This window comes from Haladaptatus sp. AB643, from assembly GCF_024136975.1.
Classification (GTDB): Archaea; Halobacteriota; Halobacteria; order Halobacteriales; family Haladaptataceae; genus Haladaptatus.
The window spans coordinates 57,672-115,342 of the sequence record NZ_JAMYJW010000009.1; the positions used below are offsets into that span (position 1 = coordinate 57,672).

Annotated in this window: 52 protein-coding genes and 1 pseudogene (2 of these 53 cut by a window edge); 22 read left to right on the top strand and 31 right to left on the bottom strand. The window is 61.5% G+C overall.

Going from position 1 to position 57,671, the window contains the following annotated elements; translation table 11 throughout:
- Both NKF25_RS16950 and dpsA read right to left on the bottom strand, forming a co-directional pair.
- On the bottom strand, positions 1-946 hold the 5' portion of the coding sequence (locus NKF25_RS16950) for a long-chain-fatty-acid--CoA ligase (protein ID WP_253227841.1). Its footprint begins 653 nt before the window's first position; 946 of the gene's 1,599 nt are visible here — the first part of the coding sequence; the start codon lies at positions 944-946; its stop codon lies beyond the left edge, outside the window.
- Between the two features lie 361 nt (positions 947-1,307).
- Positions 1,308-1,853 carry a DNA starvation/stationary phase protection protein DpsA gene (dpsA, locus tag NKF25_RS16955; RefSeq protein ID WP_253227842.1) on the bottom strand — a complete coding sequence of 182 codons (546 nt, stop codon included), beginning with the start codon at positions 1,851-1,853 and terminating at the stop codon, positions 1,308-1,310.
- Positions 1,854-2,240: 387 nt separating this feature from the next.
- On the opposite strand from dpsA, the gene NKF25_RS16960 reads away from it, so the two are divergent.
- Entirely contained in the window at positions 2,241-3,149 is a 909-nt protein-coding gene (locus NKF25_RS16960) for a hypothetical protein (RefSeq protein ID WP_253227843.1), read from the top strand.
- 16 nt (positions 3,150-3,165) lie between these two features.
- On the opposite strand, the gene NKF25_RS16965 is transcribed toward NKF25_RS16960, so the two are convergent.
- The 7 genes from NKF25_RS16965 to NKF25_RS16995 form a co-directional block, all read right to left on the bottom strand.
- Positions 3,166-3,636 carry a universal stress protein gene (locus NKF25_RS16965; RefSeq protein ID WP_253227844.1) on the bottom strand — a complete coding sequence of 157 codons (471 nt, stop codon included), beginning with the start codon at positions 3,634-3,636 and terminating at the stop codon, positions 3,166-3,168.
- A gap of 72 nt (positions 3,637-3,708) precedes the next feature.
- The gene (locus NKF25_RS16970; RefSeq protein ID WP_253227845.1) at positions 3,709-6,453 is read right to left on the bottom strand and encodes a cation-transporting P-type ATPase; all 2,745 of its coding nucleotides are present in this window, start codon (positions 6,451-6,453) and stop codon (positions 3,709-3,711) included.
- 139 nt (positions 6,454-6,592) lie between these two features.
- A complete protein-coding gene (locus tag NKF25_RS16975; RefSeq protein WP_253227846.1) occupies positions 6,593-7,873 on the bottom strand; it encodes an MFS transporter in 1,281 nt (426 codons plus the stop codon).
- A 201-nt stretch (positions 7,874-8,074) separates the two neighbouring features.
- Positions 8,075-8,434 carry a group 1 truncated hemoglobin gene (locus tag NKF25_RS16980; protein ID WP_253227847.1) on the bottom strand — a complete coding sequence of 120 codons (360 nt, stop codon included), beginning with the start codon at positions 8,432-8,434 and terminating at the stop codon, positions 8,075-8,077.
- Positions 8,435-8,680: 246 nt separating this feature from the next.
- Positions 8,681-9,319, bottom strand: a complete 639-nt coding sequence (locus NKF25_RS16985; protein WP_253227848.1) for a helix-turn-helix domain-containing protein — start codon at positions 9,317-9,319, stop codon at positions 8,681-8,683.
- A 34-nt stretch (positions 9,320-9,353) separates the two neighbouring features.
- Complete coding sequence (locus tag NKF25_RS16990) at positions 9,354-11,672, bottom strand: PAS domain S-box protein (protein ID WP_253227849.1); 2,319 nt, start codon at positions 11,670-11,672, stop codon at positions 9,354-9,356.
- Between the two features lie 152 nt (positions 11,673-11,824).
- The gene (locus tag NKF25_RS16995; RefSeq protein ID WP_253227850.1) at positions 11,825-12,673 is read right to left on the bottom strand and encodes an amidohydrolase family protein; all 849 of its coding nucleotides are present in this window, start codon (positions 12,671-12,673) and stop codon (positions 11,825-11,827) included.
- Positions 12,674-12,949: 276 nt separating this feature from the next.
- On the opposite strand from NKF25_RS16995, the gene NKF25_RS17000 reads away from it, so the two are divergent.
- On the top strand, positions 12,950-14,776 hold the full coding sequence (locus tag NKF25_RS17000; protein WP_253227851.1) for a DUF87 domain-containing protein: 1,827 nt from the start codon (positions 12,950-12,952) through the stop codon (positions 14,774-14,776).
- Here the strand turns inward: NKF25_RS17000 and NKF25_RS17005 are convergent.
- From NKF25_RS17005 to NKF25_RS17020, 4 genes are all read right to left on the bottom strand, one after another.
- Positions 14,773-14,934: a hypothetical protein gene (locus tag NKF25_RS17005; RefSeq protein WP_190303849.1), complete on the bottom strand. Its 162-nt coding sequence runs from the start codon at positions 14,932-14,934 to the stop codon at positions 14,773-14,775. The genes NKF25_RS17000 and NKF25_RS17005 overlap by 4 nt on opposite strands.
- 40 nt (positions 14,935-14,974) lie before the next feature.
- Positions 14,975-15,271, bottom strand: coding sequence for a hypothetical protein (locus NKF25_RS17010; RefSeq protein ID WP_253227852.1), 297 nt, complete (start codon positions 15,269-15,271; stop codon positions 14,975-14,977).
- Positions 15,272-15,878: 607 nt separating this feature from the next.
- Positions 15,879-17,660, bottom strand: a complete 1,782-nt coding sequence (locus tag NKF25_RS17015; RefSeq protein WP_253227853.1) for an asparagine synthase-related protein — start codon at positions 17,658-17,660, stop codon at positions 15,879-15,881.
- Positions 17,661-17,874: 214 nt separating this feature from the next.
- Positions 17,875-19,737, bottom strand: coding sequence for a bacterio-opsin activator domain-containing protein (locus NKF25_RS17020; protein WP_253227854.1), 1,863 nt, complete (start codon positions 19,735-19,737; stop codon positions 17,875-17,877).
- A gap of 144 nt (positions 19,738-19,881) precedes the next feature.
- Here NKF25_RS17020 and NKF25_RS17025 point away from each other — a divergent pair, with 144 nt between their 5' ends.
- Positions 19,882-20,049, top strand: coding sequence for a hypothetical protein (locus tag NKF25_RS17025; protein ID WP_253227855.1), 168 nt, complete (start codon positions 19,882-19,884; stop codon positions 20,047-20,049).
- Positions 20,050-20,066: 17 nt separating this feature from the next.
- On the opposite strand, the gene NKF25_RS17030 is transcribed toward NKF25_RS17025, so the two are convergent.
- Together NKF25_RS17030 and NKF25_RS17035 are read right to left on the bottom strand one after the other, a co-directional pair.
- Positions 20,067-20,594, bottom strand: coding sequence for a DUF6789 family protein (locus NKF25_RS17030; protein ID WP_253227856.1), 528 nt, complete (start codon positions 20,592-20,594; stop codon positions 20,067-20,069).
- A gap of 95 nt (positions 20,595-20,689) precedes the next feature.
- On the bottom strand, positions 20,690-21,493 hold the full coding sequence (locus tag NKF25_RS17035; protein WP_253227857.1) for a Sir2 family NAD-dependent protein deacetylase: 804 nt from the start codon (positions 21,491-21,493) through the stop codon (positions 20,690-20,692).
- A gap of 226 nt (positions 21,494-21,719) precedes the next feature.
- On the opposite strand from NKF25_RS17035, the gene NKF25_RS17040 reads away from it, so the two are divergent.
- Entirely contained in the window at positions 21,720-22,121 is a 402-nt protein-coding gene (locus tag NKF25_RS17040) for a universal stress protein (protein WP_253227858.1), read from the top strand.
- Positions 22,122-22,259: 138 nt separating this feature from the next.
- Entirely contained in the window at positions 22,260-24,011 is a 1,752-nt protein-coding gene (locus NKF25_RS17045) for a cbb3-type cytochrome c oxidase subunit I (RefSeq protein ID WP_253227859.1), read from the top strand.
- Between the two features lie 51 nt (positions 24,012-24,062).
- Here the strand turns inward: NKF25_RS17045 and NKF25_RS17050 are convergent, their stop codons facing one another.
- On the bottom strand, positions 24,063-24,542 hold the full coding sequence (locus tag NKF25_RS17050; protein ID WP_253227860.1) for a DUF6789 family protein: 480 nt from the start codon (positions 24,540-24,542) through the stop codon (positions 24,063-24,065).
- 171 nt (positions 24,543-24,713) lie between these two features.
- Between NKF25_RS17050 and NKF25_RS17055 the strand changes: the two genes are divergently transcribed.
- Both NKF25_RS17055 and dhaK read left to right on the top strand, forming a co-directional pair.
- Positions 24,714-25,562, top strand: a complete 849-nt coding sequence (locus NKF25_RS17055) for an aldo/keto reductase (protein ID WP_253227861.1) — start codon at positions 24,714-24,716, stop codon at positions 25,560-25,562.
- Between the two features lie 61 nt (positions 25,563-25,623).
- Positions 25,624-26,625, top strand: coding sequence for a dihydroxyacetone kinase subunit DhaK (gene dhaK, locus NKF25_RS17060; protein WP_253227862.1), 1,002 nt, complete (start codon positions 25,624-25,626; stop codon positions 26,623-26,625).
- A gap of 17 nt (positions 26,626-26,642) precedes the next feature.
- On the opposite strand, the gene NKF25_RS17065 is transcribed toward dhaK, so the two are convergent.
- A complete protein-coding gene (locus NKF25_RS17065) occupies positions 26,643-27,716 on the bottom strand; it encodes a PQQ-binding-like beta-propeller repeat protein (protein WP_253227863.1) in 1,074 nt (357 codons plus the stop codon).
- 1,014 nt (positions 27,717-28,730) lie between these two features.
- Between NKF25_RS17065 and dhaL the strand changes: the two genes are divergently transcribed.
- Positions 28,731-29,474, top strand: a complete 744-nt coding sequence (gene dhaL, locus NKF25_RS17070; RefSeq protein ID WP_253227864.1) for a dihydroxyacetone kinase subunit DhaL — start codon at positions 28,731-28,733, stop codon at positions 29,472-29,474.
- A complete protein-coding gene (dhaM, locus tag NKF25_RS17075) occupies positions 29,471-29,851 on the top strand; it encodes a dihydroxyacetone kinase phosphoryl donor subunit DhaM (protein ID WP_253227865.1) in 381 nt (126 codons plus the stop codon). Before dhaL ends, dhaM begins: the two co-directional genes overlap by 4 nt.
- Positions 29,852-29,856: 5 nt before the next feature.
- Here the strand turns inward: dhaM and ptsP are convergent, their stop codons facing one another.
- The 8 genes and pseudogenes from ptsP to NKF25_RS17115 all read right to left on the bottom strand — a co-directional run bounded on the left by ptsP (position 29,857) and on the right by NKF25_RS17115 (position 37,809).
- On the bottom strand, positions 29,857-31,536 hold the full coding sequence (ptsP, locus tag NKF25_RS17080) for a phosphoenolpyruvate--protein phosphotransferase (protein WP_253227866.1): 1,680 nt from the start codon (positions 31,534-31,536) through the stop codon (positions 29,857-29,859).
- On the bottom strand, positions 31,533-31,811 hold the full coding sequence (locus NKF25_RS17085; protein WP_303647128.1) for an HPr family phosphocarrier protein: 279 nt from the start codon (positions 31,809-31,811) through the stop codon (positions 31,533-31,535). Before NKF25_RS17085 ends, ptsP begins: the two co-directional genes overlap by 4 nt.
- 31 nt (positions 31,812-31,842) lie before the next feature.
- Positions 31,843-32,085 (bottom strand): hypothetical protein, encoded by a 243-nt coding sequence (locus NKF25_RS17090; protein WP_253227868.1) that lies wholly within the window; start codon positions 32,083-32,085, stop codon positions 31,843-31,845.
- A 9-nt stretch (positions 32,086-32,094) separates the two neighbouring features.
- On the bottom strand, positions 32,095-33,048 hold the full coding sequence (locus NKF25_RS17095) for an MIP/aquaporin family protein (RefSeq protein ID WP_253227869.1): 954 nt from the start codon (positions 33,046-33,048) through the stop codon (positions 32,095-32,097).
- 1 nt (position 33,049) lies between these two features.
- Positions 33,050-34,587 (bottom strand): annotated as a pseudogene (gene glpK, locus NKF25_RS17100) (glycerol kinase GlpK).
- A gap of 170 nt (positions 34,588-34,757) precedes the next feature.
- Entirely contained in the window at positions 34,758-35,741 is a 984-nt protein-coding gene (locus NKF25_RS17105) for an aldo/keto reductase (protein ID WP_253227870.1), read from the bottom strand.
- A gap of 120 nt (positions 35,742-35,861) precedes the next feature.
- Complete coding sequence (locus tag NKF25_RS17110) at positions 35,862-36,650, bottom strand: aldolase/citrate lyase family protein (protein ID WP_253227871.1); 789 nt, start codon at positions 36,648-36,650, stop codon at positions 35,862-35,864.
- 169 nt (positions 36,651-36,819) lie between these two features.
- Complete coding sequence (locus tag NKF25_RS17115) at positions 36,820-37,809, bottom strand: lamin tail domain-containing protein (RefSeq protein ID WP_253227872.1); 990 nt, start codon at positions 37,807-37,809, stop codon at positions 36,820-36,822.
- 275 nt (positions 37,810-38,084) lie between these two features.
- On the opposite strand from NKF25_RS17115, the gene NKF25_RS17120 reads away from it, so the two are divergent.
- From NKF25_RS17120 to NKF25_RS17130, 3 genes are all read left to right on the top strand, one after another.
- Positions 38,085-38,513 carry a hypothetical protein gene (locus NKF25_RS17120; RefSeq protein WP_253227873.1) on the top strand — a complete coding sequence of 143 codons (429 nt, stop codon included), beginning with the start codon at positions 38,085-38,087 and terminating at the stop codon, positions 38,511-38,513.
- 118 nt (positions 38,514-38,631) lie between these two features.
- Positions 38,632-39,108, top strand: a complete 477-nt coding sequence (locus NKF25_RS17125) for an SHOCT domain-containing protein (RefSeq protein WP_253227874.1) — start codon at positions 38,632-38,634, stop codon at positions 39,106-39,108.
- Positions 39,109-39,182: 74 nt separating this feature from the next.
- A complete protein-coding gene (locus tag NKF25_RS17130; protein WP_253227875.1) occupies positions 39,183-39,386 on the top strand; it encodes a DUF4177 domain-containing protein in 204 nt (67 codons plus the stop codon).
- Between the two features lie 5 nt (positions 39,387-39,391).
- Here NKF25_RS17130 and NKF25_RS17135 read toward each other — a convergent pair whose 3' ends face one another.
- A complete protein-coding gene (locus NKF25_RS17135; protein WP_253227876.1) occupies positions 39,392-41,119 on the bottom strand; it encodes a DNA mismatch repair protein in 1,728 nt (575 codons plus the stop codon).
- Positions 41,120-41,200: 81 nt separating this feature from the next.
- On the opposite strand from NKF25_RS17135, the gene NKF25_RS17140 reads away from it, so the two are divergent.
- Together NKF25_RS17140 and NKF25_RS17145 are read left to right on the top strand one after the other, a co-directional pair.
- Positions 41,201-43,975 carry a PAS domain S-box protein gene (locus NKF25_RS17140; RefSeq protein WP_253227877.1) on the top strand — a complete coding sequence of 925 codons (2,775 nt, stop codon included), beginning with the start codon at positions 41,201-41,203 and terminating at the stop codon, positions 43,973-43,975.
- 53 nt (positions 43,976-44,028) lie between these two features.
- Positions 44,029-45,309: a TIGR00341 family protein gene (locus NKF25_RS17145; RefSeq protein ID WP_253227878.1), complete on the top strand. Its 1,281-nt coding sequence runs from the start codon at positions 44,029-44,031 to the stop codon at positions 45,307-45,309.
- Here NKF25_RS17145 and NKF25_RS17150 read toward each other — a convergent pair.
- Entirely contained in the window at positions 45,275-46,420 is a 1,146-nt protein-coding gene (locus NKF25_RS17150) for a hypothetical protein (RefSeq protein ID WP_253227879.1), read from the bottom strand. The genes NKF25_RS17145 and NKF25_RS17150 overlap by 35 nt on opposite strands.
- A 169-nt stretch (positions 46,421-46,589) precedes the next feature.
- Between NKF25_RS17150 and NKF25_RS17155 the strand changes: the two genes are divergently transcribed.
- The 5 genes from NKF25_RS17155 (at position 46,590) to NKF25_RS17175 (ending at position 51,433) form a co-directional block, all read left to right on the top strand.
- Entirely contained in the window at positions 46,590-47,789 is a 1,200-nt protein-coding gene (locus NKF25_RS17155) for an ABC transporter substrate-binding protein (protein WP_253227880.1), read from the top strand.
- Positions 47,790-48,131: 342 nt separating this feature from the next.
- On the top strand, positions 48,132-49,229 hold the full coding sequence (locus tag NKF25_RS17160) for an iron ABC transporter permease (RefSeq protein WP_253227881.1): 1,098 nt from the start codon (positions 48,132-48,134) through the stop codon (positions 49,227-49,229).
- Between the two features lie 99 nt (positions 49,230-49,328).
- Entirely contained in the window at positions 49,329-50,168 is an 840-nt protein-coding gene (locus NKF25_RS17165; RefSeq protein WP_253227949.1) for an ABC transporter ATP-binding protein, read from the top strand.
- Positions 50,169-50,341: 173 nt separating this feature from the next.
- Positions 50,342-50,971 carry a lamin tail domain-containing protein gene (locus NKF25_RS17170; protein ID WP_253227882.1) on the top strand — a complete coding sequence of 210 codons (630 nt, stop codon included), beginning with the start codon at positions 50,342-50,344 and terminating at the stop codon, positions 50,969-50,971.
- 102 nt (positions 50,972-51,073) lie between these two features.
- Positions 51,074-51,433, top strand: coding sequence for a hypothetical protein (locus tag NKF25_RS17175; protein WP_253227883.1), 360 nt, complete (start codon positions 51,074-51,076; stop codon positions 51,431-51,433).
- Between the two features lie 20 nt (positions 51,434-51,453).
- Here NKF25_RS17175 and NKF25_RS17180 read toward each other — a convergent pair whose 3' ends face one another.
- From NKF25_RS17180 to amt, 3 genes are all read right to left on the bottom strand, one after another.
- Complete coding sequence (locus tag NKF25_RS17180; RefSeq protein ID WP_253227884.1) at positions 51,454-52,566, bottom strand: Xaa-Pro peptidase family protein; 1,113 nt, start codon at positions 52,564-52,566, stop codon at positions 51,454-51,456.
- A gap of 181 nt (positions 52,567-52,747) precedes the next feature.
- Positions 52,748-53,110 (bottom strand): P-II family nitrogen regulator, encoded by a 363-nt coding sequence (locus NKF25_RS17185; protein WP_256487772.1) that lies wholly within the window; start codon positions 53,108-53,110, stop codon positions 52,748-52,750.
- Positions 53,107-54,480, bottom strand: coding sequence for an ammonium transporter (gene amt / locus NKF25_RS17190; RefSeq protein WP_253227885.1), 1,374 nt, complete (start codon positions 54,478-54,480; stop codon positions 53,107-53,109). Before amt ends, NKF25_RS17185 begins: the two co-directional genes overlap by 4 nt.
- A 559-nt stretch (positions 54,481-55,039) precedes the next feature.
- Here amt and NKF25_RS17195 point away from each other — a divergent pair.
- Positions 55,040-55,870 carry an NAD+ synthase gene (locus tag NKF25_RS17195; protein WP_253227886.1) on the top strand — a complete coding sequence of 277 codons (831 nt, stop codon included), beginning with the start codon at positions 55,040-55,042 and terminating at the stop codon, positions 55,868-55,870.
- Positions 55,871-55,982: 112 nt separating this feature from the next.
- Complete coding sequence (locus NKF25_RS17200) at positions 55,983-57,272, top strand: AI-2E family transporter (RefSeq protein ID WP_253227887.1); 1,290 nt, start codon at positions 55,983-55,985, stop codon at positions 57,270-57,272.
- Between the two features lie 47 nt (positions 57,273-57,319).
- On the opposite strand, the gene NKF25_RS17205 is transcribed toward NKF25_RS17200, so the two are convergent.
- Complete coding sequence (locus NKF25_RS17205; protein WP_253227888.1) at positions 57,320-57,598, bottom strand: hypothetical protein; 279 nt, start codon at positions 57,596-57,598, stop codon at positions 57,320-57,322.
- Positions 57,599-57,629: 31 nt separating this feature from the next.
- Between NKF25_RS17205 and NKF25_RS17210 the strand changes: the two genes are divergently transcribed.
- Positions 57,630-57,671, top strand: partial view of a hypothetical protein gene (locus tag NKF25_RS17210; RefSeq protein WP_066148437.1) — the beginning only. It continues 246 nt past the right edge of the window; the window shows 42 of its 288 coding nt (coding positions 1-42); the start codon lies at positions 57,630-57,632; its stop codon lies off the right edge, out of view.

Sequence of the window (57,671 nt, forward strand, 5' to 3'; positions counted from 1 at the left end):
TCAACCCGTAAATATGGATGATGCGCCACCCGATGTCGTCCTCGACGGTTTCGATGGTCGCCGTCGCGGGGGCGCTTCCGGCCGTGGCGATGCGCAGTTCGCGGTCGCCCGTCGTCCCTACGTCGGGGTTGTTCTCGTTGAACGCGATGACGCGGTTGAGCACCGTCGGCGCGCCACACATGAACGACACGTCGTAGTTTCGAATCTTTTCGAGCGTGCGCTCCGGGGTGAACTTCCGGAGACAGACGTGCGTAGCGCCGGTTCCGGTGATGGCGTAGGTGTGGCCCCACCCGTTGCAGTGGAACATCGGGAGCGTCCAGAGGTAGGTGTCGTCGTCCCGAATCTCCATGTGCTGGTTGAGCACGATGGCGTGCCAGTGTTCGGTGCGGTGGGTTCGAACGACGCCCTTCGGGTCGCCCGTGGTTCCGGACGTGTAGTTGATGCTCGCGTCGTCGTCCTCCGAGATATCCGCCCGCTCCGGCGCGTCGGCCGACGCCTCGTCCACGAGGGTCATGTAGTCCTGCCAATCGCCATCGATTCTGTCCGCTTCGTAGCCGATGAAAAACTCGGCTGGCACCGAATCCCGAACCGCTTCGACCTTTTCGGCGAAGTCGTAATCCGCGATGACGACCGACGCCTCACAGTCGTTGAGGATGTACTCGTAGTTAGCGGGCACGAGACGGTAGTTCATCGGGACGTACACCGCGCCCAGATGGTTGGTCGCGTACAACGCTTCGAGGAAGTAGTGGGTGTTCGACGCCAGCATCGCCACGCGGTCGCCCTGTTCGACCCCGAGGTCCGCCAGAACGTTCGCGAATCGGTCGACCCGCTCGCTGAATTCTTCGTAGGTGTACTCCGTACCGTCGTCCGCGATGACGCCGACCACGTCATCGTAGCAGTCAACGGCGCGGTCGAGGAAATCCAACGTCGTCATTTCCTTCTTCATGAACTGTCATGTAGATGGTTTTCGGAAGAGGGGGTAAAGATTTCGACTCTTGGTAGCACCCCACAGAGACGAAAATGAAATCGGTGGGATACATCCCGAACGGGAATCGAACCCTTTTTCTTTTAGGCCACCCTAAAAATCTCCGATGGCTGTCAACTCACGGGCCGTTGACGAAACGACCACCCCCTCCCGATCGACGACTCCGGATATCGATCTCTGCGAAACACGGCCCGAGCGGTTCGTTTTCATCGAAGACGGAAACACGGATGGCTGGATCGCAACGGATACTGTCGTCTCGTCGTTGCGGTAATATTCGACAATTCGACGAAATCAAAAGCGAGACGATAGAAGAGCGACGGAATCAGTGCGTCGCGGATTCGAGGACGAGCGTGTCGTCTTCGAGGTAGTGGGCGATGGTGTGCGCGTACTCTTCTAGCTCCACCAGTTGTTCTCGAAGCATTTCTTCAGTCGCGTAGTCGCCCAGTCCGTTCGCGAGTTCGATGTGGTCGCGGTAGCTCTCGATGATGTCGCCGTACATTCCGAGGTCGTGGCGGAGCGAAGTCCGAATGTCGTACACGTCCTCGTCCTCGGGTTCGACCGTCGCGGCCGCCGAGAGAGTCGCCATGCTGGCGTGCGGGACGCCACCGATCGCCTGGACGCGCTCCGCAACCGCATCCGCGGCCTCCTCGACTTCCTCGTACGCTTCCTGAAGGAAGAGGTGGATGTCGTGGTGTTCGGCCCCTTCGACGTTCCAGTGGTGCTTGTGTAGTTGATGGTAGAGCACGTACGCGTCCGCGAGGTCCGTGTTCAACGCGTCGATGATCTGTTCTGCCTTCGCCTCTTCGAGGCGAACCGGGTTCTCCTCGACCGTACCGGCCTTCTGACGGACTTCCTCTTGAACACTCATTGCAACTACTACTCCGTGGTCCAGCCACATATATCTTTTCAAAGGAAAACAATTTTTTTGGATGCCCTAAAATTATTTGGACGTTGTCGGGGTCGATGCACCCGTTTTCGAAGGGATCACAACCGCCGTTTACGACGGTTACGAGGACTCTAACGGTGATAAACCGATCTGAATGACGAAAAAGGTGAGGGGGGTGATGGAAGCATCCGAACCGTGTCGATATACGCACCATTTATACATCGAACAAAACACTTTTAGGTTTTTAGGCTAGCCTAAAACCATGGAACAGGGCAACGATGAAACGGTGGACACGCGTAGCACTTCCGCCTCACACCGCCGGAGGACCCCAACGAACGCCGATTACACGGGAACGCGACGGACACACGCATGGTAGGACACACGCTCCACGACATTCGCCGAAGCGTCGAATCGCTCGAAACGGACGACGGTGTATATCACATCATCTGCGCCCGCACGGGGACCAGCCCGGTTCCCATCGCGGGACGACGGTTCGACAGCCGACACACCGCACGGGCGGCACTCCGCTTCGCCGAACAGTATCGAGCAGCGCTTCGTCGGTACGACCCACAGCTACCGTACCACGACCTCATCGTCTGCGAGGCACCGGAAACGTACGCCCTCGTCGGAGAGACGGCCGGAGACACGACAGCGCTGGCGCGACGGAAGGACGAATCGACTGCGGACGGTTCGGTTACCGACCGACAGCCGCTCATCGATTTCTGTCACGACGTTACCGGCGCGCTCTTCGAGACGCTCGCGGACGAGGGATACGAGCGCGTAGAGCGTGCGGTGATGGACGTGTATCTGGACGCCGCGGAGTCGGTCGCGGACCGGGACGAGTTCTGTCTCGTGCTGCTCGAAAGCATGGTCGTCGAGTTGACCGACCAGTTGTCCGCGGACGAACAACACCACGTCCTCGAAGCCGCGTCGAGACGAATGCCGCCGGTCGAAGACGACGGGAGGACGATAGAGACCGCCCTTCAGCGTCTGGTTTCGGTGTCCATCGCGGCCGACTATCACCTCACTCCCCTGGACGACACGTCGTCATCCCGCGGATGGCTCGTCACGCTCTCCGAATACGCGCTCGACGGGGACGAACGCTACCTTCCGACGCTTCCGCTCGCCATCGAACTCAACCGAATCCTTCCCGATCCGGTGTCGATAGAGTGGGCTCGGGCGGTCGATACCCACGATTGGGAGCTACGATTGTCGACACGCGACCCCACGAAATCCACCGACACCGGCCACCTTCGGGCGACGATCAGGGATACCTGACGACGGGCGGAACAGATCACTTGACGATCAATACCGGAACCGATGCCCGCCGCGTGACCGCTTCGGCGACGCTCCCGAGCATGAGACGGGTCGCACCGGACCGACCGTGACTTCCGAGGACGATGCGGTCCATGTCGTGTTCCTCCGCGTATTCGACGATGACGTGTTTCGGCTCGCCGAATTCGACGGCGGTCACTAGCGTGACGTCGAACTCGTCCGCGAGTTCCTGTGCCGCGTCGAACAGGTTCGTTGCTTTCTCGTGGGCGGATTCGTACCACTCGTTCCAGTACTCCATCGAAACGGACCCCGGCGGGGCACCGTCCGTGAACTTCGGTCGCATGACTTCGACGATGTTGAACCCGGATCCGATGGGGTCCATGACGTACAACACCGTGACCGTGGTATCCGGATAGTCCGAAAGCGCGACTTCGAGCGCTTTCGAGGACAACGGGGAACCGTCTATCGGGACGAGGATTCGTTGTGCCATGGGGACTATACGGGACCGTTTAGGATAAGCGATATCGGCGGGGAAAACCGACGGTCGGAATCTATTGCGGGTTCATCCGAGCGTTCGTTCGGCGACCGTCGTGACGATGACGAACGCGACGGTGCCGAGTGCGATCCAGACCCAGTGAGCGGCCGAGACGGGAAACACGTCGAACAGGGCGTTCAGCGGCGTATAGAGCACGAGCAGTTGGAGACCGAACGACACGGCGACGGCGGCGATCAGCCACGGGTTCGAGAACGGGGATTGGTTGTATCGGGATCGGATGACCTGGATGACGACCATCTCGACGGTGACGATGAACGTGAACAGCAGGGTCTGTGCCGTGACGAGCTCACGGACGGCCGCCAATCCGTAGAAGAAGACGCCCAACCCGATGACCGTCATCGTGAGACCGATCGAGACGATGGAGAACACCATGCGACGGTCGATGACACCCTGACCGTCGTTCCGTGGGGGTCTGTCGAGGATGTTGGGCGCTTTGGGGTCGGTTCCGAGAGCGAGCGCCGGAAGGCCGTCGGTCACGATGTTGATCCAGAGCAGCATGACCGGCGTCAGGATGAGCGGATCGGCTTCGGCCGCGAACAGGTCCGGAAAGAGGAGCGTGCCGACGAAGACGCCGAAGAAGACGGTGAGGACCTCACCGGCGTTCGCGGACAACAACAGGTTCACGAACTTTCGGATGTTGTCGAAGATGGCACGCCCCTCGGCGACGGCGTCGCGGATGGTGACGAAGTTGTCGTCCAGCAACACCATGTCCGACGCCTGTTGAGCGACGTCGGTGCCACGGATGCCCATCGAGATACCGACGTCGGCGTTCCGGAGTGCCGGTGCGTCGTTGACCCCGTCTCCCGTCATGGCGACGGTGTGTCCGTTCCCCTGAAGCGCCTGAAGGATCCGGACTTTGTGCTGGGGCGATACGCGAGCGAAGACGTCGACACGCTCGACGACGTCACGCAGTTCGTCGTCGGAAAGGGCTTCGACATCCGCGCCGACCATCGCCGTCTCCGAATCGAACCCGATGTCCCGGCCGATGGCTTTCGCCGTGTCGAGGTTGTCGCCCGTCGCCATGACGACCCGTATTCCTGCGTGCTGACAGTCCTCGATAGCCTCCGGGACTTCGTCCCGAGGCGGGTCGATCATCCCTTGGAGACCGAGAAATACCATGTCCCGTTCGATATCCTCCGGGTCCGCCTCGGTGTCATCGACCGACCGAGCGGCGAAGCCGAGCACCCGGAGCGCGTTCGAAGCGAACCTCCGATTCCGCTCGAGGATTCCCTCGCGTTTCGGGTCCGTGAGTTCCCGAACTTCCCCGTCTTCGAGGAATCGATCACAGCGTTCCAGAACCACCTCCGGTGCCCCTTTCATGTAGGCGGTCGGGGTCGAATCGACATCGACGGGGTCGCCGTGCGAAAGGACGGAGAGCGATTCCCGGGCGACGACCGTCATCCGCTTTCGCTCGGAGGAGAACGGAATCTCGCGGAGACGCTCGTGACCGGGACTGACGTTCGACTTCGCGGCGGAGACCAGAAGGGCGACCTCGGTCGGGTCGCCGTAATACTCCTCGTCCGCGGAGTTCGGCGTTCGTTCGGCGTCGTTACAGTACGCCCCGCAGGACAGGAGGGGTGTGAGTTCTTCGGCGTCCGCACGTTCGCCGTCGCGTCGAAACTCGCCGTCCGTCGAGAGGCCCGTTCCGGTGACGTCGTAGGCAGTGCCGTCGAAGTACACCCGCTTGACCGTCATCTGGTTCTCGGTGAGCGTCCCTGTCTTGTCGCTCACGATGACCTCGACGGAGCCGAGGCTTTCGACCACCGGGAGTCGTCGGACCAGCGCGTCGCGGTTGAGTATCTTTCTCGACCCCAACGCCAGCGTCAACGTCACGACCGCCGGTAACCCCTCGGGGACCGCCGCGACTGCCAACGTGATTCCGGTCAGCAGTATCGAGAGCCACCCCGCGGCAGTGAACACGAATTGGGTGGCCGCGATGACGAGAATCAGCGCGACGATACCGAACCCGATCCGTTTTCCGAGTTCGTCCACTTCCTTCTGGAAGGGTGTTTCCCGCGGTTCGGCCTCCTGAATCTCGGTCGCGATGTCGCCCACTTCGGTGTCCATCCCCGTAGCCACGACGACGGCCCGCCCCCGACCTTTGATCGCGGTCGTATTCATGTACACCATGTTGTTCCGTTCGGCCAGCGGCGCGTCTGCGTCGACGGTCCCCGATTCCTTGGTGGCGGACGTGCTTTCGCCGGTGAGGGCGGCTTCGTTCGTCTCCATCGCCGTCGATTCCACGAGTCGCGCGTCCGCCGGAATCACTGACCCCTGCTCGATGACGACGATGTCGCCCGGAACGACGTCCGCGGCATCGACGGTGACGGTCTCCCCGTTTCGGAGTACGGTCGCGTTCGGCGTGGAGAGTTCCTGCAGGGATTTGATGGACATCTCGGCTCGGTAGTCCTGCACGAACCCAAAGAGACCGTTCGCCAGCAAGATGAGCAGTATCAGGGCCGCCTCCTCGTATTTGGGGGTTGTCCCCGGGAGCACCCCGACCGCGACCGAGAGGAGGGCGGCGAATATCAGCAGGTAGATGAGGAAATCCTGAAACTGGGAGAGAAACAGTCTGTATGGCGAAATCCCGGCTTCCTGCTCCAGTTCGTTCGGTCCGAACTCCGCTCGTCGGTCCGCGGCGTCATCGTCGGTCAACCCCCCCTCGTCCGAATCCAGTCGCTCGAAAACGCGGTCGCGCGGTTCGCTATACCACTCGGTCGGTCCTTCTTCCGAGAGTTCAACGGCGTTCATCGGTCACGGATGGTTGGAAACGGCGCGTTCGACTGTCGATATCCGTCGGATACAAAACATATATCACCGCACGTTTGCGGTCGTGAAAGAGCTTTGGTGGTTTTCTCGGGAGGCGATTCCTCATCCAACTGCCTGAAACTCAGTCGTCGCTCGGCACCGAAATCGGACGTTGGGTGTCGTTGCCGCCGAGCAGCGTGAGCGCGCCGATGAGAGCCGTTGCAACGACCAGTAGCACGCAGACGAGGTACTCCGTGGTGTAACTGAACTGGACGGCGAACGGGAGGGCGACGAGCGGGCCGACCGTCGAACCGAAGTCGCCGAAGACGTTGTAGACGCCCCCCAGTTTTCCCACATCGTTTTCAGGGCTGATGTCGCCCAGATACGCGAGCAGGGGAATGTTCACGGCCTCGACGCCGATACCGATGACAGCCACGCCGACGAACGTCCCGGCAAGCGTCGGAACGAAGGCGAGAAGGCCGAAACCGACGGCGAGGAAACCGAGCGACGGAATCGAGACGAACGCACGGTTCGACACGCGGTCGGACGCCGGACCGGCGACCAGCGTCGTAGCGCTGGAGAACAGCACGCTGACGGCCATCACGACGCCGCTGATCCCGGTCGCGTCGAGAAAGCCGATGTGGATGCCGACCGCCGCGGCGTACTCCACGACCGTCGAGAGGAGTACCCCGGCGAAGAGGAATCGGACGACGAAGTTCACGAGTCCGACCGAGAGGATGCGAACGTCGGAGGTGACGATGCTCGGTATCTCGCGCAGTCCGGTGTCGGTTTCGACGGCGGGTTGGAGGTCGGGTAGGACGAGGAAAGCGACGAACGCGGCGAACAACCCGGCGACGCCCGCGACGAGAAAGGCCGGGGTGAACCCGTATATGTTCGCAACGAGTCCGCCGACGACGAGTCCGGTTGGAAACCCGAGACTCTGCCCGCCGCGCAGGTAACCCGTCCACTTGCCGCGGTTTTCCGTCGTCGTGACCTTCGTCACGGTGCTGAACGCGCCGACGAAGACGAACGCCGACCCGATTCCCCACAGCACGCGCGACCCGGCGAACGTCGTGGCGCTCACGGCGGTCGCCGTCAGCGGAAGCGCGCCCGCGAGACCCTTCGTCCACGCGGCCGTCAACCCGAGGACGTAGCCGAACGGCGCGAGTCCTTGCAGGACGAACCCGACGAGCATGGGTCGTCGAGTGCCGAAGCGGTCGAGAATCGTTCCGGCGGGCGTGTTCAACAGCATTCGGGTGAATCGGTTGATGGCGAGGATGATGCCGACGGTCAGCGCCGAAAAACCGAGTAGTGTGCCGAGTCGTGGCAACGTCGGAAAGGCGACGCCGCCGCCGATGCCGCCGAAGAAGACGCCCGCGATGAGACTGAGAACGACGGTTTTCGTGTCGTGGTCGGAACTCACTCCGCGATCACCGTCACGTACGTTTCCGGGGTCGGTTCGTTTCGGGAAAACGAATCTGCAGTCATACCTAAACTGAGCCGATTGAGAGGGATAAACGGACGGTTTACGGCAGTTTCGTCGGACGGATACCGTGTGGAAAGTCCGAAGAGTCGGCGGTGTTTTCGAACACCACACCCACGGAGTCCGTCCCTGAAGAGTCCGTTATCGACCGAGAATAGGGTCTTTGAGCGCGACGACTTCCGCCATGATCGCCTCGACGTTGTCGTCATCGACGCCGTTCGTTCGAAGCGCGTTTTCGAGATGTTCGCCGACGGCATCGAAGTCGGGTTCGTCGATGTCGAGATGGTCGTGTGCCTCGCGCATGTCCGCACCCGTATACTCGACCGGACCACCGGCAACCGCACTGATGAACTGGATTTGATGTGCGCGTAGTTCTTGCATGTCCATTCCCTCGAAGTAGGGAACGAGTCGCTCGTCGGACAACACGTGGTCGTAGAAGTCCGTGACGACCGCTTCGACCGCACTGTGACCACCGATTTCCTGATACACTGATTGAGACATCGTGTCGTTACGAATGTCGGCGGGGATTTCGCATACGGTTGGTCACTACCATACACGGGTTTATTTAATTGGGCGTGAATTGATAGCAAGTGAAACGTGAACGAGGGACACGGTTCACGGTTCGTGACTCGCCTCGACGGATTCGTGGACCGCGTCCGGCCGGTTCGTGGTTCACGTTCGACGGGTTCGACGGGTTCAATGGGTTCGCCGATTATTGGACCGGTGATTCATCCGCCGACGGCGGTTTCAGGACGAAAGGATTTGGTCGAGCAGTTTCGTCTGTGCGACCGAGAGGTGTTCGAGGAACGTGGCGACCGAAATCCCGAGTTCGGTTGCGACCTCCTCGGCGGTCGCCCCTTTCGGCGATGCGAAGTACCCCATTTCGTGGGCCGTTTCGAGCGCCTCGTACTGGCGGTCGGTGAACGCTGTACGGTCCACGAACAGCAACGACCGCTCGTCGGCGGCCGCGGACCGTGTGAGCCGATTCACGGTCACGTTCCCGCAGCACGACCGCAAGTCGGTGACGACACCACGGAGCGTTTCGAGGTCGGGCGCGATGAACGAGAGGACGAGTCGGCCGGAATCCGCCCGGAGGGTCCGAACGGGACAACCGTGATCCGGCACGCGCTGACATGGACACTCGTCTTCGTGCGTGTACCGATACACCGATTTCGTCTCGTCGACGAACACTTCCTCGACCGCCGCCGGTTCCGTTCCGGCGTCGTCGGAGCGGTCGACCGTCAGTTCGCCGACGACTCCCGTCGCCGTCCGCGTGGCGTGTTGGTCCACGCGGAGGGATTCGATTTCCAACTCCTCGCTGATCGACGAGACGGGACATCCACCCGCGTCGCTCACCGCGAGTTGGACGTGAATACCGGAGGTCATATCTAAACCTATCCCCCGCCGACGGATAAATAACTCAGTACCGCCCCGCCGAACTACTGCCTTCCGTGACGCCGCGGATTTCGAATCTGGCACCGCCGCTCGTGGAACCGACCACGTCTATCTCCCACCCGTGGGTCTCGACGCACTCGGAGACGATGGTGAGTCCGTACCCCGTCCCGTCGTTTACGGTGTGGCCGTAGTCGAACACCTTGGACCGTTCGTCGAACGGAATTCCCGGTCCATCGTCCTCCACGAAGAACCCGTCGGAGAGCCTCCCGACGCGTATCTCCGTTTCGGGACCCCCGTGTTCGACTGCGTTCCGAAACAGGTTCTCGAACACCGTTTGGAGTTGGTCTTCGTCGGCCAACACTACCGGCATCGCCTCGTCGATGTGGAGGGTCGCATCGAACGTTTTGACGTGACCCCACGCCCGGTCGATGACGCTCGGAAGGGAGACGCTGCTCGGTTCGATGGTCGCCTCCGTGTTCTGCGCCATCCGCAACAGGTTGTGGATGATCCGTTCCATCCGGTCGTGTGCGCGCTTCACCTCCTCGAAATCGCTCTCCTGCCCGTTTATCTCGGCCTCTGTCAGATACATCTGTGCGATGGACAACGGGTTCCGAAGGTCGTGTGAGACGATGCTTGCGAACTGCTCCAATCGGCGTTCACGCTCCTTTCGCTTGGAGATATCGTGGAAATAGACCGAGAGACCCGTCTCCGACGGGTAGGCGTTTATCTCGATCCAGATACCGAGCCGTTCGTAGTTGAGTTCGAATGTGGTCGGCGTTTGGGTCTCCATCGCGGCGTGGAACTCCTCCCACAGGAGCGTGTCGCCGGTGTCGGTAAGCACGTCCCAGAACCGCTTTCCGAGTACTTCGTCGGCGGACTCCGACAGAATCTCCTCCGCACGGTCGTTGACGTGCGTGAACTGCCACTCGTCGTCGAGCGCGAAAAAGGCGTCCGAGACACGGCCGAGAATCTCGCTCAGTTCGGTTTCGAGTTCGCTCCGTCTGCGTTCGAGTTCGCGCTCCCGCTGTTTGAGTTCGGTGATGTCCTCGCCAGCCGAGATGATCCGTTCGAGTTCCCCGTCGGGACTGTACACGGGGGCGGCGCTGACGGACAGCCACAGCCGTTCGCCGTTCGGCTTTTCGATGGCGATTTCCTCGTCGTGCATCGGATCGCCCGTAGCGTGAACGCGCGCGGCCGGTGACTCCTCCGGAGGAAGGGGATCACCGTCCACATCGAAGAGACCCCACTCGTCGGCGTTCTCCCGTTCCGCGATCATTTCGTGTTCGGATAAGCCGAGGAGCTCCTGTGCTCGCCGGTTTGCGAGCCGTATCGTCCCGTCCGCATCCTGCACCGAGATGGCGACCGGTGACGTTTCCAACAGTCGTTCGGTCTGATTTCGCTCACGTCGGAGTTGCTCCGTTCGCTCTTTCTGTTCGGTGATGTCGTCGATGGCGTACACGACACGACCGACCTCGTCCTCGGTATCCTCGATAGGGGAGACGTTTATCGAGAGCCATCGCGGGTCGTCGCTTTCGGGACGGAACTGACAATGGAAATCGACCACGGGTTCACCGGTTTCGATCACCCGTGTGAACGGGTCGTCTTCGAGCGGAATCGGCTCGCCATCCACATCGTAGAGGTCCCACGACGTGGCCGTGTACTGCTGCAGTTCCGATTCATCGATTCCGAGACGATCGGAGATCCAGGAGTTCGACCGCAAGAAGGTCCCGTCCGACGAGATGACCGAGATACCGACCGGGACGATTTCGAGCGCCTGTTCGATCAGGTCGCGTTCCGACTGGAGACGTTGTTTCGCCTCCCGACGCTCGGTCATGTCCCGAGTGACTTTGGTGAACCCCCTGAGGCTCCCATCGTCGTTCCAAAGGGACGTGATGACGACGTTGGCCCAGAACCGCGTGCCGTCCTTCCGAACCCGATAGCCCTCGTACTCGGTACGTCCTTTCTCGACTGCGATTTCGAGGTGGTGTTCCGGAACGCCCGCCTCCTCGTCTCCCTCGGTGTAGAACTTCGAGAAGTGCTCGCCGATGACTTCGTCGGCAGTGTATCCCTTGATCTTCTCCGCACCCTTGTTCCACGTCGCGATGTACCCGTCAGGGTCGAGCATGAAAATGGCGTACTCTTGGACTTCATCGATCAACGACTGTAACTGCGTGTCCTCCTGTTCGAAGTCGGCCGGACGCCACCAGACGCGAGTTTCCGGGGAAATCTCCTTGGAGCGTACGACCCCCTGCTCCGCGAGTTCTTCGAGCATCGCCGTACCGACATCCGAACCGCATCCCGCTTCCCTCGCAAACTCTCGTGCCGAGAACGGCTCCCCCCCCATTCCCGATCCGGTCGAGGGCTTCGAGGGTTATTTTCTCGGGATTCATACACTTCCTCTCTGACGGACGAGCATAGTATTTTCCTTGCGCATCGCTCGACGGTTTCGTTAGAGTTCTTCTCGGCTACAAAACGCCGAATCGAGTGATCTGATGGCTATCTCTCGCCCAGAAATCGCTCCGCCGTATTCCGGAAGAGGTCCTCGTACACGGACGCCGGTAACTCGCGTTCGAGCAGTCCCCGGCGTTCGTCTTCGTAGGGATACGGCACGTTCGGGAAGTCCGTGCCGAACTGCACCGATTCGGCGAGTTCGACCAGCGTCTCGTCCGAAATACCGTCCGCGTCGAACCCCAACACGTCCGCCGAGCGGGGCGACAACGCCATCGTCGTGTCCAGAAAGACGTTTTCGTGGTCCCGCGCGAAGTTCAGGAATTTCCCCGTCTCGAACGTGCCCATGTGGGCCGCACACGCTCGAATTTCCGGATACGATTCGACGAACTCGGCGAACTTCTCGGCCCCGACGTGCGGGCTATCCTCGAACATCGGTGCCGTCCCCGCGTGGAACAGGATCGGTTTGTCGTACTCGGCGGCCGCCTCGAACGCCGGGTCGAGTCGGGGGTCCGCCGGGCCGCATCCCTGCACCGGACACTGGAACTTCAATCCCCTCGCACCCGCCTCGAACGCCTCGCGGACGACCGCCGCCACGTCATCGTCGCCGTGTACCGTGGCGAACGGAATCGCCATTTCGGACTCCCTCGATCGGGTCAGCACCCACTCGTTCAGTTCCCTCGCCATCCCGCGTTTGTGCGCGTACGGAAGGGCAACGTAGCGTTCGACACCCATCGAACGGAGTTTTTCCTCCATCCGCTCCCGGTCGGTCGGATGCTCGAACGACCACCCCGCTTCTTCGGTGAGTGACTTTCGTATTGCGGCCATGAGCTTCTGGGGCATGAGATGGACGTGACCGTCGATGACGTGGCCGTCGAGCGCTTCGGGAAAGGGCATGGGAGGTAGTTGTCGGGGAATCGGTTTGAAGAATTGGGTCACGGGGACGGCGAAACTGAGGAGTGTGTTTGACGTCGTGGGTTCGGTTTCGAAATCCGTTCCCCGTCCACTACGATAACGGCTTGGTAATTTTGGGTGGAGCGAGATGGTTGGTTTTGCTGTGATTGCAACTCCCGAACCACACAAGGTGACAAAGACCAACAATATCCCGCCGTTTCCCCGACCCCGTTGATGCAAAAATTGAAGGATTCGCTGCCGAATCGAGAATGTAAGAGAATGGACAACGAACAACAACTGCCGGTCGGTCACCTCGTCGCCGACGACACCGACGTCTCGATTCCGGTCGTCGAAATCCTGACGGGGCGCGGGTTCGTCACCGGAAAGTCGGGGTCCGGAAAGTCGAACACGGCGTCCGTCGTGGTCGAGCAACTGCTCGACGCTGGATACCCCGTCGCCATCATCGACGCGGACGGCGAGTACTACGGCCTGAAAGAGGAGTACGAACTCCTGCACGTCGGCGCGGACGAGGAATGTGACATCCAAGTCGGGGCCGAGCACGCCGAGAAGGTGGCGTCGCTCGCGCTCGAACAGAACGTCCCAATCATCATCGACGTCTCCGGATACCTGGACGACGACGAGGCGAACGCGCTCATCCGCGAGACGGCGCGGCACCTGTTCGCCAAGGAGAAAAAGCTCAAAAAACCGTTCCTGCTGGTGGTCGAGGAGTGCCACGAGTACATCCCGGAGGGCGGCGGCATGGGCGAGACGGGGAAGATGCTCATCAAGGTGGGCAAGCGCGGACGGAAACACGGCCTCGGCATCATGGGCATCAGCCAGCGCCCCGCCGACGTGAAAAAGGACTTCATCACGCAGGCGAACTGGCTGGTCTGGCATCGCTTGACGTGGGAGAACGACACGAAAGTCGTCAGCCGAATCGTCGGCAGCGAGTACGGGAATGAGGTACCCAACCTCGACGCCGGAGAGGGGTTCGTCCAGACGGACTGGACCGACGGCGGGATTCGCCGGGTGCAGTTCGACCGTAAACGTACGTTCGATGCAGGTGCGACGCCCGGCCTCGACGACTTCGAGCGTCCGGAACTCAAGTCCGTCAGCGACGCGCTGATGCAGGATTTGGAGGGCATCACGGAGCTTCAGGAGCAGGAACACGACCGCGTGGCCGAACTGGAGAGCCAACTGGAGCGAAAACAGGCTCAAATCGCCGAGTTGGAGAACGAACTCCAGACGGCGCGGGACGTGTCCAACGCGGCGCGGAAGATGGCGAACGCGCTCGCCCACGGCGACATCGGCGGTCCGGAGGAGTTCGAGGAGCGACTCCGCGAGAAGAACGAACGAATCCGGGAACTCGAAACCAGACTCGAAGAACTGGAAAACGAGCGAACCGAACAGCGGTCGTTTCAGGACTGGGAGGCTAACGGCGAGGACGCCGCGGAGGTCGAGGACGGCAGGGAAATCGAGGACACCAGAGAAATAGAGGACGTCGCGGAGAGCGAAGACCCACTGAACGTCGAGCGGGATGGGGCCGAGGACGAGGAACCGGCCGCCTCCGACGATGTCGAACCGTGGCCTGCACGAAACGCCGAATCGACGGACGGCATCCCGAAGGGACGGACGACGTGGGGGAACCCGAACGAGACGGGCATCGATCGAACCAGTCCGGACGACAAGGGTTCGATAGAGGCCTACCAACGCGAACTCAAGGAGCGCGGACGCGAACTCGGGAGCGCCGTTTCGAATCGATCCACCTCCGAAACGTCGTCGTTGGTGGAGTTGGCGAACACCGACGCCGTCGTGGTCCGAATCGATGCCGCGCGCCGTGATTCGCTGTGCAACGAAAATCACACCTGGGACGTCGTCGCCGCGCTCGCGAAGAGTGGGCCGATGACGGTCCACGAGATCGACGACGAGGTGGCGGCATCGATCGCGCAGATTCAGAGCCTCCTCGCGGAACTACGGAATCGCTCGCTCGTCACGCGGGACGAAGAGCGTCGATACGCACTCGATAGAAAAGAGATGGTTTCGATCATCACCGATCCGGACGAGCGGGCACATCACAGCGAACTCCACGCCCAGTGGCGCGACTAACGCCACTCCTCGTCGATCCCGGCATCACGTTCCATGTCCACGAGACCGCGTGGTTCCCACTCGTCCGCCGTATGGCACTGATAGAGGATGCCCGCGGCGACCGAGAGGAAGACGACCGTGATGAACAGTTCGGCGAAGAGGAAGACCCCGATCATCATGATTAACGATACGTTCCGCAGCGTGCTCTCTCTTTCGGCTTCATTCGTCAGATGTCGCCGAGTCGGTTCCGTCGTTCCGGTCGGCAGACTCACCGGATTCGGATTCGGCTTCGTCGCCCGATTCGTCGTCCGGTGAGTAGAGAAAACGAAATACACCGGCGACCATCAGTCCGACGCCGAGCGTCATCGCGGCGTAATCGATGGTCGATTCCTCTCCGAGATAGCCGGGGAAGAGTAGAAACGCCAACCAGCAGACGCCCAGCACTGGGAGCATGAGCGCAGTGAGGCGCTTCTTGGATATTCCGATCCCCGATTTGTCGTTCGTTTGTTGAGACACCGTGATCAGCCTGTCTCGGCATTACGGCCCGAATGCTTATATGTTTCTGTTATTTTGGATAGGTAGTAGTAGATCATTCGAGAGGACGCCGACATTACCAAAGAATCGTAAGAAATCAGATACAGATATGTTTCCGATATTTTTGTGTAAGACGGAGTCTGCGTACTCGGTTTGGGGTAGAGATGACCGTTTCAAGCGATGGCGGTGTACTCCACATTCCGAACGGTTTCCCCATCTCCTTTCTCACGATACTTTCCCGACTTGAATCACTATCTTCGTATGTTCCATCTGGGTGTGCAGTCTTCACTCGCCCACTCCACGCTCGACACGGGAGAAGAAGAGAGACAGAAAGGGAGGAGATAGACAGGAAGGAAGAAAGGAGACGATCAAAGGGACGAGAAATCGAGGGGGGATAGAGTAGACGATCAAAGGGACGAGAAATCGAGGGGGGATAGAGTAGACTGACGAGGGGGAATTCGATAGCCCGAGCACTGACGCCACGTACCGCCCCGCCGCGTACCATGCATTCGAACCGTCCAATCGGCGACCCTTGAACGTTGCTATTTCAGTTCAATGTGAGATCGATATCTTATATATCTGTGCCAATCTAGCGCACAGGAACACGCTGTCCAGCGGACGGACGTACCGTGTCGAGGTGCTTTTGCATCCAGAGTTCGAGCGTCGTAATGGCCGAAATCGGCTTCAGGTGGTCCGCGTGCCCGTCGAGGTGTTCGTGTTGGAGGGTCCGCACTCCATCGGCATCGAAAATCTCGCGGTCGGCGGCATCGTCGAGCAGGGAATCCACGAACGCGCGCATCTTCGGGTCGTTTCTGTACCAGCGACCCATCCTGCACGTATCCGGTCCCGTGGCCCGCTTTTTGAGATTGTCCGCGACGAACCCGAGCGCGTGCAGCGCGAGCGGTGACGTCGGCGGCCGATTCGTCCGATTGTAGGGGACGCGTGCGGAGGGACCACCGACGCGACGGGCGACTTCGAGTTTGAGCGGCGCGACGGCGGACGGCACCCGACCACGGGTACCGGGAATCGCCCCGATTCGATAGCGCTGGTAGGGCATCCGAGCGACGTGGTTCATGAACTCGCCGTCGGCGAACGGCACGCGCGTCCCGGCCTGACTGCGATAGAGGCGGTTCGACCGGAAATGAGAGTCGGCGAACAGTTCCCAGAGCGCATCGAGGGTCCGGTGTTCCCGCCGTGGCTGCGTGCTCCCTTCGACCACTCGACTGAGCGACTGCGTGGGCGAGACGTCCGACGAGAGGAGTGATCGCACCTGGAGAGGGGAGATCTGACCCTTCTGGGCGACCAACGCGTCAACGGATGACTTGCCGGTCAGGTACGACCGATACAGCACGTCGCCGAAGAACTCGCCCTGACTGCTCCCTTCGAACAGCACGTCGACTTCCCCCGACACGTCGTTCAGGACGGGCGGGAGGTTGACGAAGAACGACCATTGGAGCATGCCGTCCATGATGTCCACGCCGCGTTCGATGGATTCCATGAACTCGCTCGCGGAATAGTCACAGAACTGGTTGGGAACCGAAAGCGCGTCGGAGACGCGCTCGGCACCGAGGCGGTCCTCCTGCGTCGCCGAGTTGTCGTAGGTGAACGTTCGGACGGTGTCGATCTCGTCCTTCAGTGCGGCGGTGAGCGTCCTGCTGTCGAGGCCCCCGGAGAGCCAGACGCCGGTTCGGCCGTCGATGGTACCCGCGACGTTGCCGACCACTCGGCGATAGCGTTCGATCGCCTCATCGACGTAGCCCTCCTGTGGGTCGATGCCGAAATCGGGCTCCCAGTAGCGACGGGATTGGACGTTCCCGTTCTCGTATCGGAGGTACGATGCGGGTCGAAGCGACTGCACGTCGTTCACGAGCGTTTTGCGGCCGAAGACGTAGCCCATGAACAGCATGTCGCTCACCGCGCGTTCGTCCATCCGCGGCGCGTGGAGTTGGGAGATGAGGGATTTGAGTTCGCTGCCGAACAGGAATCCGTCGACGGTCGAGTAGTAACAGGGCCGCGTGCCGAGTTTGTCCGTGGCGACGATGGTGGAGGAGCGATCAGCGGCGACGAGCAGGAACGGTCCGCTGAGTTCCGGAAGGGTTCGGTCGGGATCCGCGAGCACCCGTTCGAAAATCTCGCCGTTCGAACGACCCAGTTCGTCTCGATTCGATATCACGCCGTGCAGGACGCCGACCTTCTTGCCGTCACGCCAGGTCGTCCATCCGTTCGGGTCTCGGTCGCCGTGGTGAACGAGTCCGATTCGACGGTCGCCAATCGATCGTTCCGCAGTCTCGTACCATTCCTCGTGGTCCATCGCGTCGAGCATCTCGTCGAATGCTCGATCGCTAAGAGTACCACCGGTTACGCCGGGCATGGAGGAAACGTTCACCACTGCCTATATTGTTATGAGACGCCTTCGACCGGGTTAGGCTCGATATGAAGAAAATCGAAGGGGAGCTGAAACGAATTGGGGTGGACTACCTCGAAACGATGGGTCGAGCGACGTGGAATGGTTGGGTCGCCCTACCGTAAAAGGATGGATCGGACTACCTCGAAGGAGGGAAGCGGACAACCTCGAACCGGGGAAGTCAGGCCGACTCATCGCTGAAGAACTCGGCACAGAGTTTCCGCTCCGCGGCCCGAAGGTGTTCGTGGAACGTCGAACGCGAAATGCGCATGGATTCGGCGAGTTCCTCCCCCGTCACGGGTCGCGGCCAGTCGAAAAAGCCGCTGACGTAGGCTTTCTGAAGCGAGGCCAACTGACGCTCCGTGAGCGAATCGGTCAGGCTCTCGATGAAATCCTGTTTGGTCTTCGCGGGACGCTCGCGGTGGCGATAGGCCAGCAGTTCCGTTCCGGAGTACGAATCCTTTAAGCGCTCGATGAGGCCGCGAACGTCCGCCTCCTGTGGGAACTCGACGAGAACGCGGGATTCGTCCGGCGTGGCCGATATCTCCTGCGTCTTCCCGCCGTAATCCGACATCGTGGAGACGAGCGTTCCCGCCGGGAGGACGAACTCGAAGAGGGTTTCCTCGTCCTGTTCGGCCACCAATCGTGCGTCGAGAACGTCGTCGCGCTCCGAGACGATGTCGAACACGTCGTCCGCGGACGCGCCCTGAATCGAGAAGAACGATACCACCGAACCGTCGTCGTGGTTCGTCGATTGCAGGTAACTGATTTCGGCGTCGGTTCGCTCCGCGATATCCACGAAGAAGAGGTCCGAACTTCGGAACGAGAACTCGGCTTCGACGACGCTGTCCGCGATGAGGATCCGACGCGTCTCGCGGGCGTTGATGGCGCTACCGATGGCGCGAGCGAGCGACTTCAGGACGACCTGCTCGCGCTCGTCGAACGCGTCGGATTTCGTCGCGCTTACCACGAGCACGCCGTACTCCGTGTCGTGGTACGAGATGGGAAGCGCCGCGGCCGCCGCACATCCCTCGATGTCGAGGTGGGCTATCTGTAGCTCTCCGGTCTCCAGTGCCTCGTTCACGATGGGATGGTCGGGGTCCGGATCACACTCCCCCGCAACCGTCCGCACCTCCACTCCGTCAGTTCGAACGTCGCGCTCGCCGACCCACGCGAAGGAATAGGGTTCGACCTGCGTCACCTGCGTGCAGACGGCCGTCTCGATGGCCTCGCGCGTCGGCGCTTCGACCACCGCGCTCGTGACGTCCCCGAGCAGTCCCTCGATGCGTTCGAGCAGGTGTTCGAGTTCGTCCGCCCGCTGGCGGGCGGCGAACTCCGCCCGCTTTCGCTCCGAGATGTCCGTCTGGAACCCGACGAAGTGACTGACGTCGCCCGTGTCGTCACGAATCGGCGCGATATCGACCCGATTCCAGAACTCCGTTCCATCCTGACGGTAGTTCAACAGCTCGACCGAAACCGGTTCCTCGTCGTGGATGGCCTCACGCATCGTCCGGACGGGTTCCGGCTCAGACTCCTCCCCCTGCAAAAACCGACAGTTGCGGCCCAGTACCTCGTCGGAAGGGTACCCGGTCAGTTCCTCGAACGCCTCGTTGACGTACAACAGCGGTTGGTCGTCCGGTTGTGCGTCCGCGATGGTGATACCGACCGGGGCTTCGTTGATGGCCCGCTCCTTCAGATCGAGTTCCGCGACGACGTCCTCCGTGGCGGCCTCGGACCGCTGAAAGAGCACCGTCACGCCGTCAACACCGGGATGAACGGTCGCCTGATATCGGGCATCGAAGGTGATGTGGAACGGTTCGGGGCGGTCGTTCCGCCGCGCCGTCTTGCAGTGGTCGAGAATCGTCTCACCCGCCGCCGTGGGAAGCGCCGTCGGCAACTGTTCGTCGATACCGACGCCGAGCAGTTCCCGTGCCGGGTCGTTGAGATACGTCACCCGCCAGTCGGAATCGAGCGCGAGCAGTGGATCGGAGAGCCGTTCGAGAGCCTGACTCGCCCCCACGTGCGTCTCGTCAGGAAGGTCCATACGGACAGTAAGGGCCGACGGGAAATAGTAGTTCAGTTATCGGTTACGAGTCAGGGGTTCGTTTCGGTGGTTCCGACCCCTCGTCGGCTCCTTTTTGTCCCTTTTGGCACGACGTTTTTGGGGGCTCGACGCTTCCGTGAACATATGCCAACCACCGTGTCACTCACGGACGACGAAGTCAGACGGGTCCTCTCGATACTGCGGGAGTATCGGATGCAGACGGGAGACGACGTCAGTGACCTCGTGGAGACGTTCGAGGAGCACGAACGGAAACCCGAAAAGGAGTACACGACGTCGGCGGACGAACGGTAGATCGAATTTTTGCCCGGCTACACCAGCGTCGTCGGGCGTTTCGAGAGGTAATCGAACACCGCGCCGAGGGCGAATCCGTAGGCGAGGTGTCCGAGGAGGGTGATGACGAGGTAGACGCCGAGCAACAGCCCAGCGTAGCCATCGTAGAACGCGATGACGAAGCCGGTCCAGAGGACGAACCCGTACGGGAGGCCCCTGGCGGCGTAGTTCTCACCCGGCAGATACGACCCGATAGAGACGAACAGGAGCGGCCACGTCACCATCCCGCCGCCGAGGAAGATGAGGTAGCCGACCGCCGCCGGATTCGACGGGAGGAGCACGTCGACGCCCGTCAACTGCGCCAACACGGCAAACGAATTCAGGTCGAACGCTCCGAGCGTGGTTCCGACCAGCAGTATCGCGGTCATGACGGCAGTGCCGACGAGACCGCCGACCGCGCCGATGAACCCGTCGGTGATGATTCCCGCGAAGGAGTCGAATTCCGGTTCCACGACCTCCTCGGAGATATCGACTTCCACTGACGGTTGTGAGTCATTCTCTGCCATGGATGGAGGTAGAACGTACACCGACAAAAAACAGTACCCAAACCAGAAGGGAGATATTTCCAAAATCGGGACATTTGGCCCCGAGAAACGTCGAATCAGGGCGTTTCAGTTCCGAGGGAGTTTCCCTCTGTCACGACCCGTGAACGGAGTTCCGGAAGCACCGTCGTCACGTCCCCCCGGACGTCGAACGTCGCGCGCGGACTGAACGGCGTTCGGTCGAAGTTGACGATGGCGGTCGTCGCCCCGTTGCGGGTAGCGGTTCGCGGCAGCGACGCCGCCGGTTCGACGGTGAGCGACGACCCGATGGCGATGAACACGTCCGCTCGCCTCGCATACTGCCGGGCGCGGCGAAGCGTCCCCTCGTCCAACCGCTCCCCGAACAGTACCACGTCCGGTTTCAACAGGCCGTCACAGTCGGTACAGCGGGGCGGCAGTTCGCCGGAGCGCACGCGTTCTCGCACCGGAGCGGCGTCGGCCGTCCGCCCGCAGGACTCACAGACGACGCGGTGGGCGTTGCCGTGCAGTTCGACCAACTCGGTGGCGTCTTGGCCGTCCGCGTGACCGTTCAGACTCTCGGCATGAAGTCCGTCCGTGTTCTGCGTGACGATGGCGTCCAACTGGCCGTTCGCTGCGAGGTCGGCGAGCGCGTCGTGTGCCTCGTTCGGGTCGACCTCGCCGCCGAACATCGTTTCGTGGAGGTCGAGGCGATCGGTCCAAAACGTCGCCGGGTCGGTTCGAAATCGACGGTAGTGAAAGTCCGCTTCGTCGAACTGGGTCCAGATTCCCGAATCGCTTCGAAAATCGGGAATCCCCGATGCGGTACTGGTTCCGGCACCCGTGAACGCCACGACGGTTTCGGCGTCACGAACTCGCTCCGCGAGCCGGGCGATATCGTCCATGTTCCAGAACAGCGGTGCGGGGATTGTATAGTTGTGGAAATCCGCTACGGAACGTGTTGCGTGGCGGCCGTTCGAGAACCGCTCCGTGAACGAGTGTGGATGTCTCGTTCCCTCGTCTACGAGGGGGAACCGCTTTTCGTTTCGACGGGAGGAGAAATATGTACTGACGGGACACATCATTTTGCCTGCCAACTCGTTTATGGTTCTTCCGATACTCGCGTTATTTATGACGAGAATCGTTGCAGGAACAGACAGCGCCGAGACGAGCGAGCGGATATGTGAGTATCTCGACGGCCGACTCCACGAGGGAGACGAGGTTCACGCGTTGAACTCGATTCACGGCGGAAACGACGAGGAGTTAGTCCAAGAAGGGCAGGATGCGTTGGCGGTGTTCCAGGACCGACTCGGGGACCGGTTCGATATCGAAACGGAACAGAACACGGACAGGAGCGACCCCGCTCACGACATCCTCACCACCGCGGATGAACTCGACGCGGACGAAATCGCCATCGGCCTGAGTCAAAAGCGAAGCCCGGCCCAAAAGGTCGTGTTCGGGAGCAACACCCAGTCCGTTTTGATGCAAACCCGGCACCCGTTGATCGGGATACCGATGAAAGACACGAGGTAAAATGACGGTGGCCGTTTTCACCGACTGGGAACGAACCGGTCGGTTACAAACCATCCAGCCATACGTTGGATTACGAGTCGTATCGCACCTGAAACTACGGTTACCAGCCGAGAGATATTCGGTAACGAGAGGATTACAATGAATCTGCTTGGAGAAACCGCGATCGGTGTCGGAATCGGCGTCGCGCTGCTAGCGCTCGCACTCTATTTCGGTCGCTCGATACGCATCGAAGACATCGTCAGCGCCGGACGAAAACCGGAGGCGAAGGCGGACGGCGGCTACGCCCACGGATTCCCGTCCGGGTACGGGAAACCGACGGGCGTCATCAGATGGCTGACGACGGTGGACCACAAGGACATCGGGCTTCTGTATCTCACGTTCGGCAGCATCGCGTTCTTCTGGGGCGGCACGGACGCGATGATGATACGGACGGAACTGTTCACCCACAGCGTCGATGTGTGGGACACGGCGACGTACAACGGGCTGTTCACCATGCACGGCCTGACGATGTTGTTCTTCTTCGCCACGCCCGTCCTGTTCGGGTTCATCAACTACTTCCTGCCGCTACTCATCGGGGCGGACGACATGGCGTTCCCGCGGGTGAACGCCGTCGCCTTCTGGATGCTTCCGGCAGCGTTCGTGTTGGTTCGCTTCGGACTCCTCTCGGACATCATCGGGCACGTGATCCAACCCGTGCTCGGAATGGCCGCTGCGAGTCCGTTCTTCCGCCTCGAACCGCCGCAAACCGGCTGGACGATGTACACGCCACTGGCGCGTCAGCGGCCGAACCCGATGATCAACATAATGCTGTTGGGGTTACACCTCTCCGGCATCAGCACCACGTTGGGTGCGATCAACATCATCGTGACGACGTTCACGCTTCGGGACGTGGACTGGAGTGAACTCGATATCTTCACGTGGACGGCGCTCACACAAGCGGGTCTCATCCTGTTCGCGTTCCCCCTCCTGGGCAGCGCCATCATCATGCTCCTGCTCGACCGCGTGTTCGGGACGACGTTCTTCGCGACGGGGGGAGGTGGGCCGATGTTGTGGCAGAACCTGTTCTGGTTCTTCGGCCATCCGGAGGTGTACATCCTCGTCCTGCCGCCGATGGGGCTGATCAGCCTCATCATCCCGAAGTTCTCGGGACGGAAACTGTTCGGGTTCAAGTTCGTCGTCTACTCGACGCTGGCCATCGGCGTGCTCTCGTTCGGCGTCTGGGCCCACCACATGTTCGCCACCGGAATGGACCCGCGCCTCCGCGCGAGTTTCATGGCCGTCTCGCTGGCCATCGCGGTGCCGAGCGCCGTCAAGACGTTCAACTGGATCTCGACTATGTGGAACGGAGCCATCCGCCTCGAAGCGCCCATGCTGTTCTGTGTGGGATCGATTGCGACGTTCATCATCGGCGGCGTGACGGGCGTCTTCCTCGCCGCGATTCCCGTGGACCTCATCCTCCACGACACCTACTACGTCGTCGGCCACTTCCACCTCATCATCATGGGACTGATCCCGTTCGGCATGTTCGCGGCGGTGTACTACTGGTTCCCCATCTTCACGGGCCGGATGTACGACAGGACCCTCGCGAAGGTCCACTTCTGGCTCACCTTCGTCGGCGTCATGATCACGTTCAACGCCTTCATCGTCCTCGGAATGATGGGACTTCCGCGCCGGTACGCGAGTTACCCGGTCAAATTCCAACTCCTCCAGCAAATCGCATCCTTCGGCGCGGTCCTCATCGCGCTCGGGTCGCTGGTCTGGATATGGAACATGCTCCAGTCCTACCGCAACGGCGACATCGTCACCGACGCGGACGTGTGGAACCTCAAGAAATACGGCATGTTCTCGAAGGAGTGGCAGTGGTTCGAGGAGCAATTGGAGTCGCGGTAGTTCGCCGAGATAGGCGAACGTTTTTCTAATTTTAGCAGACGGGGGTGCCGCCTACCGCGTGAACCGGCCGTAGAAGACGCCGAGCGAGTAGCCGTAGCCGACGTGTGCGAGGAAGCTGAAGGCGAGATAGAGGACGAGGAGTGCGGAACTTTCGAGTTGCATCCCCGTCGAACCGAGGCCGAGGAAGGCCAACCACAGCAGGAGCGAAAACATGACGCCGCGAACGGCGATATCCCCGCTCCCCGGTAGGACTTTGAACTTGTCCTCGATTGCCGCGAACAGCAGTGGCCAAACGACGATGCCGATGAAAACGAAGACGGAGAACCCGAGATACAAGTCCCCCGGCATCCTGACGAACTTCGCAATCGCGGCCGGGACGCCGAGCTTGAACCCCGATTCCGACTCCGCAGCGAGGAAGATGAACAGCATGAGAGCGGTACTCACGATTCCTGCTTTGATGGTCTGCACACCCTCCACGACGGAGGACGGGAGACCGGAATCGCTGTCGTATCCGGCGACTTCCTGTGACATAGTAACAGCGAGGACGGGAAGCCGTTTATAGGTACTCCCCCTCGTTCGGAATATACTACGGGCGACCCGCGAAACCGCCATCGGGAGTTCGGGTTTTCGGGGTCCGGACGAAGCGGCAAACGACACTGTTTGCCAAAAGAAGTTACCTCCTGGGCGGTTACCTCTCTCGATATGACGCTCGAAAACGAGAGCGATACGTTCGACATCGGCGGCGAACTGACCGTCAACCGACTGGGGTACGGTGCGATGCGTCTCACCGGTGAGGACGTCATCGGTCGACCGGACGACGAGGAGGAGGCCCGACGCGTCCTCCACGAGGTCGTCTCGACGGGGACGAACTTCATCGACACCGCCGATTCCTACGGCCCGGCCGTGAGCGAGCGACTCATCGGCGAGGCGCTGCATCCCTACCCGGACGACCTCGTCGTCGCCACGAAGGGCGGTCTCTGGCGGGACGACCGCGACGGCTCGTGGCCGAAATGTGGCGAACCTGGCTACATCCGCAACGCGATTTTGGGCAGTCTCGACCGGCTCAAGGTGGACACCATCGACCTCTACCAGTACCACCGACCGGACCCCGACGTTCCCTTCGAGGACGCTGTCAACACGTTCGCGGAACTCAAAGACGAGGGAAAGGTCAACCACGTCGGGTTGAGCAACGTCTCCGTCGAGCAGTTGGAGGAAGCCCGCGACATCGTGGACGTCGCCACGGTGCAGAACCAGTACAACGTCGGCAACCGCGATTCGGAGGACGTGCTCGAAGCCTGTGAGGAGTACGACATCGGATTCATCCCGTGGTTCCCGCTCGGCGCGGGTGACCTCGGCGACAAGGAAGAAGCGCTCGAAGAAGTCGCAGACGCACACGACGCCTCCGAGCGGCAAATCGCGCTGGCATGGTTGCTCCATCACTCGCCCGTCACGCTCCCGATTCCGGGCACATCGAGCGTGGAGCACCTCCACGAGAACGTCGCCGCCTCGCACATCGAACTCTCGGACGACGAGATGGAACTGCTGGACTGAGGGCGGGTCGTTCCGTCCGAAGGAACCCTTATGCGCCAGCGTGTAGATGGTAACACGACGCATGAAAAAACTCATCAACGAACCATCCGCCGTGGTGGACGAGATGTTGGACGGGATGGTCGCCGCGCACCCGGACGAGGTTCGTCGACTGCCGGACTCGAACGTCCTCGTTCGGAACGACGCCCCGGTCGAAGGAAAGGTCGCCGTCGTCAGCGGTGGGGGGAGTGGACACGAACCGACGCACGCGGGCTACCTCGGTCCTGGAATGCTCGACGGAGCGGCGGCGGGGGAAGTGTTCACGTCGCCGACTGCCGACGAGGTCAGCGAGATGGTACAGGCCTGTGACGGCGGCGAGGGCGTCCTCATGGTCATCAAGAACTACGAGGGCGACGTGATGAACTTCGAGACGGCGGGGGAACTAGCGGAGATGGAATCCGACGTGGAGGTCGCACAAGTCGTCGTCAACGACGACGTCGCCGTCGAGGATTCGCTGTACACCTCCGGTCGCCGCGGCGTCTGTGGAACCATCTTCGTCCACAAGGTCGCGGGCGCGATGGCCGACGAGGGCGGCGATCTGGACGAAGTCCAGCGGGTCGCCCAGAAGGTCATCGACAACGTAGCGACGATGGGAACCGCGCTCACGTCCTGCATCACGCCCGAGAAGGGCGAACCCACCTTCGATTTGGGCGACGACGAGATCGAACTCGGCATCGGGATTCACGGCGAACCCGGCGTCGAACGCGTGGACATGACCTCGGCGGACGACATCACCGAGCGACTCACCGAAAACGTCCTCGATGACCTCGACCTCGACCCCGGAACGGAGGTCGCAACCATCGTCAACGGGATGGGCGGGACGCCGCTGTCGGAACTGTACATCGTGAACCGGAAACTCCAGTCGATACTGGAAGACGAAGGGCTGGAGACGTGGGACGCGTGGGTCGGCGACTACATGACCTCGCTCGACATGCAGGGCTGTTCGGTGACGGTGTTGGAACTGGACGACGAACTGAAGGAACTGCTGGCGCATCCGGTGGAAACGCCCGCGCTGACGGTGACGTAGGCGGAAACTGATTTTTATCAGTCCAACTGAATCGAGTAGAGTTTCGGCTCGTCCGTTCCGAACACGAGGTTTCCGTCGCGAACGGCGGGTGGCGACGTGATGTGACCGTCGTGTTCGAACTCGGTTCGTTTTCCGTGCTTCGGGTCGATGGAGAGGACGGTTCCGTCGTAACACGTCAGAAAGAGGGTCGAACCGCGGATATCGCCCGGCGCGTTCACCCTCGGTGGGAGGTCGTGCGTGGCGACGATTTTGCCAGTTTCCGGGTCGATGAGGGAAACCTGACCCTGTTTATCCCGTTCCCACGGTTCACCCGTCACGACCGCGAGCAAATCGTCGGTCACCAAGCCAGCGAACGACACGACCGAACCGGGAAGCGTTCTGCTCCAGCGTTCCGTGTCGTCGTCGGGGTCGATGTAGACGAGTTCGAGACTGCCGTTTCGGTACACCGACGTCACGACGTCCGATTCGTACAGGAACGGGTGAGCCACCATGTTCGAAAACGTCGTCCAGCGCTGTTTGCCGGAATCGAGGTCGAACAGCGCCGTTTCGAGCGACCGAGTGCCGACGACGACCCGTCGCCCGTCCCGGTTCCACCAGCGGCCGGGAACGGTGAGGTCGCCGACACGATGTATCTCGCGGTCACGAACGTCGATACGGTACACGTACGATTCGCTCGTCGTCACGAACGCGGAGCCATCGATGACGATAGGGCGGGACTGGATGCTCGCGTATCCCCCGTCCGGGAGTGCTTGCGACCACCTCAACTCCCCGGACGGATCGAGCAGGACGACGTGGTCGGTGACGGTGAGAAACGAGTCCACGATAGGAACGGGTGGTGTGCCCGCAGCGTTCGAACGGTTGCGCGGCGTACTCGCGACGGAGTTTCCGGAATCCGCGGAAAGGAGACCGATTCCACCGTCATCGGTGGCAACGGCGACGTATTTGTGATCGAGATACGGTTTTTGGGCGATATAATCGCCCTCGAACGGAGCAGACCAATCGACGGAATTTCCGTTGCCGCCGAGCGTACTGCAACCGGAGAGCGTGGCCGCGAGCGCGGTGGAGAGGGCCGCTCGCCTCGTCAATTCCATTGGACGAGGCTCAATCAGTGTCAGTAATGAGTCTTCTGTTCAGAACAAATCGCAGAAGTATCCGCCCAGTATGGCGAGAGATTCGGTCGAAGGTCGGTTATCGTCCAAAGACACCAGCTTCGACCAACAAGAGCGCCGCTAGCGAAATCACGACGAACCAGGCTATCAAGTCAAATCCGAGGACGTTCGGAAGAGAGGAGTCGGTCAGGGATCCGATGAACCCGAGAAGAAGTATCGATGAAAGGGGAAGTGAACGGCTTCCGACGATTACGTTAGGAGTTCCGACGTGCAGAGACGACCCGAAAAACGTTCCATCGAGTCGCAAGCAGGAATTGACCCGCAATCGGAACCCGTTCGGCGATAGGGGACACTGCGAGGCGCTCACCGAGATATCAGTTCCATACCCCAGTAGAGATGTCGTCTCGCGAGCGAGCCGAAATTATCGTGCCCACAATCTGGACACTCGAAACCATCGACGCTGTCTATGTCGATAGGGAAAACGTACCCGCAGTCGGTTTCACAGCGGTTCTGTCGAGGTCCGTTGACGAACGACACCAGCAAATCGTTTCTGTGATCTTCCAGATGTGCCGTACCTCGGTCGTACATCCCGTCGATGGATTCGGTCTCTAACACCTCGTCGCAGAACCCACAGACGAAATGGTACGTGACCGACGTATCGTCGTGTTCCTTCTCGTCACTGTTCTGGTCACTGTCGGGTCGGCGCGTTGGGACGGTCATGGTAGCGTGGAGCGAGCGTGAACTGTGTGATGCGCTCCGCGTGAGTCCTTCCGTCACACGAATAGAATGCCACTAGACTGCCGAGGAACCGCAAATGACCGGCAGTGGACGCATAGTGTGTAATCACTCGGCCGTTGCACATTGAATACATGCTGAGGTCATAAAGATGGTGGGACGGTCCCACACAGAGATGATGATAGCCTTCTCGATGTCATACCACCGTGGCCCGACACGAGCGAAGGTTTACCCCGATAGGGTGCGTGATATCAGGAAACAATGGCAGACACAGCGACGGAACGCGAGGCAGTGCTCGCGGCAATCGGACGGGTCGCCGATCGAATGGCGGACGAAAAGGACTACCTGACCGACCTCGACTCGGCCATCGGCGACGCCGACCACGGGGCGAACATGAACCGCGGCTTCCAGGCCGTTCTCGAAAAGACGGACGGGATGGACGACGCTGAACCGGCCGACCTCGTGAAGACGGTCGGCGTGACGCTCATCTCGGAGGTCGGCGGGGCCGCCGGACCGCTGTACGGCGGGTCGTTCATGAGCGCCAGCGCGGAACTGGCGGACGGTTTGACACCGGAAACCACGGTGGCGTTCGCCGAGGCGTTCCTGGAGAAGGTACAGGACAGGGGAGACGCGCCGGTCGGCGCGAAGACGATGGTGGACGCGCTGACGCCCGCCGTCCACACCTACAAGAAATCCATCGAACAGGACGACCTCGAACCGGTGGAGGCGCTGACGAAGGCGGTCGACGCCGCGGAGCGCGGCGTGAACTTCACGACGCCGATTCGAGCGCTGAAGGGTCGGGCATCGTATCTGGGCTGGCGGTCGGTCGGGCATCAGGACCCCGGCGCGACGAGCACCCTGTTCATGCTCGAAGCGATTCAGGAGACCGCCGTTTCCCACCTCGGGGACGGCAACCTCGAAGCCGACGCGACGTCGCCGACGGTACCGGACGAGGAAGCGACACCCGAGGCGGCCGACGGCGACGGAACGGAGGGGTCCGAATGATCGGACTCGTCGTGGTCTCCCACAGCGAGCAGGCCGCGAAGGGGATTCGGGAGGTCGCCGCCGAGATGGCGGGCGACGTTCCCATCGAGGCGGTCGGCGGCGACCCGGACGGCGGTCTGGGAACGAGCACGCCCGTGATTCAGGAGGCGCTTGATTCGCTCGCCGACGAGGACGGCGTCGTCGTCCTCGTCGATCTGGGCAGTGCGGTGATGAACACCGAGCTCGCCATCGAAATGGCCGATGTCGAGGCGGAAATCGCCGACGCGCCCATCCTGGAGGGCGCGGTCAACGCGGCCGTCACGGCCAACAGCCCGAAGGCCACGGTCGAATCGGTGCTCGAAGCGGCCGAAGAAGCCGGAGAGATTTCGAAATTGTAAGAGGTTTACAACAACTCGGCGACCTCTTCGCGCGTTTCGGCGTCGAGAACGCGCTCGGCGCGTTCTCGCGCCGGTTCGGTGTCGATATCCCCGACGTTCGCTTTCACGTCCGGTACGGTGATCGCGCTCATGCTGAGTTCGTCCAGGCCAAGGCCGACGAGCAGTTCCGTCAGGTCGGGGTCGCCAGCCATCTCGCCGCACATGCCGACCCACGCGTCGCCCTCGTGTCCCGCCGAGACCGTCCGACGAATCGCCCGGAGGACGGCCGGATAGCGCGGGTCGTGGAGGTCCGAGACTCGCTCGTTTTCACGCGACGCGGCCATCACGTACTGGGTGAGGTCGTTCGTCCCGATGCTCAGGAAATCCACCCGCTCGGCGAGCGACTCGGCCATGAACACCGAGCCGGGCGTCTCGATCATCACGCCGAGTTCGGGCACGTCGAACGATTCGCCTTCCTCGTCCAGTTCCTCGGCGACGGTTTCGACCCGCGCGAGCGCCGCGTCGAGTTCCTCGACGCTGGCGACGAGGGGAAACATCACGGCGAGGGTCCCCGCGGAATCGTCCGCGGCAGCGCGCAGCAGCGCGCGCAGTTGGGTTTCGAACAGGTCGGAATCCGGGCCGAGCGAGCGCCGAATCCCGCGCTCGCCGAGGAACGGGTTCGCTTCGTCCGGCGCGTCGAGATACGGAATCGGCTTGTCGCCGCCGATGTCCAGCGTTCTGACGACGCATCGCTCGTCCGGGAAGGTTGCCAACGCCTCGGTGTACACCTCGTACTGTTCGTCCTCGTCCGGCGGCGCGTCGCGGTCGAGGAACAGGAATTCGGTTCGGAACAAGCCGATGCCGTCGGCACCCTGTTCGGCCGCGACGTCGAGCTCTGCGAGCGTCCCGACGTTCGCCGCGACTTCGATTTCCTCCCCGTCCGCCGTCGAAACGTGGTCGTCGATGACGGGCGTTTCGGCGTCGGCGATTCGGCGTTTCGCGCCCTCGTCGGGATCGATGACGACGACGCCGTTCTCGCCATCGACCAGGAGTTCCCGGCCGTCGCCGACCTGTGCGAGTTCGTCGCCGACGCCGACGACAGCGGGGATGCCGAGCGAGCGGGCGAAGATCGCGGCGTGCGAGGTTCGCCCGCCGAAGATGGTCGCGAACCCGGACAGCACGTCCGGGTCGAGTTGGGCCGTGTCGCTCGGCGTGAGCCGTTCCGCGACGAGTATCGATCCATCGGGAAGGTCGCCGAGGTCCATGCGGTCGCCGTCGGTGACGATTCGCAGGAGTCGGTCGCGCACGTCGCGCAGGTCGTCGGCCCGTTCGGACATCGAACCCTCCAGGTTCTCGAATCGGGCGATCGGATCGGTGAACGCACGCTGGATCGCGTGTGGTGCCGGAAGGCCGTTCTCGATGGCCGCCTCGATGCCGCCGACGATTTCCGGGTCGTCCACGAACGCGCGATGCGCGTCGAAAATCTCGGCTTCGTCCTCGCCGACGCGGTCGGTCGCTCGCTCCCGCTCCCGTTCGAGTTCCTCGTGTGCGGTCGCTTGCGCGGCCTCGAACGTCGCGAGTTCTTCCTCGGGATCGACCGTCGTCGGGTCGGGCGGATCGGGGAGATCCGTCGCTCCGCGGTACCAAACGACCCCACCGACGCCGGCGCGCGGCGTCACGCCGATTCCGGAGAGTTCGGTCGTCACGCTTCCCCATCCTCCGGCGTAGTGAGCACGTCCTCCAGCGCGTCGAGGGCGTCTTCGGCGTCGTCCCCCTCCGCGACGAGTCGAACGTCGTCTCCTTGCCGCGCGTTGAGCGTCGTCACCGACAGCATGCTTCGGGCGTTGACCGGGTCGCCGTCCGTGAGGGCGACGGTGAGATCCGATTCGAACTCGTTGGCGGTCGTGACGAAGCGCGATGCTGGTCGGGCGTGCAATCCGGCCTCGGGGACGACGGTGACAGTACGTTCCATACGGGTCATTTCCAACGTTTGGTGTGGAACCCGCTTCATGCTATCGCCGCCACCGCCGCAATCCCCACTGTGCTCGCGTGTAGCCGAGACCGAACAACACGGTTCCAACGAGCATCAGCGTCCCGCCGAGAAGCGGCTTGTTGACCGCCGTTCCGGGGGCGGAGATAGCGACGAGCACGAGGCCGGAGACCAGAACGGTGAGTCCGACGAGGCTCACCGGGTCGAGAAACATCAGTCTGAGGTACGCTCCCGTCGAACGGTCCGGGTCGTCTGAAGTCGTCACGGGCACTCGTTAGCTTCCTCCCGTCGAGCCTTCGTGTTCTTCATCGTGCACCGCAGGCTCCTCGGGTTCGATATCCTCGGCTTCGAGTTTGATGACGTACTGACGCGTTAGCACGTCGTATAACCCGCCGCCGATGATACCCCCGACGATGGTCGAAACGGTCGGCAGCCACCAGCCACCCCGCGGACCGGGGAACGCGATGGACCCCCATCCAGCGAAGTAGCCCATGATTCGCGGACCGAGGTCGCGGGCGGGATTCAACGCGGCCATACTGATGGGTGCTTCGTACTGGACGAGCGCCGCCACGAGAAGACCGATTAGAAATGCCGCGAGAGCGGGCGATGCGCGCGTTCCCATCGGGTTCTCGTCGTCCACGAGGGCGAAGATGACGGCCACGAGAATAGCCGTGATGACCATCTCGCTGAAGAACGCTTGTGGGAACGAAACGAGAGATGCTGCCTGTTGCAGCGTGTTGTAATCCCCGACTTTCACTCCCGCAAACGCCGGGTTCGGGAAGAACGTCCAGAGCGTCATTCCCGTGATCGAACTACCGGGTTGTCCGCGAACGACGTTGTTCGCTTGGCTGAAACTCCGGTAGTACCCCGACCACGTGATGAGCAGGGTTCCGGCCGCCAGAAACGCCCCGATGATTTGGGACACGATGTAGCCGGGAACGTGTCGCCACGGGAAGTCCCGCCAGACGGCGTTCGCAATCGTGACCGCTGGGTTGATGTGACCCTCCGAGACGCCGCCGACCCAGTACACCGCGAACATCACGGCGAATCCCCACAAGATGGATACGCCGAACAGGTCATACCCACCTGTCAGCACCGAGACGACGACTGCACCGTCGCCGAGCAGGACGAGGATGAACGTACCGACGATTTCGTTGATGTACTTCGCACGCCAGTACTCCTGGGGACCCTGCGTTGCTGCTCCGGATTCGTCGGCCGTTTCCGACATCTCAGGCACCCCCCTCGCTTGCCCAGCCAAGGGAACGTTCGACCGCGTCCTCCCAGCGAGCGTACTTCTCGTCCGCCTCCGCTTCCGTCATGTCCGGTTCGAACTCGCGGTCCACCTGCCAGTTCGTTCGAAGGTCGTCCGTCGAGTCCCAGTAGCCGACGGCCAGACCGGCGGCGTACGCCGACCCGAGCGCCGTCGTCTCGTCCACGACCGGCCGGACGATATCGGCCCCGAGGATGTCGGCCTGAAGCTGACAGAGGAAGTTGTTCTTCACCGCGCCGCCGTCGACTTTCAGCGACTCGACCTCGATGCCGCTGTCGGCCTCCATCGCTTCGGCCACGTCGCGGGTCTGATAGGCGATGGATTCGAGCGTCGCCCTGACGATGTGCTCCCGACGGGTTCCGCGCGTCATGCCGACGATGGTCCCGCGGGCGCGCTGATTCCAGTGCGGCGCACCGAGCCCCGTAAACGCGGGAACCATGTAGACGCCGTCTGTCGAATCGACGCTTCGGGCGAGGGATTCCGTTTCGGCCGCGTCGTCGATGAATCCCACGTCCACGAGCCACTCGATGGCCGCGCCGGTGACGAAGATGGAGCCTTCGAGCGCGTACTGGACGGGTTCGCCCGAGCGCTGGAACGCGACGGTCGTGAGCAAGCCGTGTTCGCTCTCGACAGCATCGTCGCCCGTATTCAGGAGGAAGAAACTGCCCGTGCCGTAGGTGTTCTTCGCGTCACCGGCGTCGAAACAGGTCTGCCCGAACAGGGCGGCCTGCTGGTCGCCGAACGCGCCCGCGACGGGAATTTCCGCGCCGAGGAAGCCGTCGGGGTCCGTCGAACCGTAGGTCTCGTCGTCGCTCGACGGACGTACTTCCGGGAGCATCGCGCGCGGCACGCCGAACTCCTCACACAACTCGTCGTCCCAGTCCATCTCGTGGATGTCGAACAGCATCGTCCGCGACGCGTTCGTCACGTCCGTGATGTGCTCGCCCGTCAGGTTGTAAATCAGCCACGAGTCGATGGTTCCGAACAGGATTTCGCCCTCCTCGGCGCGTTCCCGGATATCCGCCGGTCGTGCGCGCTGGAGTTTGATGGGGTCGGCGTTGTCGAGCAACCACTCGGCCTTCGTCGCCGAGAAGTACGCGTCGGGTTCCAACCCCGTCTTCTTTCGGATTTCATCGACCTTTCCGTCCGCTTCCAACTGCTCGACGCGGTCGGTCGTCCGCCGGTCCTGCCAGACGATGGCGTCGTGGATCGGACTGCCGCTATCTTTATCCCACAGCAGCGTCGTCTCGCGCTGGTTGGTGATGCCGATGGCTTCTAGCTGATCCGCGGCGACGTCCGCCTCCTCCAGCGCGGCCGTGACGACTTCCTGTGTGTTCTCCCAGATTTCGAGCGGGTCGTGCTCGACCCACCCCGGTTCCGGGTATTTCTGTTCGTGTTTTTCGTACGCGCTGGCGACGACCCGACCGTCGTGGTCGAACAGCATGAACCGGGTTCCGGTCTGCCTTGGTCGATAGCGCCGACATATGTATTTGACATCTGAATGCCCTCGTTTTGGTGCGCCGGACTCTCCCACTCGACGACACCTCTGGGAGAGAGACGGGACGGAGAATAATGATGTTTTCCCACAGGGAGGTTTCCACGCCCGTAGCCCTGGGTTTTCACTCTCTCGCCAACCAATCGTGAAAAATAGTCGTCAATTTCGTCGCTTATTCGTCTCGACCCACGTTCTCGATCCGGTCGTACTGCTCGCCCGAGAGTTCGATGTCGGCAGCGCCGACGTTCTCCTCCAGTTGGTCGGTCGTCCGCGCGCCGACGATGGGCGTACAGGAGAACTCGCGCTGTTGGATGAGCCATCGGAGCGCGACCTGCGCCGGGGTGGCGTCGAGTTCGTCCGCGACCGCTCGAATCTCGTCCAGAATCTCCCAGCCCTCCTCGGACATGTAGTAATCCTCGAAGTAGTCCACGAGGTCCGCGCGCGACCCGGCCGGGATGTCGCCGTCGCGTTCGTACTTGCCGGTCAGGAAGCCACCCGCGAGCGGGGAGTACGGACAGACCGCGATGTCCTGGTCGGCACAGACGTCGAGGTAGTCCTCCACCGGGCCGCTGGCCGCCGCGTGGTACATCGGCTGGGTCACGTCGAAGCGCTCGAAGCCGTTCACGTCGGATTTCCAGAGCGCCTTCGTGAGTTGCCACGCCGCCATCGTGGACGCGCCGAGGTAGTTCACCTTACCCTCGTCCACGAGTTCCGTCAGCGTCGCAAGCGTCTCCTCGATTGGCGTCTCCTCGTCCCAACGGTGGATGTAGTACACGTCGAGGTAGTCCGTTCCCAGGCGGTCGAGCGTCCCCTCTATCTGGGCGCGGATGTGTTTGCGCGAGAGCCCCGAGTCGTTCGGTCCCGGTTCGCCCCAGCCGTCGAACGGGAAGTACACCTTCGAGGCGATGACGAAGTCCTCGCGGTCGTACTCCGACAGCCAGTCGCCGATCCACTCCTCGCTGGTGCCGTTCGGGTCACCGTAGACGTTCGCCGTGTCGATGAAGTTGATGCCGTTCTCCCACGCCGTGTCGAGCAGGTCGTGTGCCGTGTCGTAATCCGTTTCGACCGTGCCGTTCGATTCCATGGCGAATCGCCACGTCCCGAAACACAGTTCCGAGACCTTCGTGCCCGTCGAACCGAGAGTTCGATACTCCATACCACGGCGTCGTCGGGAAGGGTCCTAAAAGCCCGGAAAGCGGCTAAGTTCGGAAAGGTACGGAACGCGGATTCCGTACGTAAAACGGACCGAGCGTGGAGGGTCGCCCGGGTCGCGTCTTCAGGCCCCATCGTACTCGCTCAACCAGTCGCCGACTATTTCTTGAATCCCGAGGGTCGTCGTACCGATGTTCAGAATTTGATACCCGTTCCGAGCTTTTTCGTTGACATCGTCCATCCCGAAACCGAGGTTTCCCACGGGAACGCCTCGGTCGATACCCTCCGTACGAACGGTTTCGACGGCGTCCCGTACGTCCGGATGGTCGAGTTCGCCGGGGGAGCCGACCGCGACCGAAAGGTCGAACGGGCCGACGAAGACGAACCCGAGGTCGGGAACGTCCAGAATGGAGTCGATGTTCTCGACCGCCTCGCGCGACTCAATCGTCACACCGATGAGGACCTCTGCGTCCTCGGTAGCGACGTAATCGTCCTCCCGTCCCCACCGACTCGCTCGCGGAACCGCGAGGCCGCGTTCTCCCGGTTCGCCGTCGTAGCCGAAATACGACGCTCGAACGATATCCCGCACCTCGTCCGCTGTATCGACGTGCGAGAGGAACACGTTTCTCACACCGGCGTCCAGTACCTTCCGGACGAGCGCCGGTTCCGTAACCGGAACCCGAACTAACAGTTCCGTCCCCGTGAGTTCGCTCGCGCGAAGCAACGATTCCACTGCACCGGCATCCCATGGACTCGGTCCCGCGTGCTCGAAATCGATCCAGACGAAATCGAGTCCAAGATCACCGTACAGTTCGACGACCGTCGGCGCGTACGTGTCGTCGGCTATTCCGAGTACGATTTCGCCGTTTTCGAGCCGATTTCGCAAACTAGCTGTGTCTTCTGTCTGTGTCATGAGTCTCCCCCCACGAGGAATCGATTACGGTGGATTCCTCGGATGTGCTTTCTCCCCCCGATCGTTTCCGTACCGCGCCCGGTGATGGAGCGGCGAACCTGCTACGCTACCGGAGGTAGTATCCCTGTTGGTCAGTGATACCAAAGTACACGGTACCGTCGACATCGCACTATTCCTCGGTTGGATACTCCTTTCGCACAACTACGCCGCCGCTCGAATTCCGAACGACGACCGTATCGCCGCCGTTGTTCCAGACGGCGCTTCCCTCGCCCCAGTACAGGTCCGACGCGGAATCGCTTCCGCTGCCGGTGTGGAGCGTGACCGTCGAACCGGCGGCCAGCGTCGTCCCGGTCGGCACTTCGTAGCTGTGCCCCGCCGCGTCCGAAACCGACCAACCGGAGATGTCGAGCGGTTCGTTCCCCGTATTCTTCAGGACGACGTACTCCTCGTTCGGATTCTCGTTGTCGTTTCCGGGGGCGTCCGCACGAATTTCGCTGATGGCGAGGGGGCTGGTCGTGCTCCCTCCAGTCGTCGAGGTGGCGGTTGTCGTCGTCTGCCCGCCGTCACTCCCTCCGCTCGCACACTCCCAGAGTCCGAGACCGGTCTTTTGTGCGGCCGATTCGGCGGCGTAAAACCGCTGGCGCTTCGTGAACTCGCTGTCGTACACCCGCGCGTAGCCCTGCTTGACCAGTTGGTAGTTGAACAGCGTGCCGTCCCCCTCGCGGATGTAGATCAGCAGTCGTCCGTAGTAGCCGCGCGGCCCCTCGTTCTCGTCCAGCGTGATGGTCACCCGCTTGCCCGCGAGTTCGGTGTCGGCGAACTCGCTGGCCTTGTGGCCCCAGTCGCGCAGGCAACTCGAACCGGCGGCGTCGTCCGGAATACCCTCGAACTCCGTCGGGTCGTTTTCGGTGTGGACCTCGGGCGTATCCACGCCGAGCAGTCGTCCCGTGTCAGTCGTTCCGTTCTCGTACTGGAACTTCACCGTGTCGCCGTCAACGATTCGAGTGATGGTCACCGTCCAACTGTGGGCGGACTCCGGGTTCGACTGTCCGGTCGTCGTGGACTGCTGTACGGAGGTACACCCGGAGGTCAGCACGCTCGTCCCGACCAAGAGGAGAACGGCGAAGACGGCGAATCGGGAGGAGACGGTGAGAGACACGACGATATCGAGACGGGGTCGGGGGATAAAACTAGGTGAGAGAGGCGAGTGAGTTCGCGGGTCACTCGTTCGTCGGTAGACACGGAAGCGGGCTAACGGGGCAGAACATCGTCGCTTCGGTGAGGAGGTGGCGGTCTCGGGCCATAATTTCCCCCGAAAAAGAGAACAGTTACGGTGGGGTTCGCGCCCCCTCCGACGCCCGACAACCGGAGTTCGGAATTCGAATCGTAATTCAGCGCGGAACATTTATTATCAGAGAAGAATTGTTATTAGTAATGAATAAATCGGATTCGTCAGGAGTGCTGTACGGAATCGTGGGGATCGTTGGAGCCTTCCTCCTGTATTGGGGTGTCGTGAGTATCATGACGACGTCGTACGTCCCGTCCGTTACGTTCCCGTGGCTCGACCGGACGCTCACGGCAGTTGGTCAATACGTCTGGATTCCCGCGATCGGCGTCCTCCTGCTCACGGTGAGCGTGTCGCCACTCGTGTCAGTCGGTGCTCGAAGGAGTCGAATTGGACGAGTAACGATCGGTGGCTTCGGAGTCGTTCTGCTGGGTCTCGGCGGTGCGATCACGGCACTCACCATCTCCCCGACCTGGGGATTCCTCCAGTTCTCGCCCGTCGTTCTAACCGGCGTACTGCTGATGGCCATCGCTTTCGGGCTTCAGGACCAAGTGTCGAAACGCGTCCACCTGTCGTGATTTCCCCGACGCTCCTTCGACTCGAACGGACTCGGAGTGCTCCCGTCGCGGTGGTCACGAAACGGTAACGGATCGGAGAAGAAGGACGTTTTATACCTCGGCGAAGAAACGAACTGGTATGAGCGGGACCGCGAGCGAGCGATTTCAGGAGAACGCGACCGAAATCGCGTCGATCCTCGTGACGGGGATTTGGCTCCTCGCCTTGCTCACCGGCCAAGGATGGTGGCTGTGGGCACTGTTGGGCGGTTACATCGTCGTTATTCCGATAGTCGAATTGCTGTTCGGTGACGAAGACGAGGAGGAAGCGGACGATGAACCGTCCTCGCGGAAACAGCGACGGCGGGAGCGCAGGGAGAGAAGAAGGAACCGACGACGAGACCGGTGGGAAGACGACCCGCAGGGAAACGACGAAAGCACACGCGGAGCGGCGAACAACCGCGACGCCCTCGAAACGCTCAAAGACCGCTACGCACGCGGCGAACTCACCGACGAACAGTTCGAGCGAAAACTGGAGAAACTCATGGAAAACGACACCGTGGAAGATGTCGAGGACCGATTCCGAACCGATCGGGAGCGAAACCTCGAACGCGAATGATCGAAATCGGCGCGATTTTTACTCGTCTCCCGACGCGCGAAAGTTTATAACTGAAACCGGGACAAGGTGTTTCCATGGACGAATGGGAGTACAAAATAGTGGAACTGTCGGACGGCGGCCTCTTCGGAGATAGTGAGAAACCGACGGAAGCGAGCCTCAACGAACTGGGCGAACGGGGCTGGGAACTGGCGGCATCGTTGACCGGGTCGAACAGGTCACTCGGCGGACGGCCCAAAAGCGAGACGAGCGCGCTGGTGTTCAAACGTCCGAAGGAGTAACCCCGTCACTCCTCGACCGTCCAGGAATCGAGCGTTTCCTGCACCAGCGCCTCGCCGACTGCTCGGCCGAGCACGTCGTAACCGGCGCGTTCGGCGCGGTCGTCGGCGGACGCGATGAGCCGCGAAACGATGAACTCCGGCGTGGACCTGCCGACCGTGTCGAAGCGGGGTTGGTAGTCCACGAGCAGGTCCAACTCCTCGTCCAACCCTTCGGCGAAGATACCGTCCTTCCGGGCTTGTTCGGGGAGCGGATTCAGGTCGTCCGCGAGGTGGGTGACGAACACGCCGAGCGCACCCCTGTCGACGGTCAAACTCACGAGGCCGTGGAGGAGGTTCGCGGCGCTCCCCGGTTCGGTAATCGCTTCGAACTCGTCCACCAGCATGAGCGTCCGTCCGTCGTCCGTGAGCGGCGGGACGATGCTCCGGAGCGTGGATTCGAGCACGCCAGCGTTGAAACTGGCGTGGCGGCGGTGGAAGACGATGGCGTCGGAAATCGACACCTGTGCCCGCGAGGCGGGGACGGGCAGACCCATCTGTGCAAGCAAGCCGACCTGACACAGCGTTTCGAGCAGGGTCGTCTTCCCACCGCTGTTCGCGCCGGTCAGAACGGTCACGCGATCACCTTTCGGTGGTCCCGCGACGGCGTGGTCGCCGATGCCGTAGGTGATGGGCTGGACGTCGCCGCTCCCCGTGGCGAGAAAGAGGTTCCGTGCACCCTCGACGGCGAACCCGGAGTCCACGAACTCCGGACGCGTGAGGTCGAACGCTGCGGCGAAGCGGGCGAGCGACAGCGAAACCGCGAGGTCGCTCACGGCCGAAGCGGCGGCATCGATGGCATCACGGGCGGTTTCGATGTCGGTTTCGAGTCGCTCGACCACCGAGGATTCCCGTTCCTCGGCCGCAGCACGGCTTTCGGCGACGAGTTCGCGGAGCGACCCGCCGACGAAGTCAGTGGCGTCGGTCGCCTCGCCCACCGTCGCGTCGCGGATCCGCTGCGGTTCGATGCCGGTCTCGCGGGCGACGTACTCGACATAGCTCTCGCGGAACTCGTCGGGGTTTCGAACGTCACCGGACTGGACGGCTTCGAGCACGTCGAGGGACCCGCTTTCGAGTCGTTCGGCCGCCGCGAGCGTCTCCCGGAGGCGGTCGAGTTCCTCGTCGGCACCCTCCGCGACCGATCCGTCGTCGAGTTTCCCGAGGGCACCGTCCGCGACTTCGAGGTCGTCCGGGTCGATTCCGGCGACGGTGGCAAACGCGCCGTCATCGACGCCGGTTCGTTGGAGCGCCCGCGCCGTCTCGACGGCGGTTCGCTCGCTGCCGTCGTAGGCGTCGAACGCATCGAGGACGGTTTCCCGCGTCTCGTCGTCCAGTTCATCCCACGATTTTACGGCCGCCATCGCGGAGTCGAGTCGTTCCTCCGCCTTCTCCCGGGATCGAACCGGCGTGAAGACGCGAATTCGGTCGCCCGCGTCGGGTGTCACGGCATAGTCGCTGGCAAGGTCGAGCAGTGACTTGTACACCGAACGAGCATCCCGCGTGGCGAGAACGTCCATCCCCTCGCCGCCGTTGGCCTGCCGGAGGATACGTGTCGCCCGTCCTCGGGGAAGCCCCGCCTTCGTCAGTGCGCGAACGTCGCTCGATTCGATGGCGTGAATCGCTCGTTCGACGCCGAGTTCCGATGCGAGTAACTCGCTCGTCTTCGGCCCGACGCCCCAGTAATCCTCCAGCCTCATACCTATCGGCTGACACGGACGAGTATTAATCGTTCCCGTTTGACCGAAAGGTAGAGATAGCTCGGCAGTGTTAATATTCCCATGTCCCTCCATGAATCATACCTGGACACGCCACAAATCGTCTACGTTGGTCAGAGCGGACGAGTTGGACTACAGGGAGCCACGGAGCGGCGAACGAGTGCCACGAAGGTGCTCGACCGACTCGATATCGCCGACTGCGTGGTCTGTGAGCAGTCACCGCCGGAACGTGACGCGGTGGCTGTGTTGGAGGAAGTACGCGAACGCGACACGGAATTGCCGTTCTTCATCGTCACCGACGACGACCGGACGATAACGAGGGCGCTTTCGTCAGGGGTTACCGACTGTGTCAATCCCGACCGTCCCGAGTTACTCACACACAGAGTCGAGCGCGCCATAAACGACTACCGAACCGGACAGGAGTTGGAACAAGCAACGGCGATACTCGGTGGGTTGGCGGATGCCGTCGTAACGATAGACGAGGAGGGACGTATCCGCTACGCCAACGACGGTCTCGAACGCGTTCTCGGGTACGACCCGACCGAAATGCTCGGGAGACAGTTGACGACGGCGATCCCGTCAGTCCTCCGGTCGACACATCGGAAATCGTTCGACCGATACGTCGAAACCGGAGAGCGCCAACTCGACTGGGAGCACGTCGAAACGATAGCACGGCACCGTGATGGCCACGAAGTTCCGGTACTGCTCTCGTTTCACAACGGCATGTGTGGCGGTGACGAGTTGATAACCGGCATCATCCGCGACGTATCGGAACGAAAAGCAGTGGAGACGGAACTCGAAGCGTCACGGGAACGCTATCGGCGGTTGGTCGCCACGAGTCCGGAGGCAGTTCTCGTCGCCGATGCTGAGACGGGTATCATCGTGGACGCCAATGGGGCGGCGGAGGAGTTGCTCGGACGCCCTCGGAACGAGATTTGTGGGATGCATCAGTCGGAGATTCATCCAGTAGAGCGACGGGAGCAGTATCGACAAATTTTCGAGAATCACTCGGAGGCGGAGGGAATAATACGGAACGTGGATCACCTTTCGGTCGTTCGCCCCGACGGCGAGGAAGTGCCGGTCGAGATCAGCGCGAACGTTTCGGAAGTCGGCGACCAACGGCTCGTCAACGCCATCTTCAAGGATATCTCGGATCGGAAGGACCGCGAACGGACGCTCGAATATCTGCGCTCCGCGACGCGTCGACTCATGACGGCGGAGACGAAGACGGACATCTGTGAAATCGCGGTGAAAGCCGCCGGGGATAAACTCGACCTTCCCCTCTCGATACTCCACCTCACGAACGAGGGAGGCGACGAGCTCGTTCCCGCTGCGATGACGGAGACGACCGAGACGCTACTGGACGAAATTCCACGTTTCGAGGAGAACGATGATCCGGTGTGGTCGGCGTTCGAATCGGGTGAAGCAGTCATGTTCGATGGGTCGGACGACGGTCTCGAAGTATGCGAGGAAGGAATGGAAGTCGAACAGGGGATCGTGATTCCGTTGGGGGCTCACGGTGTCTTTCTGCTCGGTTCCCCTTCCACGGGACGGTTCGACGAATACGTCCGTGATTTCGCCGAGATTTTGGCGACGAACGTCCAGTCGGCGCTCGATCGGGCGGAGCGCGAGGAAACGTTGGCGACACAGCGAGGCGAACTGGTCGAACTGAACCGAATCAACGAAGTCATCCGGGACGTGGATCGAACGCTGGTGCAGGCCACGAGCAGGGAGGAAATCGAGGAGACGGTCGTGGGGCGGTTGGCGTCGGCCGGACCGTACGAATTCGCGTGGATCGGTGAGTACGAGATGGGAGTCGAAACCGTCAGAGCAGTGGCGAACGCGGGGGATGATACTTACTACGAATCGGCCGACAAGAAGGCGGGACAGCGGAACTGTCCGGTCGCCAAAGCGCTGCGATCCGGGCAGACGGTGGTGGTCGAGGACGTACCGACCGATCCGGCGTTCGAATCGTGGGTGACGGAAGCGCTCGACGGCGACTACCAATCGTTGGCGGCGCTTCCGATTCGATACGACGAAACTCAATACGGCGTCCTCGTCGTTCACGCCGACCGGGAAGGGGCGTTCGATAGCCGCGAACAGTCGGTGCTCGTCGAACTCGGCGAAACTATCGGGATGGCTATCGCCGCGATGGAGAGCCGAAAGGCGCTCGTCTCCGACTGCGTGGTGGAAGTCGAGATGGAAGCGCTGGAGGCCGACCACTATCTCATCGATATTCCGCAGAAACTCGGGTGTACGTTCGTCTTGCAGGGAACGACGATTTCGCCGACCGGCGAAATCCTCTGTTTCGTCACGGCTTCAGGTGCGCCACCGGAGGTCATCCGCGAGCGAACCGAACAGTACGATGGAGTAACGGACACGCGAGTCGTCCACGAGCGCGAGGACGAGTGCATATTCGAAGTCAGCTACGACGGCCCATCGTTCGTCAAGGCGCTCGTGGACAGGGGGGCGACGCTCGGACACGTCGAAGCGGGGCCGGAGAAGGCCAGAGGAACCATCGAACTACCGAGAGACGCGGACATCAGGGGAATGGTCGAAGCGGTGCAGCGCATCGCGCCGACCGCTCGGGTCGTCGCCCAGCGGGAGCGGGAAAAACCCGAACCGACGGCGACGGAGTTCAGGATGCAACTCGCGGAGTCGCTGACCGACAGACAACGGACGGCAATGGAGACGGCGTATCTCGCCGGGTTCTTCGAATGGCCGCGAAACAGCACGGGCGAGGAAGTCGCGGAACTGCTCGACGTTTCGGCACCGACGTTTCATCAGCACCTGCGACACGCACAGTCGAAGGTGCTGAAGACGTTTTTCGACCGATAGGTGAGGCGATATCGACCGGAGGGACTTTCACCTCCTCCTCGGTTTGTCCCGTCATGCGTCTCATTCAAGTTCTCGTTCCGGACGATTGCCGGAGCGACGTTCTCGCTGTGCTGGACGACGAGGACATCGATTACGTGCTCACACGGGAGGAGGGCAACGGGGGCGATTCGGCGGTCGTGCAGTTTCCAGTGCCGACGCAAGCAGTGGACGCCGTTCTCACGAGCCTTCGAGACGCAGGTCTGGACGAGAACGGCTACACCGTTGTCGGCAGTTTGGAGACGGCCCGGACACCGAACATTCAGGAGTTGGAGGAACGCTTCGTCAGGGGGCAAGACGAGGACGACAGCATCGCGACCGAGGAGATTCGGACGAAGGCGCTCGGCATGAACCCGAGTCCCGTGACGTACTACGCGATGACCGTGCTGTCGGCGATCGTCGCGACCGCCGGGTTGTTGCTCAACTCGCCCGCGCTGGTCGTCGGATCGATGGTCATCGCCCCGCAGATGGGGTCGGCGATGACCACGAGCGTCGGACTCGTCCTGAACGACCGCAACATGATACGCGACGGGTTGTCGTCGCAGGTGCTCGGACTCGCCGTGGCCATCGTCAGCGCGACGATTTTCGGGTGGTCGCTCAAGTCCGCGCAGTTCATCCCACCGGCCCTCAACGTGGCGACGGTGAACCAGATAAGCCAGCGCACCTCTCCTGGATTCCTCTCGCTCGCCGTCGGCCTCTGTGCTGGCGCGGCGGGGGCGTTGGGTGTCGCAACCGCACTGCCGGTCTCGCTCGTCGGCGTCATGATCGCGGCGGCACTCATTCCCGCCGCCGCCGCCGTCGGCGTCGGATTGGCGTGGGGACCGCCGGTGTTGGCGTTCGGCGCGTTCGTCCTGCTGGTGGTGAACGTCGTCTCCATCAATGCCGCGTCCGGTAGCGTCCTCTGGGCACTCGGTTACCGACCGAAAAACGAAGGGAGTATTCGGGATGCCGCACCGAGAATCGTCGCGGCCGCGATTTTGCTCGTCTCGTTCGTCGGCGCGGGAGCGCTGATGACCCAACAGGTCCACACCGAAAACACGGCGAACAGGGAGGTACAGAAGATACTGGAATCGAAGCAGTACGAGCAACTCGAACTCGTGGAGGTGAACGTCGAGTTCGACGACATGGGCCTCGTCGACGACAAACAGCACGTGACGGTGCTCGTGACCAAGCCGTCCGGAAAGCGGTATCCCGGGCTGGCGAAGAAGCTCGCCGGGAAGATATCCGCCAAACTCGACGGGAGGACGATAGTCGAACTGCAGTTCACCGAAAGCCAGCAGTCGGTGGCGAGAACGTGACGCCGTGGTCGGCCGTGATCCGGTAGGCGGCCGTGCCCCAGATGTAGTCCTCGACGGGCCACCACGTCCGGGCGTTGTTGAGACTTGCGACGAGGACGCCGTCGTCCGGCCGTTTGAGGTCGGGATGGAAACTGACGCTCCCGCTGTCACCGTCGGTAAACGAGGACCGTGACCCCCATTTCAGTTGTCCGTGTTTGCAGACGGTTCCGTACGCGCAGGTCATCCCGTCCACGGCTTGAATCCGACCCGACGAGTAACCGGAGACGGCGGCGACTTTCTGCAGTTTCGACCGACGTGCTTTGAGGTGGGCGAGTCCCGCGCGCGTGAACTGCCCCATGACCGCGGATGGTGAAGCGCCGTGGATGGCGCTCGTCGGAAGCGCGTCGTTCACCGGGTCGATGCGTACGAAGTCGTCCAACGCGTAGCCGCGTCCCACTTTGCCGACCTTTCGCCATCCGGTGCGTCCCTTGACGTAGAACGGTTCGCCGCGGTGTTGTTCGTCGTCGTCCCCGTAGAGATGGTTCGAAGTCGCAAAAAACGGCGTTCCGTCGTCGTACATCGCCGGACAGAGCGTTGCGGCGGCGTGCTTGCTCCCGCACTCGACGCTTCCGGGCACGCGGTCGTCGTCGAACGAAGCATCGTACGTCCGACTTTTTTCGGTCGTATCGGCGGCTTCGACGTGATTCACTTCGATGGCGACGTCGCCGATTCGTTCGGGGACGGAACCCGTCGCCTCGTCGTCGGTCACGTCCAAGGCGAGGGCGGCGTTTCGTCCGCCGAACTCGCCCGGAACGACGGCGCTACCGACGATTCCGTGACGAGAAAGCAAGTCGTGGCGCTCGTGTGCGTCGAACGCGGCACGGAGGTCGGCGAACCAATCCGCCGGAACTGTCGTCGTCAGCGGTTCGGAATCGGACCCCCGACCGTACACGAGTGGCACTTCGTCGCTTCCGGCCGCCCGCACGTCGTCGGGCGTGAGCAGGGCGGCCATCGAACCGAGCCCTGCACCCGCGAGTGTCGTGACGAACCGTCGCCGCCCCATCGTCCCCAGTCGTCTCCGTGGCAGCGAGCGCGTTGCTGGTCGCTGTCCGATGTCGTCGTGGTTCCCCATCGTGTCGTTTCCCCGTTCCCGAACTCGGGTACGACGGGGGAGTACTTGAAACTGAACCGTCAGGTACCCCGTCCGAGTGGATGAATTATCGGTATGACGACAGTGTAGTTTTAGGGCTGCCAAAAAATGAGAACATTTACGTACCTTTAGGCGAGCCTAAAACATGGGCATGGTAGCAGACGACCCTAAGACCACGAGCCGTCGACGGTATCTGTTCGGTTGTGGCGTCGCCGGAGCGACGATCATGGCTGGCTGTCTCGGCGGCGACGAGAGTTCAGGAGCAGGAACGGACACGACGAACACTAGCGAGACGACGGGCTCGAAATCGGACGGGACGAGCACGGAGACAACCGAGACGGAAACGTCGGAGTCGGGTCCGTACTCGGTATCGATGGAACCGGTCGGGTCGGTGAAGTTCGATTCCGTCCCGAAGAGTTGGGTCGCCAACAACGGCAGTTGGGCCGACATGGGCATCGCGCTCGGTCTCGAACCGCCGAAAGCGGTCTGGTTGACGAGTCGGTACCACACACAGTACTACGACGAGATACCCGGCGTCTCGGTGGACAAGAGCGGGATGAAGGACCTGTACCAGGACGGCGTCAACAAGGAGCTGTTCTACCAACTGGACGGCGACGTGCACGTCATCGACCCGAACTTCCTGATGAACCGATTCAAAGGGTGGTCCCAGTCGGACGTCGACGAAGTCGAAAAGAACATCGGGCCGTTCTTCGGCAACAGCATCTTCTCGACCGGATACAAGTGGCACAAGGACTACAAATACTACAGCCTCTACGGGGCGTTCGAAAAACTCGCCAAGGTGTTCAAACGCACCGACCGGTACGAGGCGTTCAAGTCCCTGCACACCGACTTCCAGTCGAACCTCGAATCGGTCGTCCCGTCGAAGAAGTCGAAACGGCCGTCGGTTGCTATCATGTGGGCGAACGGGAACAAACCCGAGTCGTTCTCGCCGTACCTCATCTCGGAGGGGACGAGCTTCAAACAGTGGCGCGACCTGAAGGTCCAAGACGCGTTCGCCAATACGGACGTCCGTGACTTCCACGCGACGCGCGGAGAGGTGGACTTCGAGACGCTGTTGAAGATCGATCCCGACGTGTTGCTCCTGCGCGGACACGAGAACCAGACGAAAAAGGAGTTCCAGAACACGGTCGTCGAGTTCATGAAGAACCACAAGATCGGCAAACGGCTCACCGCCGTCAAAAACGACGACGTGTACCGTGGTGGCGGGCTGTACCAGGGGCCGATCACGAACCTCGTCCTCACCGAACGCGCAGCAAAGCAGGTGTACGACGCCTCGGGCGACCTCTACGACAAGAAACGGGTCGCGAACATCGTAAAGGGAGATATTTAAGCAAGGAGAAAGACGGTCGGCGACTTCCGGAGGAATAACCCAGTTCAGTGCGACGCGGGCACGGTAGGCATCAACCGCTCGCGTCATCCCATATCACTTCGACGAGATCCCCAGTCATCACTTTTCAGAGCGAAATCGTAACCCATCGAATCGAGGATGGAGCCGTGCAACAAACCTGGAATGGACAGTGAGTGCGCGATAGAGGCGTAATTAGCACTCCGGGAGAAAAACCAAAGCTCTTATCGGTGTTTAGGCAGACCTAAAAGGTGAACAAGAGGTGAAGCACGAGTCGCTTCACCGGGTAGTGACAACGATGGAAAAACCGAGTACGGGGTCGGACACATGACAGAGGAAGTCGAGGCGACGATAGGAGAACGAATAGACGGGTCACTGGCGGGGCTTATTCTGGCGAGTGTCGGAGTCGTGATCGTTTCCGCGCTCGTGCAGGTCAGTTTCGGCGCGTACTCCACGACGCTTTCGCAGGCGTGGCACGCCGTGTTCAACCCGAAAGTCATCGCCGATCCCAAGGTACTCGGGGCGCTCCTGTTCGGGGGCGAGATTCCGGACGGTACGAACCTGAGCAACACCACGACAGTCGTCTGGAGTCTGCGGCTTCCACGAGTCCTGGTCGGAATCTTCGTCGGCGTGAACCTGGCCGTCTCGGGCGCGATATTCCAGGCTGTCACGCGCAACGAACTGGCGAGCCCGTACATCCTCGGCGTCAGCAGCGGTGCCGGACTCGCGGTGCTGCTCACGCTCGTCGTGTTCAGCGGCCTCTCGTTGTTCCTCCCCGTGTTCGCGGCGCTCGGCGGTGTCGTCGCGTTCATCATCGTCTACACCATCGCGTGGAAGGGTGGGACGAGTCCCGTCCGACTCGTCCTCGCGGGTGTCATCGTCAGCACGGTCTTTTCGTCGCTCCAACGCGGCCTCTTCTTCTTCGCGGACGACATCGGCGTGGTACAACAGGCCCTCGCGTGGACCACGGGGTCGCTCACGGGAACCGGCTGGGAGCAGGTTCGGATCGTCCTCATCCCGACGCTGATCGTCATACCGATTTCGCTGATCGTGTCCCGGCAGTTGAACGTCCTTCTCCTCGGCGAACGAACCGCGCGGTCGCTCGGCATGTCGGTCGAACGGGTCCGGTTCGGACTCTCGATACTGGCGATCATCGCGGCGAGTTCCGCCATCTCAGTGGCCGGAATCGTTAGCTTCGTCGGCCTCATCGTTCCCCACGTCGTCCGGAACATCGTCGGGAGCGATTACCGAAAGCTCATGATCGGGTGCCTGTTCGCCGGACCTGCGCTGGTCGTCGCCGCCGACGTGGGGGCTCGACTCGCACTCATGCCGATCCAGATTCCGGTCGGTATCGTCACTGGGCTCGTCGGCGGGCCGTACTTCCTCTATCTCATGCGGAAACAGCAGAACATGGGTGAGCTCTGATGGCACACGAAGGCACCACCGCCACCAACGAAGGGACGACCGGGACGGAACCGGACGCCTGCCGGAGGAATCAGAATGAGTGAACAGCTAGACCAAACGATGAACGAGGAAACGGACGAATCGGAGAACGAACGAACTGAAGAGCCGACGAACGAGCGCGCGAGCGAACTGTTCGGCGAGGAGTTGGCGATCGGCTATCCGACCTCCGGAATCATCGTGGAATGTAACTCCATCGTCCTCCCGGCGGGGGAGATAACCGCGCTCGTCGGCCCGAACGGGAGCGGAAAGAGCACGCTTCTCAAGGCGCTGTCCCGCGAGCTGGAACCCGAAAACGGCGTCGTTCGGTTGGACGGCAGTGACATCCAGTCGTTCGGGACGAAGGAACTCGCGCGGGAACTCGGGCTCCTTTCACAACAGAACAAGTCGCCCGGAAGCCTGACCGTCGAGGAACTCGCATACCACGGTCGATACCCGCACCGCAAGCTCTTCGAGTCGAAGACGGAAGCGGATCACGAGGCCGTCGATACCGCACTCGAACGCGCCGGCGTCACGCACCTCAGGGACGAGGAGATGAACAGCCTCAGCGGCGGACAAAAACAGCTCGCGTGGATCGCTATGGTGCTGGCACAGGACACGGACGTGCTGCTGTTGGACGAACCGACGACGTACCTCGACCTGCGCCATCAGCTGAACGTCCTCGAAATCGTCAAAACGCTCGCCCGCGAGGAGAACCTGACCATCGGCATCGTCCTCCACGATATCTCGCAGGCCGCCCGCTACGCCGACAACCTCGTCGCCCTCCGCGACGGCGAACCCTACGACTGGGGACCGCCGGACGAAGTCGTGACCGAGGAACTGCTCGCCGAGGTGTTCGGCGTCGAAGCGACGGTCGGCCTCGGACCGGAAGGACCGGTCGTGAACCCGCAACGACCGCTGTAAATGGTCGCGGCGGTACGTTCAGCCCGGGAACCGTTCTTTTTCAGCCACAAGTTCGTCAGGTATCGAGCCAGGAATATCTGTGACATCACCAACATATTTCAAGTATTCATGATTCCTGAGTAACTTGTGCCGATGTTGAACGTTCGATACTCGGTAGATACATCAATCGATACATGACACGAAATGGACGCGGAATCGTTATCGTAGTGGCACTGACCCTGATCTTCTCGGCCGCTGGCTTCGCGCTCGTAAGCGCTCAAAACAGCGGATCAGACGTCAAATTGACGCAAAACGCGGAGGGTGAGTACGTGACGATTCACAACAATGGGGACCAACCATTCGACCTCTCGGGAAAGACGCTCTCGTTCGACGACGGACAGACGAACTTCACGTTCGACGACGGAGTGGAAATCGGTTCGGGTGAGACGGTGACGGTCGGAACCGGCGCGCACACCAGCGTGGATACGGATTACAGCGCCGAGTACGACGGCTACGTGCTCAACAACACGAGTCCGGATACCGTACGACTCCTCGACGGCGACACCGTCATCGCTTCGACGGACGACGAGACGGACACGACAACCGCGACAGACACTGTGACGACCACCACCACGCCGACATCGACTACGACGACGTTTTCCACCACCACGATTACCGAAGAAACGACGACTGACGAGACCACCACAACCAGCGGCACGACCACCACGACTGACCAAACAGCGACCACGTCGGACGAGACCACGACTACCACAGACGGGATGACCACGACGTACACGACGACTACGACCTCGAAGGACTGCTAAAAACGACTCTGCGGGATTCTTTTTCGGAATCAGGAATGGAGAGAGGCATACGTTTTTAACGGAAGAGGAAATGTTTTCGAATGACATTACTGGAGAGACATCATGAGCACAGCGGAGTATGCACGACGACTCACCGACCATCCCCTCGGCCGTCTAGTGATACTCATCGCCGGAATCACCGTCATCGGCGCGGTACTGCTGTTCTACCCACCGTTCTGGACCGTAGTGTGGTGGTTATTCCCAACCTTGTTCGTTCTCGTCGGTGTTTCGGAGTTGTACTTCCGTGGAGCGGACGGTGCATTATCGATGGCCGCCGGTTCCCTGCTCGTTCTCGGCGGTGTCAGCCGTGCGCTGTACCAACTCGTTCCGATGGACGAGTTCACCGGAACGGTAGCGAACGTCATTCCACTATTCGGAATTTTCGCCATGATGTACGTCCAGCACTACCGCGAGAACGAGTAAACTGCGCGCTAGATTCTACCTTACAGCGACTGCCACGTCCGGGGCGAGTCGTTCAGGCGCTCACAGCCGTCCTCGGTGATGACGACCAAGTCCTCGATTCGGACGCCGAACTCGCCGGGGAGGTAGATGCCGGGTTCGACGCTGAACACCATTCCGGGTTCGAGTTCGAGGTCGTTGCCCTCCACGATGTACGGCCCCTCGTGTACGTCCAACCCGACCCCGTGGCCGGTGCGATGGATGAACTCCTCGCCGTAGCCGTAGGATTCGATGACCTCGCGGGCGGCACGGTCCACGGATTCGGCGGTGACGCCGGGTTCGGCGGCGTCGACACCCGCCTGTTCGGCTTCGAGGACGGCCCGGTGTACCTCTTCGTACCCTTCGGGCGGGTCGCCCGCGAACACCACGGTTCGGGTCTGGTCGCCGGGGTAGCCGCCGACGAACGCGCCGAAGTCGAGGACGACGGGGTCGCCGGAGCCGATTTCGCGGTCACCGTGGCCGTGGTGTGGTTTCGCGCCGTTCGGACCGGAACCGACGATGGTGTCGAAGGCGAGTTCGTCGCCCCCCGCGTCGGACAGGCGGGCTTCGATTTCGGCGGCCAGTTCGGACTCCGTCATCCCGATGGCGTCCTCGCCAAGTTCCCGGATTTCGACGCTGGCTCGGTCCGCGACTTCGCCGGCCGTTCGTAGCGCTTCGATTTCGGTTTCGTCCTTCCGCATTCTGAGGGAGTCGATCGCCTCGCTGGCCAGTCCGAACGTCGCGTCGGGGAGAGTACGCCGGAGGCCTTGGGTGAACAACGCCCACATCCGGTCGTCCACGAGGAGGTGGCCGCCGTGGAGGTCGAACTCGTCGGCGACCGATCCCACGAGCGAGAGCGGGTCGTCGCCGTCGCTCCACGTTCGTACGTCGGAAATCCACGACTCGTCGGCTATCTGCTCGCCGTACATGTCGGGGACGACGAAAACGGGGTCGTCATCCTTCGGGACGAACAGGAGCAGGTGTCGTTCGCCGGGATGTTCCCGGAAGCCGGAGAGGTAAAACAGGTTCGTGCTCGGGAAAAGGACGAGGGCATCGGCGTCGGCCGCATCCAATCGCTGCTGACACCGGCGGGTTCGTTCCGCGAAAGCGTCCGTCATGTCTCGAATATCGGAACCCGAAGCGTAAAAGTTGGTGCTCCGGGGCAATTCCGAAAGGGAAGCGTCCGCTGGAAACGAGGACGGCGGCGAAAAACGAATAACGAAGACCGGGACAAGGTTGCTGAATAAATCGCCGAACGTCGCTTCGAAGCGACGTTCCGAACCGACAGACGATCCGAACCTACACTGCGTCGATTCCGCGATTCCCGGTTCTGACCTGACAGGCGTCGAGGACGGGAAGGACGAATATCTTTCCGTCGCCGGGTTCGCCGGTGTGAGCCGCTTCACGGATCGCTTCCACGACGTCCTCGGCGGGCGTGTCCGCGACGACGCACTCGATTTTGACCTTCTGGTGGAGGTCGACGACGTACTCCTCGCCGCGCCACTGGCTCTTGGTGGCCGGTTGACTGCCACGCCCCGAGACGTTCGTGACGGTCAGACTGGGCGCACCGGCTTCCACGAGCGCACGCTTTACGTCCGCCAATCGGTCGGGACGAATTATCGCGACGACCATCTCGATTCCGGAGTCGGCTGCGGCGCTCATTTGTGTTCACCTCCGTCCGCGATGGCGTGACCATCCGTCGCTCCCGTCGGCGAGCCACCGCCGGTTTCGTCGAACGATTCGACGAACTCGGGGTAGGCCACGATGCCGTGTTCGGAGCTGTCCAGACCGGTGTGTTCGTCCTCCTCGTCCACGCGCAGGCCCACGGTGACTTCCGCGAGCTTGAACACGAGGTAGGAGGTGACGAGCGTCCAGATCGCGATGGTCAAGATACCGACCGTCTGCATCGTGAACTGTGCGAGCGAGAAACCGGAGACGGCGAACACGGGAATCAACAACGTACCGATCGCACCCGCGCTTCCGTGGACACAGAACACGCCACACACGTCATCGACTTTGAGCGTGTCGACGACCCAGCGGTAGACGAGGGGCACCTGCACGCCCGCGATGGCACCGAGGGCGATTCCGCCGAACCACGTGACGTGGGGGACTGCACCCGTGACGGCCACGAGACCGGCGAGCAAACCGTTCGCCGTGAACAGCGGGTCGGGTTTACCTTCGAGAAAGGTCGTCGCGATTGCCGCGGCGACGGCACCCGCACCCATGCCGAGGGTGGTGTTCAACGCGACGCGGCCGAGCGCGGCACCCGTGAACGTCAGCGTCCCGCTCGACGCATCGAGGACGGTCGCCTGCGTTCCGACGTTGAAGCCGTACCAGCCGAACGCGAGGATGAACGTCCCGAGCATCACGAGCGTCAGCGAGTGGCCGGGGATGGGGACGCTGTTGCCCTCCTTGTCGAACCGTCCGCGGCGAGGTCCGACCATGTACGCGCCCACGAGCCCCGCGATGCCACCGAGCATGTGAACCACGGTTGCGCCCGCGAAGTCCATGTACCCGACGCCGTCCGCGATACCGTAGATCGAACCGACCGCCTGACCGAGGAATCCGCTGGCAGTCAGCAGACCGGCGTCGGACCACGCGAATCCCTGAATAACGGGGTAGATGACCGCCGTCAGGGCGATGGAGTAGAACAGGTACGCCTTGAACTGCAGGCGTTCCGCGACTGCCCCACTGACGATGGTCGCCGCCGTCATGGCGAACACCGCGCCGAACAGCCAACCGATCCACGAATCCGGGCTGTTGACGTAGGAGAACGCACCGGCCAGCGAAAGTCCACCGGGAGCCAGGAACGTCGCGGCGATGGCCGCGATGCCGGACCCGATGAGGAAGTAGATGAGAACGCCGAGCGACCAGTCCATCAAGTTCTTCATGAGGACGTTCGCGACGTTCTTCGCCCGAACCTGTCCAGCCTCCAGCATGGCGAACCCGGGTTGCATGAAGAAGATGAGGAACGAGACGGTGAGTATCCAGACGTTGTTGACTCCGTCCGCGACAGTGCCGATGTCAACCATCAGCCGTCACACTCCTCGAACCCCGTTGGAGGGGTATCGATAACAAGATTGTTTGCCTTTTCACCCATTTTGACTGCGTTCGTAATCCAAGTCACGGTATAGAGTCGTGATTCATAAGGATATAAAATTGATCGTTTACAAACGTCCAATTAATCAAACCATTGTTGACGAACAGCCACTTTACAATCGAATATATTCCATATAAGGTTGTAAAGCGTACAGAAATAGGATGTATGTGGAATCAAAATCGGACGGATGTAAACATTATAAATTGACATGTCCGAGGCCGAGAATTCGAGCTGCGCGCTATCAGTGAACGTACTTCACTGTGCATAATTACATATGTTCACCGTGCACAAGCGGCGTGATTAAAGGTCCTATTACAGGATCCGAAAATATGGATTGGCACACAAGAAGTGTTTTATACTGCCGTATTGTTTCGTTATTTCGTGAGCAGAAATACAAACGTGGTTAAATATCGCCCGAATTGCCCCCTTTGTTGTTCTAGTTCGTTCGGCAGTGCGAACCGTCGCCCGTGTGATGTGGGGGGGATGGGAACGTGACGACGTCCTACCTTCCCCCAGCAGAGATGCTGACCGACGAGAAAAACGTCTCTGCGACATATCAGCAACTCACGCTCTTCATCGAGGAGTACGTCGAACGGTCGGGGGCCGAGGGCGTCGTCGTCGGAATGAGCGGCGGCGTCGATTCGACGTTGGCCGCGTACCTCGCGGTCGAGGCGCTCGGCTCCGACCGCGTGTTCGGACTCCTACTCCCCTGTAACTTGACCGCCGAAGCGGGGAGTCACGATGCCCTGACCGTGGCCGAGGCGCTCGACATCGACTACGAGGAGATCCACCTCCAACCGCTCATTCGTGGGTTCGAAGAACTGATAAGCGGCGACGCCGAGCGCGACGGTCGAGTGCAAGCGCTCGGTAACGCCATCGCACGCCTCCGGATGACCAGCACGTACTACGCGGCAAACACTCAATCCAAACTCGTGCTCGGAACCGGCAATCGGTCGGAGCAACTGCTCGGTTACTTCACGAAACACGGAGACGGTGGGTGTGACCTCCTCCCGTTAGCGAACCTCTACAAGACGGAAGTACGCGCGCTCGCCCGGTACGTCGGACTCCCCCGGCGGATCGTCGAAAAGCCCTCGACGGCGGGGCTGTGGGCCGAGCAGACCGACAAAGAGGAACTGGGTGCGTCCTACGAGCGAATCGACGCGGTCCTCCACTACGTCGTGGACAGACGCTACCGGGCGGAAACGGTCGCGGAGGAACTCGACATTCCGATAGAGACGGTCTGGGAAGTCGTCAACAGACACCTCGAAACCCATCACAAACGCCGTCTGCCAGCCACGCCGGGCAGGGAAGTCACCGAATAACGACCTCCCGTGCCGACGGACTGATCGGGATTCGAGGGAGGTCATCGATTTTACCCCGAGCGATATAATCACGGACCACGTAAGGGCTGTATGGGTGGGGACCCGAACGCAGATGGCTGACGATACAGCGCTGCCGATGGAGCGGTCTCGTCTCGCGTGGTGGGTGGTCGGCGTCGTCCTTGCGATCATCGTTCTGTTCGTCTTCTACTCGTTCGAGGGGACGTTCGTACTCGGCCTGTTCATGTACTACGCGACGCGGCCGATATACAACCGTCTCGAACACCGACTCGGCCATCCGGGACTGACCGCGTTCGCGTCGCTGATAGCAGTCGCACTTCCCGTCGTCGTGCTCATCTCCTACGCCGTCGCCGTGAGCGCGGTCGAGGTGGCGTCGATCGCTGGCGAATCGTTGAAGGGGTATGAAGGCGTGCTCCGGCCATATTTCGACCTCTCATCGCTGACGGTCCATCCACAGCGAATCATCCATCTCCTCCAACAGAGCCAAGGGGAGATCATGCGACTGGGCGGGCCAGAACTGCTCAAGACGGCTGTCGACGTGGCGGCAGCGTTCGGAACCGCGCTCCTCCAGTTGTTCGTCGCGCTCGCGTTCGCCTTCTACCTGCTCCGGGACGACGACAAACTCGTCCGCTGGTTCGTGCGCGACATCGGCGGCGAGCGGAGCACGGCGTACAGCTACCTCGCTGCGGTGGACCGAAGCCTGCAAACGGTGTACTTCGGCAACATCCTGAACGCCTTCGTCGTCGGCCTCGCCGCCGCCGTGGTGTACAACCTCGCCAACGTCTTCGCACCGCCGGGACTCGCGGTGCCGCTTCCGACGCTACTCGGCTTGCTCACCGGAATCGCTAGCCTCGTTCCGATCGTCGGGGTGAAGTTGATTTACGTGCCTATCGCGGCCTACCTCCTCGTCAAATCGCTCGATACCGGGATTCGAACCATCTGGTTCCCGGTGGCGTTCGTCGCGCTGTTCATCATCGTCATCGATCTCGTGGCGGAAACGGTCATCCGACCGTATATCACGGGACGGGAATTACACGTCGGGTTGATGCTGTTCGCGTACATCTTCGGGCCGTTGCTGTTCGGCTGGTATGGGCTGTTTTTCGGGCCGTTGTTGCTCGTCTTGCTCATCCAGTTCAATCGCGTCGTCCTCCCCGATTTGATACAGGGAGAACCGCTTCCGAAACGGCACGCGACGGGAAAACCGGCCGAAAGCAGGGAGCCACGGACCGACGAGAGTGAAACGAAATCGGACGATGAAGTGGAATCGGACGACGAAGCGGAATCGGATGGCAAAACGGAATCGGGGAACGGGACCGAGGACGACGCGACCAACCTCCCGGACGAGAGTCACCGTGACGAGGACGACACTACGAGTCCCACGTGAGGGACGAAAGGTGGAGATGGGAAATCTTCGGGAACGAAACCCGATGATCAGTACTGCTCCTTATCGATGTCCTCCAGATGGCGCTGAATTCGGTCGAACTTATCGACCTCGACGAACGCGTACTCGGCACCGCCGAAGAACGAATCCGGCACCTCGGAATCCGTGAGGAGCAGTTCGGGGTCCGAATCGACGTGATTCACCTTCTGGAACGGGATGACGCGGGCCAGCGGTGGGTCAGCATTAATACAGACGACCGCGTTTTCCTGCACGAGCACCGCGTCGTAGTCCTGTGCCTCGTATTCGTCTACCGCGAAGACCGTGGGCATGGGTGAATCGATGCACGGAACGATATTAAAAATGAACCCGAGCGAACTCGACCGACGGCTACGCGAGCGATTC

Bases quoted from the DNA above. Each gene is read 5' to 3' on its own strand.
- dpsA (WP_253227842.1), bottom strand. From the start codon at position 1,853: ATGAGTGTTCAAGAGGAAGTCCGTCAGAAGGCCGGTACGGTCGAGGAG.
- NKF25_RS16960 (WP_253227843.1), top strand. From the start codon at position 2,241: ATGGTAGGACACACGCTCCACGACATTCGCCGAAGCGTCGAATCGCTC.
- NKF25_RS16965 (WP_253227844.1), bottom strand. From the start codon at position 3,636: ATGGCACAACGAATCCTCGTCCCGATAGACGGTTCCCCGTTGTCCTCG.
- NKF25_RS16970 (WP_253227845.1), bottom strand. From the start codon at position 6,453: ATGAACGCCGTTGAACTCTCGGAAGAAGGACCGACCGAGTGGTATAGC.
- NKF25_RS16980 (WP_253227847.1), bottom strand. From the start codon at position 8,434: ATGTCTCAATCAGTGTATCAGGAAATCGGTGGTCACAGTGCGGTCGAA.
- NKF25_RS16985 (WP_253227848.1), bottom strand. From the start codon at position 9,319: ATGACCTCCGGTATTCACGTCCAACTCGCGGTGAGCGACGCGGGTGGA.
- NKF25_RS16990 (WP_253227849.1), bottom strand. From the start codon at position 11,672: ATGGGGGGGGAGCCGTTCTCGGCACGAGAGTTTGCGAGGGAAGCGGGA.
- NKF25_RS16995 (WP_253227850.1), bottom strand. From the start codon at position 12,673: ATGCCCTTTCCCGAAGCGCTCGACGGCCACGTCATCGACGGTCACGTC.
- NKF25_RS17000 (WP_253227851.1), top strand. From the start codon at position 12,950: ATGGACAACGAACAACAACTGCCGGTCGGTCACCTCGTCGCCGACGAC.
- NKF25_RS17005 (WP_190303849.1), bottom strand. From the start codon at position 14,934: ATGATGATCGGGGTCTTCCTCTTCGCCGAACTGTTCATCACGGTCGTC.
- NKF25_RS17015 (WP_253227853.1), bottom strand. From the start codon at position 17,660: ATGCCCGGCGTAACCGGTGGTACTCTTAGCGATCGAGCATTCGACGAG.
- NKF25_RS17020 (WP_253227854.1), bottom strand. From the start codon at position 19,737: ATGGACCTTCCTGACGAGACGCACGTGGGGGCGAGTCAGGCTCTCGAA.
- NKF25_RS17025 (WP_253227855.1), top strand. From the start codon at position 19,882: ATGCCAACCACCGTGTCACTCACGGACGACGAAGTCAGACGGGTCCTC.
- NKF25_RS17030 (WP_253227856.1), bottom strand. From the start codon at position 20,594: ATGGCAGAGAATGACTCACAACCGTCAGTGGAAGTCGATATCTCCGAG.
- NKF25_RS17035 (WP_253227857.1), bottom strand. From the start codon at position 21,493: ATGGACGATATCGCCCGGCTCGCGGAGCGAGTTCGTGACGCCGAAACC.
- NKF25_RS17040 (WP_253227858.1), top strand. From the start codon at position 21,720: ATGACGAGAATCGTTGCAGGAACAGACAGCGCCGAGACGAGCGAGCGG.
- NKF25_RS17045 (WP_253227859.1), top strand. From the start codon at position 22,260: ATGAATCTGCTTGGAGAAACCGCGATCGGTGTCGGAATCGGCGTCGCG.
- NKF25_RS17050 (WP_253227860.1), bottom strand. From the start codon at position 24,542: ATGTCACAGGAAGTCGCCGGATACGACAGCGATTCCGGTCTCCCGTCC.
- NKF25_RS17055 (WP_253227861.1), top strand. From the start codon at position 24,714: ATGACGCTCGAAAACGAGAGCGATACGTTCGACATCGGCGGCGAACTG.
- dhaK (WP_253227862.1), top strand. From the start codon at position 25,624: ATGAAAAAACTCATCAACGAACCATCCGCCGTGGTGGACGAGATGTTG.
- NKF25_RS17065 (WP_253227863.1), bottom strand. From the start codon at position 27,716: ATGGAATTGACGAGGCGAGCGGCCCTCTCCACCGCGCTCGCGGCCACG.
- dhaL (WP_253227864.1), top strand. From the start codon at position 28,731: ATGGCAGACACAGCGACGGAACGCGAGGCAGTGCTCGCGGCAATCGGA.
- dhaM (WP_253227865.1), top strand. From the start codon at position 29,471: ATGATCGGACTCGTCGTGGTCTCCCACAGCGAGCAGGCCGCGAAGGGG.
- NKF25_RS17085 (WP_303647128.1), bottom strand. From the start codon at position 31,811: ATGACCCGTATGGAACGTACTGTCACCGTCGTCCCCGAGGCCGGATTG.
- NKF25_RS17095 (WP_253227869.1), bottom strand. From the start codon at position 33,048: ATGTCGGAAACGGCCGACGAATCCGGAGCAGCAACGCAGGGTCCCCAG.
- NKF25_RS17105 (WP_253227870.1), bottom strand. From the start codon at position 35,741: ATGGAGTATCGAACTCTCGGTTCGACGGGCACGAAGGTCTCGGAACTG.
- NKF25_RS17110 (WP_253227871.1), bottom strand. From the start codon at position 36,650: ATGACACAGACAGAAGACACAGCTAGTTTGCGAAATCGGCTCGAAAAC.
- NKF25_RS17120 (WP_253227873.1), top strand. From the start codon at position 38,085: ATGAATAAATCGGATTCGTCAGGAGTGCTGTACGGAATCGTGGGGATC.
- NKF25_RS17125 (WP_253227874.1), top strand. From the start codon at position 38,632: ATGAGCGGGACCGCGAGCGAGCGATTTCAGGAGAACGCGACCGAAATC.
- NKF25_RS17130 (WP_253227875.1), top strand. From the start codon at position 39,183: ATGGACGAATGGGAGTACAAAATAGTGGAACTGTCGGACGGCGGCCTC.
- NKF25_RS17135 (WP_253227876.1), bottom strand. From the start codon at position 41,119: ATGAGGCTGGAGGATTACTGGGGCGTCGGGCCGAAGACGAGCGAGTTA.
- NKF25_RS17140 (WP_253227877.1), top strand. From the start codon at position 41,201: ATGTCCCTCCATGAATCATACCTGGACACGCCACAAATCGTCTACGTT.
- NKF25_RS17145 (WP_253227878.1), top strand. From the start codon at position 44,029: ATGCGTCTCATTCAAGTTCTCGTTCCGGACGATTGCCGGAGCGACGTT.
- NKF25_RS17150 (WP_253227879.1), bottom strand. From the start codon at position 46,420: ATGGGGAACCACGACGACATCGGACAGCGACCAGCAACGCGCTCGCTG.
- NKF25_RS17155 (WP_253227880.1), top strand. From the start codon at position 46,590: ATGGTAGCAGACGACCCTAAGACCACGAGCCGTCGACGGTATCTGTTC.
- NKF25_RS17160 (WP_253227881.1), top strand. From the start codon at position 48,132: ATGACAGAGGAAGTCGAGGCGACGATAGGAGAACGAATAGACGGGTCA.
- NKF25_RS17165 (WP_253227949.1), top strand. From the start codon at position 49,329: ATGAACGAGGAAACGGACGAATCGGAGAACGAACGAACTGAAGAGCCG.
- NKF25_RS17170 (WP_253227882.1), top strand. From the start codon at position 50,342: ATGACACGAAATGGACGCGGAATCGTTATCGTAGTGGCACTGACCCTG.
- NKF25_RS17175 (WP_253227883.1), top strand. From the start codon at position 51,074: ATGAGCACAGCGGAGTATGCACGACGACTCACCGACCATCCCCTCGGC.
- NKF25_RS17180 (WP_253227884.1), bottom strand. From the start codon at position 52,566: ATGACGGACGCTTTCGCGGAACGAACCCGCCGGTGTCAGCAGCGATTG.
- NKF25_RS17185 (WP_256487772.1), bottom strand. From the start codon at position 53,110: ATGAGCGCCGCAGCCGACTCCGGAATCGAGATGGTCGTCGCGATAATT.
- amt (WP_253227885.1), bottom strand. From the start codon at position 54,480: ATGGTTGACATCGGCACTGTCGCGGACGGAGTCAACAACGTCTGGATA.
- NKF25_RS17200 (WP_253227887.1), top strand. From the start codon at position 55,983: ATGGCTGACGATACAGCGCTGCCGATGGAGCGGTCTCGTCTCGCGTGG.
- NKF25_RS17205 (WP_253227888.1), bottom strand. From the start codon at position 57,598: ATGCCCACGGTCTTCGCGGTAGACGAATACGAGGCACAGGACTACGAC.